The sequence below is a fragment of the Bacillus cereus group sp. MYBK227-1 genome (assembly GCF_051916325.1).
Taxonomy (GTDB): domain Bacteria; phylum Bacillota; class Bacilli; order Bacillales; family Bacillaceae_G; genus Bacillus_A; species Bacillus_A cereus.
This window is the reverse complement of sequence record NZ_JBQAGK010000001.1, coordinates 1,150,338-1,207,805: the sequence shown is the minus strand read 5'-3', so window position 1 is coordinate 1,207,805 and position 57,468 is coordinate 1,150,338. Positions and strand designations below refer to the sequence as shown.

Here is a 57,468-nt window from a genome sequence, read left to right as displayed (position 1 = left end):
CAGACACTTGTTTTTTTACATCTGCTAAATATTTTTGAATCGCTGCAGCATCAGTTAAAATATTCGGTTCTTTCTCTGAAAACGTAAATTGATTTGAAATAATTTTATTAGCGGATTCCAATGCACTTAATTGCTTTAAAGCATCGCCTGTATTCATATCATTCATATATTGATTGAATTGATTTGTGAAATTATTCGCTAACAAATTGTTATCAGTTTGCATTTTTTGAAAGTTATTAAAACCATCTAAGTACGTACTGTTTGATTTATTCCCTTCATCTAACGCTTGACCGAAACCTTTTAAAACATCCTGAAATCCTTTGAAACTATTAACAGAAACACCTGTATAATCTTGTACTGTTTTAAATTGATTTGTGTAATTCGCTAACGGACTATGTATATCTTTTTTATACATAGTTGTTTGAACGTTTCCTTTTTCAATTATTTTACCTATATTATCTTGCGCACCTTGTAGCTTACCGATAATACTCGCAAAATAAACGTCGATTATTTGCTTATTGAAATCTTCTAAAATAACAGAAGCTGTATTTTCTGCCTCAGCTTTCAAATCCTTATTCCCAGTTGCATTTACTTTGTAGTTTAACGTTAATTTCTCCGGAATCTCTGAATCAATCGCAACTGCTTTCCTAGAAAAATCATTTGGAATAACAATCATCATATTGTAATTATTATTTTTCAATCCATTTTCTGCTACCCCGCGACTAACTACGTACCATTCTTGTTTCGTATTTTTATTTACATTTTTAACAAATTGATCTCCAAACGCTATTTTATTGCCCTCAAATACAGTGCCCTGATCTTCATTTACCAACGCAACTGTCATTTTTGGTGTAGTATTCTCATTAGCTTTCTTAACATTTTGATTTAATGCTAAATAGGAGACCCCTGTTGATAGTACAAGAGCTAAAATAATAAACAACAAGATGCTCCATTTGAACTTTTTCACTACTTATCACTCCTGCGACTGCGAGTCTATCTAATGAAAGACTTCGTATCTTACTCTAGTTTTAAAGTAATTTAGCCATACAACGTATGGTTGCATGGCTAAATTATATATTTCTTTTTATCTGTCTTATTGTAGACCGAAATTACGAGAAAGATCTTCGTCATGTCTAGCAACAGCTTCTGCAGTTTTATTAAGCTGCATATTAATTTCTTGTAATAGCTGTGCGAAGTTTTGTACTTTTGGCTTTAATTGATTGAACTGTTGGTCAAAACCTTCGAAAGCACGACCTTCCCATTCTCCTCTTAATTCATTTTGTAAGTTTTGTAGTTGACGTAAAATGTCCTCAATTTGATTTGCACCTTGTCCATATCGAGTCGCTTTCGATTTAAGCTCCTCTGGTGACATACGAATTTGTCCTGCCATTATTAAATCCCCCTTAAAATTAAAAAATAGTAAAATTAACCAATAATCAATTCTACAAATTGATTATATCAATAATTTAAAAATTTCTAAACAAAAAAATGATATTTTTCCAAAATTTCTCTTTTACTATAATAACGATATATTGTATAATACTAATTTATTTATTTTTTAAGCACACTCTATAAATCTACTATAAAATAAAGGCAAACCATCTATTTTATATATTTATAAGGACTTATTCACTTTAAATCCCAGCGAGAAAGTAGCCACTAAATCATTATTTTCTCCCATTCAGACTATAATACTCACTTCAAAGTCATAATTACCTGCCTTTCAACAAACCCAAACTCTTCGTACATCTCTTTTGCAAAATTCCCAGCAAATACATTCAACCGAATTTCTGAATACTTCTCCTGTAATTCCTTAATACCAGCTTCCATCAGTTCTCGCGATAATCCTCTCCCGCGATATTTTGGGAAAACGTACAATTCATATATAAATCCAAGTTTTTCACGAGAAAAATAGTCTGTATTTTCCCCTATTAATATCCATCCCATTACTTTATTTTCTTCTTTAATAATTAAATAGTATGCTCCTTTTTCTACAATCGGCTTTGTAATCTCAATTGCTTTCTCGGTACTTAATTGACAATTCCCTCTCGTCCCTTCAAAAAGCGATTGAGCCGCATATTTTAATATTTCATTGCTATCTTCTTGATTCGCCTTAATTATCATTTTTCACAACTCCCCTTGAATAATAGGCATTACTATCGCTTGTTCAAGATTCTCCGCTTCCATAACAATTGCCGTTAATCCGTGTTCTGTACTTGTTTCATGGAGCTCTCCCTTTTCCCAAAACACAGCTTGTCCCGCCTCTATCTTTATCTTTTCTTTATTTACTCCACATACATATCCTGTCCCGTCCACAATAAGAAGCAGTTGAGATACAACTGCTTCATGATTACCGATGATTCCATTCTCGTGTAAATGCATAGCACCGATATGTATATTTCCTTGATGGTTTAATATTTTTGACATGATGAAATTAGATTGAAATACTGATAGGTGCTTTCCTACTTTTTCACTAAAATCAAAAATTTTCATTACTAGTCCTCCTTATACGTATAAAACCATCCTTACTGTCTGCATCATATGTCCTTCAAAGTCTTCTTCAAATTGCTCTAATTCAGCAAAACCTTTCGCTTCATAAAAGCGTTTTCCTTTTTCATTTGCTGCTTCTACATGTATGTACAATTTCCGTATCCCATTTAATGCTTTAATCCCTCTTTGTAATAAAGCACTTCCGATCCCTTTTCCTTGCTGATCTGGTAACAAATAAATCGCACCTAATTCTGCTTCGTTTTGTAGTCTAACAGGTGAAAAGTTTGCAAACCCTATTACTTTACCCTCTTCTTCCGCAACGAATAAATGTGTATTTTTAAGACGATATTTCATTTTTTCATCAGAGTATGCCTCATCTAAAAAACTATCTTGAATTTCTCTTGGAATAATGCCTTCGTATGTATCATGCCAAGCTATTTTTGCTACTGATTGTACAGCATGAATGTCCTCTTGCTTCATTTCTCTAATTATATATGTCATCTCGATGTCTCCATTCTCTTTAAATTATATTCTGCTAATATACTAGAAGAAATGGCAGAACCATTTTCATAATTCACCTTAATTAATTTTAATTTCTCAATTGAAGCTGTTGCAAAATCAAATTTCCCATAAATATATTCCATTACACTTAAAAACTGCTTTGTATGTAATCTATTTGCAATTGTACAATGCGGAACCCATTTTCCCGGTACGTAATATGAATTTGGGTTGTCATGAAAAGTTTTAAAATAATCATGATAAGAATGATGAAGTTTTAACAATTCATCGATAACAGTCGGCGCTAGAAAGACCGTTCCATTAGTAGGAAAAATTCCAATAGAAGGAAAAGTTACTGCATCCATATTTTCTTGAATAGCTACAAACTCCCCTAGTTTCTCCGTATACAAATGGACATCTAACTCATTATAATCAGCTAACGTAATATGAGGTTCTACTCCAGCTAGTTGATTTGTTCCAATTACATTTGTTAATTCATTTTGCAGTTCTGTAATTTTATGAGTAAACACACGATCAAATGTAGCAATAATAGCGTACAATCTTTCTCACCCCTTCGTTACACATAGCGCTTCCCATTCTTCACGAATCATGCCCATTCGAATAGAATCATAGTATGTTCCGTTATAATAACGACACTTTCGCATTCTACCTTCTAAGCTCATTCCTATTTTCTCCGCTACTTTCATCATTCGTTCATTACCAGACCAAGTCGTGAGCCCTACTCTACCAATCTCCATCTTTTCAAATAATAAATCTCGATATAACGTTAACGCTTCTGTACCGTAGCCACCATTCCAGTAAGTTGGATTATAAATAACAATCCCCATCTCCAACCAACGCGTCGGTTTATGCTCCCAATAAAATCCGACCGTCCCTATAATTTGACCGTTATTTTCTATAATTAAATTTGACAGTGGTTCTTCTTGCAAACGAGTTTGCATCTTCTCTTTATAGGAAGCGTATTCTTGCATTGAGAACGGGAAATATGGCGCATCCCATTTCTTCCATTCTGGGCTTTCTTCTTTAAATATGATATTCCATAATGTTTTTATATCCGATTCTTCTATTGTACGAATTGTAACTTTCTTCCCCTTTAATACAACGTTTTGCATAATTCCCTCCTGCATTCCTCTTTATTTCATATATAATTATAATATTTTTTCAGAAAAATCAAAACTAATATCATTTATTATATTGTATAATTTCGTTATTAGATACCAATTATTGATTTAGAACGCTGGTGATTCAGTGAAGAATCGATTTAGTATTGCTTTATTTCTCACTATTGTTACGACAAATATTATTCTACAGTTCTTCTTACCATCAAATATTGTTACGAAATGGGACTTTAATGGAACGCCTACATCAACAATGGATAAAAGCACTTTTGTAATCGTAAATATAATTATATGTTCCTTCTTATTCTTTGTATTTTTAGCTTTATCTAAAGCAGCGAGTAACCAGAAATTTCTCCATTGGATCGGCAACACAATGTTACTATTCTTATTTTTTGTCGATATTGTCATCTCCCTCATCGCTCTTGGCTTTTCACTTCCTCTTGATCATTTCATATTTTTAGCATTAGGGCTTTTATTTATATTAATAGGTTATTTCAGTTCCAAAATTGATACGACTAAATCAACCGTTTCATTAGAATGGAATGATAAGTACCTTGAAAAAAGAGCTTCAAATATTAGTAGTATTTCAATGATGATAGCAGGTATTTTTTTAGCGATACTTCCTTTTATCGTTTCTGCTCCCTATAGAGGTTATGCTATACTAGCAATTCTTTTAGGAATGACGCTTATCATTCTGCCGAGTACGATTTATTTACTTATTAAAGACAGCAAGCAATCTACTCCTTTAAAAAAATAGGAGGTTATACCCCTCCTATTTCAGCTTAATGTTTTATTTTTCACTTTTTCTATCTCAACTAAAATCCCTTTCCCTATCCAACCCTCTACGCCATCTTTTTTAATTAAATCATATCCTGAACAGCTATCATCAATGAGAGAAACGATATCTCCCTTCCTAACGCTTATTTGCGCACAAGAAATATCGGTTTTCACTGTATATTCACCTGACTCAAGTTGTTTCATATATTCATTTTTTACAGTGAGTAAATTATTCGTTTCCTTTTGTTTACATACGGTGTAATCTTGCATCTTCTCGATAGGCTCTATGTAATAATACGGATATGTCACTCCGCCCTGCATTTCTGAATTCGCATTAAAATCCGCTATTACTTCGTACTCTGGAAAATAGTCTACATATGTATAAGAAAACGTATCGCCGGTTTGTTTCCTCTGAATAATAAATACGTTTAATTGCCCTGCTTCTTTAATTGCATTTCCTCCATCAATTGCAATAATTTTTTTCTCCTTATCAATAACTGGATTGTTAGACGGTGCTTCTTCAGAATAGTTCACGACAGGCCAATGACCAACTATTACATACTTATTTGCTTTATGTGATTTATTAAAAAACTGTGGCATTGCTATCGCATTTTTGCGCTCTGTTTCTTTCCAATCTACTCTATCTTCTAGACCGGCATGCACAAAAATATAATCTTCTGTTTCAATCGCTGTTGGCAACTCTGTTAGCCAATATAGTTCTTGTGAAAATTCACTTAACAATGCTTCTTTCACTTCACGAATTGAAGTGCCCTCATGAACTGAAAAACCTAATCGCTCTAGCCATTCATTAAAAATCGAGTGCTTTCTCATACATAAATAATTAATAAGATCAGGATTTTCATTTAGAAGAGCATCAACTAAAACTTCACAATTCCCTTCAACAACGTGAACCTTTGAATTGTTCTTTACAAGATTCATAACGTAGTTTACTACGCCTACGCTATCTCGTCCTTTCTCGCAAAGATCTCCATTAATAATTAAATAATCTTCATCTTTAAAGTTAACTTTATGTAGTGCTTCTTTTAAAAGATTTAATTCTCCATGAATATCAGATATGACGATAACTCTAGCATCATTAGGGATTGATAGTTTCTTTATTTTTTTCAAGTATAAGCGCTCCAATCATTCTCTTTATTAAATTAAAACAATTCGACAAAATACACTATATAACCTTTTCAAATACATATACCATAACTTACAACCTATTTACGGTTTAATAATAACTTAAAAAATAAGAAGAAGCTGTTCCCAATTTTTGCGGGACAACTTCTTCTTATTTTTTATAATTCTTTATGAAAAGAATAACTCACCTTATCATACCCTTCTCTTTCATAAAAACGATGAGCATCAATTCTTGAAAATGCTGACGTGAGGACGATAGACTCACATTCGTTTTCCTTTCCCCAGTTCTCTATATACGAAAGTAATACTTTCCCATGTCTTTTTGAACGATGTGCTTCTGCTGTTACAAGGTCATATACGAAAACGTGTTTCTTATTATAAAAGTTCGTACAAATTGCTACACCTGCAAGGCTAACAACTTCATCATCCTCATTACGCAACGAAAATAGTTTATAATTTTCTTCTTTCATATTTCGAAATAAAGAGCTTGTTTCCTCTTTTGAAAGTTTCGTTCTTAATTGCTGTAAAACAGGTAATACTTCATGTAATTGCTCTTCTGTTACTACTTCTTTAACATTCATTTTTAACTCTCCCTTAACTATTTAAATAATTTTCTAAATGTTATATCATTATTATAGAAAGCAACTGCCCTTTACTTAAGTGGCAGTTTAAGTGTTTTTTATAAGGCCAGTTTTAAAGGAGAGTTTTATATGGATTTTACTATCCCATTGCAATTACAAAGTAACACACCTATTTACTTGCAAATTTACGAATATATAAAAGCTGAAATTATACAAGGGACTATTTCTGTTGGCACACGGCTACCCTCACACAGAAATTTAGCATCACAACTTAATATTAGCCGCATTACTGTTGAATCAGCTTATCAACAGTTATTAGCTGAAGGTTATGCAGAAAGTAAACCGAAACGTGGTATTTTTGTAGCAAATTTCGATATTGACGTTATCCCAAATAAAAAACGAAATGCAGCAAAGAAGACGAACAATTTAATAGAAGAAAAATTTGAATATGATTGTAGCCAAGGGCTTATTGATCAAAATGCATTTCCGATTACAAATTGGAAACGAGCATTACAAGAATCCATACTTACATACGAAAATGCACTATTTGCTAAAGAAGATCCTCAAGGTGAATTCGCTCTTCGAGAGCATATATCAACATATTTATATCATTCTCGCGGTGTACATTCTTCACCTGATCAAATTGTGATCGGCGCCGGAACACAGCCACTTCTCTGGCTACTACTTCAACTGCTTGGCCCTACAAAAGAATACGGCATTGAAAACCCTGGATTTCACCGTATACACGCAATTATTAAAAGCTGTGATAGACAAATTCATCCCATACCATTGGATGAAAAAGGGATTGATATTTCTAGTTTATACAATACAAATTCCAATGTCGCATACGTTACACCATCACACCAATTTCCACTCGGGATTATTATGCCTTTATCTAGAAGATTAGAATTGTTAAAGTGGGCTAATGATTGCAATGGATACATTATTGAAGATGACTATGACGGAGAGTTTCGCTACGCTGGTAAGCCAATTCCTTCTTTACAAAGTCTTGATTCAAATGAACGCGTTATTTATATGGGAACTTTCTCAAAATCTTTTTTACCTTCTTTACGAATGGGATATATTGTTTTACCACCACATCTTTTAAAAACATATCAAGAACTGCATGGAATTTTCAAACAAACAGTCGCTACAATACAACAACTTGCTTTTGCTAACTTTATACAAAACGGGAATTGGGAACGTCACCTTAATCGGAGTCGTACACTATATAAAAGAAAACATCATACGTTAGTAAAATCCATTACGAAAGAAATGGGGGCTAATGTTCAAATTCTTGGCGAACAGTCCGGACTTCATATTGTTTTATGTGTAAATAACAGTATGAATGAAAATGAACTGATTGAATCCGCTAAAAAACAAAGCGTTAAATTATACCCACTTTCTCCATATGATTTCGTGAATGATTTACGTAAGGAATCATACGTATTACTCGGCTTTGGTAGTATTCCGGAAAATAAAATTGAAACGTTGGCTACATTATTGAAAGACGCTTGGTTTCCTAGTTGCAAGGAAACTTGTTAACAGTAGATTTAACTTGTAACATGTTAACAATTCAACAAAATAAAAAAGAAGGCTGTTCCAAAATAACTTTTTGGACAGCCTTCTTCTAGTTATTCACCTGACCTAGCTTTCCTTCCCGGACGTTTCACACCAGTCGTTTCTGTTGAATAGGAAGCTTCAATTATAGCGGTTGGATCTACAGAGAGAACGAGATCTTTCATTTTCGGATAAATGAATCGGTTTGTAATGCAATAAATGATTCTCTTATGCTCCCCTAAAAAACCACCTTCTCCATGTAGATACGTAACAGATAGTTGCAATTCTTTCATAAGTAAATCGCCTATTTCTTTATTCTTACTAGAAATAATCATAACGCTCTTACCTTGATTAATACCATCTAGTATAAAATCAATCATCTTCGTAACAATATAGAAAATTGCTAACGAGAACATCGCTTGTTCGATTGAAAATAAAATAGCAACAAAGATGAAAATAACTGCATTTACTGCAAGTAAAAATGTACTAATCGGTACATTAAAGTGTTTATTCATCCAAACTGCTAACATTTCTGAACCGTCAATTGCTCCACCCATTTTAACAACAATCCCAACACCAATTCCAAACAGTACTCCACCATAAAGTACAATTAATAACTCAGAAGTCGTAATTGCTGGAAATGGTTTTAAATAAATTAATCCGAGTGTTGTAACTACATTCGCATAAGATGTACGGATAAAAAACTTCTTTCCCATTACTTTTGCAGTAAATAATAAAATTGGGATATTAATTCCTAAGAACACACCATAAAGCGGCAATCCTGCGACTTTATTTGCCATAATAGCAATAGCCGTTACCCCGCCATCTACTAATCCATTAGGTGCTAAAATAAGCTCTAATGAACCTGCTACTATAATTGAGCCAATTGTTAATAATACGTATTCAAATACTTTCTTCATTCATTACCCCCAAAACTTATATATTTTCTTAGTATTATTTTAACGTAATTTTACTACTAATTCAAAGGTATCGATTTATATACAGAAAAGTTTCACCTTTATCGCTATTTTTATGTAATACATGTAACGCGTAATACTAAAAACACACTTACAAATTAAAAGTAAGTGTGTTTTTAACATCTATTTAATCTTTACGTACGGCTTCATTTTTAATTTGAATATTTCCTCAACTGCCCTTTGATATCCACCAGCATTTCTAAGCGATTCTCCCACTTTAAGACTATTTTCCTTAAACGTCACATCATCCATTACTTTCTTTACAGTCTCACGTAACAATTCAGAAGTTAACTCGTTACGATTAAGTGTTATGCCTGCCCCTACTTCAGTCAATCGTTTTGCAACGAATGGCTGATCTCCTGTTACCGGAATTACAACTAATGGAACACCGTAATATAACGCTTCACTCGAACTATTCATACCACCATGTGTCACGAATACATCAGCATGCTGTAAAACTTCTAATTGCGGGACATAATTATACAACTTAAAGTTTTTCGGGATATTTTCAAATTGACTTATATTTATCTTCTTACCAACGACTAATACGACTGTCGCATCAACATCTTTAAACGCTTCAAAACATTTTTCATACAAAGCAGGTTGTTCATTAAAAACTGTTCCCATAGAAATGAAAATCACTTTTTCATTTTTTAAATCTTCGGTAGGAAAACTCCCCACTTCTTTTCGAGTAGCAATTGATGGACCTACAAATTTATACGATTCATCAAATACCTCTGAACGTGGCTGATATTCTTTTGAAGTATATACAATCGTAATATCACCAGGATGGTTCATAATATCATACATACTATTACATTTCATTCCATACTGCTTATTCCATCTTTCCATTCCCGCTAAACAAGATTGATATAATGGATCCATTTCATCTACTTGTCTCGATTCTTGCTCATCATGAAAATTAATGTACTGATTAACAGCAAACGTTGTACAGGATGAAACGCTTGGTAATTGTAAAATATTCGCTATAATACGTCCTACTGGAAAATGATTATCATATATTAAATAATCATATTTTTCCTCTTTTGTTTCTTCTACAATTTGAGTAACAATACGCTCTGATGCTTCAATCATATGAGATAGCATCGTCAAAGGACTCCCACCTTCATTTACTCGTTCCATAATATTAATTTGAGAGAGAAAATTCTCAAACACTCGGAATTCCGCACCTGTTGCTTCAACCTTCTTTCTATAATCTTCAATACAATAAGAAACAACTGTTTCCCCTCGCTGAATTAACTCACTTACAATAGCTAAAGTCGGATTAATATGACCTTCCCCAGGAAAATTTATTACGAGTACATTTGCCATAACATTCTCTCCTATCCAATTAACATAATAAAATTAACAATTAATTATATTAATTAATTTAAGTCTATTATAAATGAATGCATTCTACTTCTTCATGCTTTTCTCTTCATTTTATTATTGAGAAATATTTTCTATAGTCTACATTATTGTGATTCACAATCTTATAAATGAATGCTTACTTTTACTCTTCATAAATTTAAAGATACGAGTCTTACATTCAAGTATTACCACTATTATTTTTAGACAATTCATACAAAAATAGAGAAATATAATATTTTTAATGAGTTTTCACTATAAATGTAAGTATGCTGTCTATCTTTTTATCTTTATCCTCATAACACATCATCTGTTATATAATGAATTTATGGAATTTACAGAAAAAGAAGCGCATGCCTTTAAAAGTGGTTACGAAACAATTATGTCTATTCCTCACTTAGAAGAATATAGACAGCCTTATCGTTATTTATACCGACTGTTATCTGTGCAAGGTAATGTGGAATTTAAAAAATGGTTAAGTCACCCATCCTATTTTTAAATACGAATGAGAGGGAGTATACAATGGATATTCAGAAAAAGCGTTCTGTAACAGAAAGTGAAATACAGCAAATGAAGGATTTGGCTTATATTTGTGGGCAACAAGACAATCTTGATTACTCTTCAGATTTACATATCAACTTTTTAAAAAATCGAAATGAAGATTATATAAACGATTTTCTTCTTTATAACGGTACTCAATTAATTGGCGCTTTAAATATGTATGATTTCGAAAGACCAACAAAGCTTGAACTAATAGGCTTTGTACATCCTCATTTTAGAAAACAACGTTTCGGAACTATCCTTTTACAAACTGCAATGAAAGAAATACAAAATAGAGAGACAGATGAAGCTCTTCTTATTATTAATGGGGATTCTATTTCTGGGAATGAATTTGTAAAACATATGAAGTTACCATATTTATATAGTGAATATAGTATGGAGTGCAAAACAAACGAAATTCAAAAAACAACAGATAATAATATACAGCTTACTCTTGCAACTTCAGAATCACTTCTTGATCTTATTAAAATTTCTAGTAAAGCTTTTGGTGATTCAGTAGAAAATACGACTACATGGTTACAAAAAATGATGACTTCATCTTCCCATCAAGTTTACAGTGCCCTTATTGCTGAAAAAGTGATAGGAACAATTACAGTTTCTAAACAAGAGCAATCTACTACACTATCAGGATTCGCCGTTCATCCTTCTTATCAAGGTAAAGGATACGGAAAAGATATTCTTTGTAATATAGTACATACCCTTATTACAGAAGGAGTTTCAACAATTGAATTAGACGTCGAAACAAAAAATATCCACGCTTTAAAACTATATACACAATGTGGTTTTGAAATTAAAACGAGGCATGACTATTATAATTTAATGAATTTTTAGGTGAATACATATGTTAAAAAAACAATTTATTCTAATTATGATATTTTAGCAAACATCTATAATAAACATTGGAGACATTTTGTTGAATCCTCCTACCCAGCCTCGTTTTACAAGATGCTCTTCCCTACTCTCGTATATTAGATCTTTGTTGCGGGACTGGTCATCTCTGCCGGTGATAGTTTAATTTAGATGAACTAAAAAGTGTGTTTCACAAAGTTTACTCCGTATTACATAACGAGGGTATATTCGCATTTGATATGAATAAAAAAACTGAATCGAAATGATTCAGTTTTTTCTTAATATATTTACAACTGCAGTTGTTTCGTCATTTTCTTTATAGACACGCGGAATTCTTCTATCTAGCATACATGTAACTTCATAGTTTATTGTACCTAACATATCCGCTATTTCTTCTACTGCGATATTTTCTTCACCTTGTTTACCGTAGAATACTACTTCGTCTCCTACTTGTACTGGCATCGCTTTTGAAACATCCAACATTAACTGGTCCATACAAACACGGCCAATAACAGGTACTCGAACCCCGTTAATTAACGCATAGCCTTTATTAGATAATTGACGATTATAACCATCAGCATAACCAATTGGTACAGTCGCAATCCATTCTTCACCAGTTGTTACATACGTATTCCCATAACTTACACCACGATTCTTCTTCGCATGTTTAATATGAGCTACTTTTGATTTTAACGACAACGCAGGCTGTAAAGAAACGACTGAATGATCCACTTCTTTTGACGGATACATACCGTACACTCCTATTCCAACGCGTACCATATTTTGAAATGTGTTACTTAATTCCATTGATCCCGCACTATTTGAACTATGAATATATGGTATTTGAATTCCTAATTCTTTCGCTGTATTAACAGCTTTTTCAAATAAACTTGTTTGCATATTCGTATATGATTTATCGATTTCATCTGCCGTAGAGTAATGCGTAAATATCCCTACTACCTCTACATACTCCATACGGTTTAATTCTTCTAAAAATGGTTTAACTTCTTCTTCTTGTAAACCGATACGACTCATTCCTGTATCAATTTTCACTTGAATTTGTACTTTCTTTTGAAGACGGTTTGCAATTTCATTTATACCATGTAAATCTTCTACTCTATAAACAGTCATCATAACGTCATATTGAATTACATCTTCTACAGCCGCTACTGGTGTGTATCCTAAAATTAAAATCGGCACAGTAATTCCTGCTTCTCTTAATTCTATTGCTTCATCTACAAATGCAACTGCAAGTTGATGTATTCCTGCTTCAATTGCAGCTTTGGCAACTTCAACTGCCCCATGGCCATACCCATTCGCTTTTACAGCAGCCATCATCTTAATTTCTTCATCATTTACATGTTTTTTAAATTCTTTTACATTATGTTTTACAGCATTTAAGTCAATTTCTACAATTGTATCTCTTCCATATTTCAAACTCATTGGTCTAACTCCTAACTCAATAATTGCATTCCATTCTATTTCACGTTTCATATGACCTTTTACAATATAATACTTTTCATTATGCTAGTCAAACTACTAGAATTTTCGGAATTTTGAGTATGATATAATATCCTCAAGAAACTATTATATACGGAGACGAGGAGAATTACAATGTTTGTTCAATCTGCATTGCATCAACTAAAAGTTGCTATTGATACTTCTATTGATATGCTTAACCAATATAGTGAAAACGATTTAAAAATACAACCGATTCACTCAAAACGATCATTATTTGAAATGTGTGCACATCTTTCTCTTATTTGTCATGCTGATTTACTCATTTTAAATGGTATTCCAGAAAAAGAATTACATACCTTTTATATAGAACGTACCCCCGTAACAGTTGCTCACATGCAACAAACGGTGATTGAAGGTTACAACCTTCTCTCTAAAACATTTCTTTCCTACTCCCAAATAGAATTAGCAGAAGTTATGACTGCCTATTGGGGTATTTCTTATTCGCGCTTTGAATGGTTACTTGAAATCGTTGCACACTTTTATCATCATCGTGGACAAATTTATATTTTATTATGCGAGCATATGAAAGATCCTCGCATTCCTTTATTTGAGTGATTTTCCACTCATTCATTAATTATAAATAGAGAAGCTACAAAACCAATAAAAAGTATCATTCCTAATAAAATAAATGTTTGAGCATAACCTCCTATTTTCATAAGATAAATAGAAATGATAGGTCCTATACTAGTACCTAAAAATAAAATAAAAGTATAAATAGATACTGCTATTCCCCTTGCTCTCCCTCCTAATTGACCTACAAGAGAAACTAAAGACGGAACGGATATAGCAATACCTATTACAAAACAGACACTCATCATTACAAGTAGAGATAGATACGAAACAAAGCCCATTGAACTTAGACTAAAAATAGCAATCAACAATCCTCCTTGAAGAACTTTCCTTACTTCAAACCTCTTTGTTAAACGACCTGCAAGTGGTGACAGCAACATACCAAACAGCCCTGCTAAGCGAAAATAAAGGATTTGTTCTGCAGTTAAATTGTAAGTAGGGGAGCTCAAATAATTCCCTAAAACAGTATACATATTAACAAAAGCCATTAATAAAACGAATGCAATTATATAGCTTAATACTAAGCTTTTATTTGTAAAAACTTTACCCATCTGTTTAATTGGTCCCAAAATATCAGTATAGGATTGAGACGTCTCTCCTTTCGGAAGAGAATAATAAATCCATATAGCAGTACTTATATAGACAATGCTAAGAAGAAAGAAAACCATATGCCATCCAAAATGCTGACTAACAGCAGTACTTATTACCTGCCCTACAATTCCAGCTACTAAAAAACCGGTACTAACAAACCCTATTGTTGTAACCCTTTTTTCTACTGGGAACATTTCTACAACGTAGGCTAACGCTACTGGAGAAAATGTAGCTGCGGCTATCCCCTGTATACCTCTAAAAATAACAAGCCAAAATAAACTATCTACAAACCCTAAGCAAAAAGAAACTATCGACAGTGCAAGCAATCCAATAAAAATCACTTTTTTTCGTCCATATTTATCAGAGATTGCCCCAAATAACAAACACCCTATAGCAAAGCCAACAGAAAATATACTTCCTGTAGCTGCCGAGTGTGTTAATGACGTATTAAAAATGTTTGAAAATAGAGCGATTAAAGGTATTGTTACATATAGGCTAGACATAACTACCATACCGGACCAACATAATACAGCTGTCATTATTGTATAATTCTTTTCACTATTTACTTCCTTTCCTATTTCCATCATAAACTCTCTCCCTTATTACGATTTGTTTTTATTAGTTTAAAATCTCTAAATCACTAAAATAGCATTCCTTTAACTCTTATTTTAATTACATAGCAAAAATTATTACCGTACATAAAGTTAGTTAAACATATAATAAGGCAAACTAATTATGTGTCCAAATAAATAAGTTGATCTTCATAATCAACTTATTTACCTACCTTCTCCTAATTTCACCTGCATAGTTGCTTGCATTTTATTTAATAGCTTTTCTAAAACTTGACGCTCTTCTTGATTAAAGCCATCAACTAACGAAGCGCAAGATAACCAAAAAGTTGGTAAAGAATGTGTAACTAGTTCTTTTCCTTTCGGAGTAATTTTCACCTTTAATCTTCTTCGATCTTCAGAATGGTGGAATCTTACGATTAACTCTCGTTTCTCCATCCAATCTAATAAGCCAGTGACAGAAGCACGTGTAATCCCTAATCGACTCGCAATATCCGAAGGACTCATGTTCACCTCTTCCCCATTCGCTTCCATTTCACGCAAAATAAACAATAGTAAAAAATCTAATTTACTCTCTGAAATACCAAGCGGAGCTAAATCTACGTCAACAGCATCAAGAACATTATCAGACGTCCATAACATTAACAAACCAAGTTTTGCTGCAATTTGATCCGTATCCGCTGATGCTGTCTTTTTGATTAACTCTGCGTACGGCTCAATCCCTAAAGGAAGAGAGTCTTTTCTTGAATCCATTCATCTTCACTCTCCTTTCCCACTAATTAATTAGCTTACCTAATCACTTTCTCATTATACTCATATTTTTCCTTTTATTGCAAGCACATTGTTAAACAAAAAATCCTATTATTAAAACAGGATTTTTCACACTCACTAACTATTAGTTTTAAATAATGCGCAACTTCTTTAAGGCATAAGAAATTCCGCCTTCACTCGCCTTCGTTGTAACGAAATCAGCCCTTCTCTTCAACTCCTCTCCACCATTTCCCATCGCAACTCCTAATCCTACATACTGCAACATCTCAATATCATTTCCACCATCCCCAAAAGCAATGGCTTCTAATTTACTAATGTTTAAATGTTCCAATACTTTTTGAATTGCAGTTAGCTTCGATACTTTACTATCTTCCAATACATTTATAACGTAACCATGAAAACGCTCAAACGTAAGTGCTGGATATCTTTCAATGAATTTTTGAGCTTCTGTATCATCAGCATACAGACATATGCAATACATCTCATCTGATAAGTTTCTAACTTTGTCAGGATACTGCTCTAAATTTAAGGTTTCATTTAACGCTCGCATGACACGTTCATCTTTGGAAGCAATATTATTCATTGCAAATTCTTCTGTAAAGTAAGAAACACTGTGACCATGTAATTCAGCAAAATTTGAAATATCATGAACGATTTCGCTTGAAAGTACTGATTTATGTATAACTTCTTTCCCACATTTTATATGTGCACCATTTGCTGAAATAAACGTATTTATACCTAGTTCCTTAAATTGTGAGCATAAACTATATGGTCTTCCAGTTGTAACAACTACGTGAATTCCTTTATCTATTAATCTTTGTACCGCTTCTTTTGTACTTTCGTGCATGCTTCTATCAATCTCACTTAATAACGTACCGTCAACATCGAAAAATACAACTTTGTACATAAGTCTTTACATCCCGTCCAAATGATTCGTATCATTAATGAAATGCACCGTTTTTTGTTCACCCTCAATTTCAATTAAACTTATTCCCGTATCTCCCATTTTGAAATAGTAGTCCATTGAAATTGGCATTTTGAAAAATGCACGTAATAGACTATTAATTACGCCCCCATGGGCAACAATTGCAATTCGGTCATATGTATTCTCTGTCAAGATTTTAGAAAAGATTCCTTCTATTCTCATTCGAAACTCAATAAACGATTCCCCGTTTTCAAAACGATCATGAAGAAACTTTGGCTCTGGATATTTCTTTGCTTCTTCAAATGATAAGCCTGCTTGCACTCCATTATTAAACTCCATTAATTCCTCTTCTAATTGAATTGGACAACCAATTGCTTCTGCTAATGTTTCACCCGTTTCACGAGCGCGTTTTAATGTGCTTGCCCAAATGAAATCTGGTGCAAAATCTTTTTTCACTTTCTGTACAAGTCTTTGTACTTGTTGTCTCCCTTTGTCAGTTAACTCAAAATCAGCTCGACCTTCATGCACATGTAAAATATCAGCTTCTGATTCTCCGTGGCGTATTAGTAGTATTTGCATGTTTCTCTCTCCCTTTATTTAACATTCATAAAATTCCATTATATCACATTTTAAGATTCCAAAATAAAAAAGGAACGGTCTCCCGTCCCTCATCCATTCACTTTTTCCGCATCATTCCAATAATATTTACTAAACGCTTCTGTTAACACATCAATTGTGTTATATAATTCATCTAACGTATTATCAACACCACCAACTTCAATTAACATCGCATTTTTCGATAAATCTTGGTTATAAACGCCATTTCCATCTTTTTTATACTTTGGAAAAATCCCTCTACTTAATCCGTAATAGTTTTCATCTAAATAACTATTGATTGCTCTTGCAATTTTTTCATTTTCAGCACGGCCTTCATTTTCCATCCCAATTATAAAATATAATCTTGCATACGATTTTCCGTTAATTACTTTTGTTGTTACTTTCTTACGCTGATCGTCACGGTGTATATCAATCGGAAACGCAATTTTATTATTTTGTGCTAATGCTTCTTTTACATATTCATGAGACGCTTTATATGACTGATACCATACCCACTTTTTACTCGCTAATAAATCACCCATATTCGTTTTATCATGAACTACCGGAATTCCTTGTCCTTCAAGTTGCTCTTTCATACGTTTCCCTAGTAAAGACACATTTACATCTGGGCTAGATGGATCAGTTGCCCCTGGTAATAATGGAAAGAAGGATTCCCAGCTATGTGTATGATAAATATATACTGCACTTTCACCTTTTTTCGCTCCGTTCTTTTTCTGAACCGGATTATTCTTTTCCGCTTCTGTAACTTTATCTTTTGCTATTTCCCGTTCTTTCGTTACTTCTTCAATCGGTACACTAGATTCATTTGGGATATTCGTCAAGTTTGTCCCTTCCCCAGCTACGATAATATTAGAATAATACTTTGACATACCAGGTACTTCTTTACCGACGAATGTTCTTAAATCTTTAATTTTCAAATCTGTCGCGATAGAGAACATTAAATTCCCAACTGACTCTCTTTTATTCTTCTTAAAATAATCAAATCCGTAATAGCGATTCTCACTTTCTATCATTTGAACAAAACCTTGCATCGATACTTTTCCAAACCATTGATTTGCATAATTCGATTTCATTGTATGTAAAAATGACGTCAAAATCGACGCTATCATAATTACTATTAGCGCATATAAAAGGAGTAACGAAATCAGTTTCTTCCCATGTATTCGAGTTGCATACTTTTTCACTGCATCACCTTCTTTATACATGGATATGTACAAGCTTTTCAGAATATACGCACAAAAAAAAGAGAAATGGTATACCATTTCTCTTCCTCAATTTTATTGTTCTTTTCCTGTATCATTTGAAGGTAGTTTCTTCGCTTGTTTTTCTTTAAATATTTCTCCAATTGCACCAAGAGTACCAAGTGTTTCAATTGCATTAGACGGAATAAAGACTTTATTTGCTGGTCCTTTTGCAACTTCAGCTAATGATTCAAATGATTTGTAAGCAAGTATACGCTCATCCAAATTCGCTTCACGAAGCAATTCAATACGATTTTGTTCTGCTTTTGCAATTTCTTCAATTGCTCGTGCTTCCCCTTGTGCTTCTAATTCTTTTGCTTCTTTTATACCTTCAGCTTCGCGAATACGCGCTTCTTTATCCCCTTCAGCCATCAAGATTTTACTTTGCTTTTCCCCTTCAGCGCGAAGGACTTTATCTTGTTTTGCTGCTTCAGCTTCTAAAATAATCGCACGTTTATTACGCTCAGCCTTCATTTGTTTTTCCATTGATGCTTGCACATCTTTTGGCGGGTTAATATCAACAACTTCGACACGTTCAATACGTACGCCCCATTTTTCTGTTGCTTCATCAAGCGCTAAGCGGATTTCTGTTGAAATTTTTTCACGACCAGATAACGTTTCATCCAGTTCCATTTTACCGATGATTTGACGCATCGTTGCTGAAGTAATATTACGAACACCATATTCATAGTTTGAAATACCATATGTCGCAAGTTCTGGTTCAACAATTTGATAGAAAATAATTGTATCAATCTCTACTTGAACATTATCTTTCGTAATTACCTTTTGCGGTGGTACATTCGTTTGTTGAATGCGTAAGTCATGATATACACGAACACGATCTACAATTGGTATTAAAATATTTAACCCTGGGTGCATTATACGTTGAAACTTACCAAATCTTTCAACAACCCCAACTTTTTGCTGAGGAATAATTTTAATTGTTAATGCGATAAATGTAACTACAATTAGTGCGAATATAATCGTTAACGTTAATGCTACCATATTTATTCACTCTCCTTTTTCACTTGTAATATAGTACTATGCCTCTTTATAACAACGACTTTTTCTCCAGCATCAATTGAAGAATCTGCAATAGCTGTCCAAGTATCTCCATCCACCTTCACAATACCATTCGCTTCATTTGTAATCGCTTGCATAACAATCCCTCTTTTACCAACAAGCATATCTACTGTATCAGTAAAACCTTTTGCTTCTCGAAAGTTTTTTGAAATTCTTTTCGTAAAGAATGTCAAAGTTAAACTTACAATTGCACCAACAGTAACTTGTAACAGTAGTGCATCAGGAGCAAACAAAGCAATAAGACCTCCGACAACAGCTCCAATTCCAAGCCAAAGCATGTAAAATGTAATCGACAACATTTCCGCGATAAATAAAATACCAGCTATTATAAACCAAATTACCCAAGCAGCCATATGCAACCCTCACTTTCTTTCTCATTTTCTATATGTATATGAAGAAAAGAATGGTTTATCCGCCCTTTCTTACACTTGGGCGTTTGCTACAAGCTATTGTACATATTCACTGTTACAATGATCATTAATATAATACTATATCAATATATTCTTCATTATACATGAAAATCCCTTTCAAAAAGTGACAAAAAATTAAATTCTTTAAAAATTTTAATTTTTAAATTACAATTATTACAATTACTAAATACTATTTTTTATAGAGGTGATATTCTTATTGAGAAACCTGTCACTAATCTACTATTTAGGTTCCAAAATATGCATTACTCTCGCTGACATCGTATATGTAATGATTATTACAACTCATATTTATATAGCAACTAAATCAGCTACTATTACTGCTCTTTTTCCATTATTACAAGTTATCACAAATCTAATTGCTAACATCTCTGCACCACTTATGATAAATCGTTTTCCATCTTATACGCTGTTATATACGCTCCAATGGTTGAAAACAGTCTTTTTACTATTATTAATGATTTTGTTCCCGGTCTTATCCACAAACATTATAGCTCTATTAACTTTTATTTTTGTCATTTCATTATGTAGCGGGTGGAGTGCTCCATTATTATACGGTATTCTTCCGCGCCTTACACCGAAAGAAAAATTAGTAAAAGTAAATAGTATCTTTTCCTTTTCAACACAAATTGTGCAAGCCGTTGCTTATTCATTTACGAGTATTGTCGTTCTTCTCATTGGCGCTACTTCTACACTCATGATTAATAACATTTTAATGATTTTCGGATGCATTGCATTACATTTTTCATTACGTTCCATACATACTGAAAGAATAGCAGATTCTCCCTCTTCCAAAAGTACTGTTTTATTGGAAGGTTGGAAACTCCTATTTCAAAATCCTTCTCTCCGTACCGTTACATATATGGACTTAATCGAAACTTTCGCAGGGACAATATGGATTGGTGCTATTACGATGGCATACGTTACGACTATCCTTCATAAGGGCGAAGAATGGTGGGGATATATTAATACAAGTTATTATGTTGGCACGTTAATCGGTGGTCTATTAGCCTGGAAAATGAGTTCCTATATTCAAAACAATTTAATACGATCTATGTCGATTGGCTCTCTTATATTTAGCATTCTTACATTTTTATATGGTATGACAAGCAGCGGATTTATTGCGCTTTTTCTATGTGTTCTAATGGGACCCTGTTATCAAATTAGAGATATTTCCCAAACGACTGTTTTACAATCAAGTGTCGCCCCTTCTTTATTATCAAAAATGTATACAGCACATGGCGCACTTCTTTCAACAGCCTCTGGACTATCTATGCTTATCATTGGCATTATTACTGATATGTTCGGTGTTCGTACAATTTATATCATCGCTTCTATTCTTATTTTATGTTCCGCTTGTTTATCTTTTAGTTTATTAAAATATCATAAGACAGAGCAGAACGATATTTCAATTTAATCACTAAAACAAAGAGGACAGGGATTCCTGTCCTCTTTGTTTATTCTATTCATGATAAGTTGGGGATTTTTCTATGCTTTGTCGCTTGTTCAAAAGCATAAGCTAATTTAATTAATATCCCTTTAAAGAAATTCAATATCCTTATTTAAACACCTTTAATTTCCCGAAAAATAAAAAAAGTCTGAAACGGATTAACCTTCGCTTCAGACTCTTACATTACTATGCGTATACTTCATCTAATAAATGTAAAAACTCACCTTGTTTCCCAGCTAATTCAGGGCATTTTGCAATATCAACCCATTCATAGCAAAATACTAATCCTTTATCTTCCTCACCAGCACTTACAATATGTTCCCAAGTATCCTTTACATCTGTTAGTAAAGTTACATGGAAAAAGTGGCGTTTTTCATACTCCTGTTTTTCTTTCATATGTATAATGTAATCTGCTAAAAACCGCTCTATGCATAAATGACGCAATCCGGATTCTTCCTGTACTTCACGCAATATAGCAGCTTCTAACGTTTCACCTTCATCAACCGTTCCCCCTGGCACTTGAATACCAGCTTCATGTATATCACGATGTTTAAAAACAAGTAATTGCATAACCCCCTCTTTTTCTCTTGTAATATATGCATGTACTTTTTTCTTATATAACATCGTCATTGTACGTCTCTCCCCTCAATTGTTCACTCTGTTACTTCTTCAAGTGTCAGTTGATTATCATACAAATATGTAGCTTGTGGATTTCCCACATACCTTACGTGCCATGGTTCATACCGATAGCCCGTAATCGTTTCTTTCGCTTTTGTGTATCGAACCACAAAACCAAATTTATGGGCATTTTCAGAAAGCCACTGACCTTCTTTCGTTTCCCCAAAAACTGTCTCTAACTGAAATTTAGCAGATTGAGACGTAATATCCATAGCTAGTCCAGTTTGATGCTCACTTGTGCCAGGAACCGCGCTAGACATTGCTGTTTTTGCTTCCCCGTCTTGTTTTTTATACATCGTATTTAATGCTTTTTGTCGATCAAAAGATCTAAATCCAGAAACTGCAAAAAGAAAAATACGCTCGTTGTCAGCCTGCTGAAACATATCCTCAAGCGCCCTCGCTGCCTCTTTTCTCATCTTTTTCTTTTCTTGATCACCTTCACTAGAGTAGCGCACTTTCGGAATAACTAAATCTGGCGGTCTATACCCATCTGGTAAACGCCTACTTTTATTTACAAGTACAAGCATTGAATTCGGATTATTAATTACCGCAATATCCCCATCCATATTAGCAATCGTTTCTTTCGCTTTCGGAAATATGCTATTTACACTTACTTCCCGCGCCTGCTTATCCTTATACATTTTATAATTGATTCCTGCTACTCCAACAATAATTATTGCAGCTACAATACCAAGTAGTGCCCATCTTTTTTTCATATAACGACCTCTTATTTTAATAATTTGGCCATTTCATACTCATCGATGCACTTTCCATCGATAATAAGAGCAGCTTTTTTGACACCTTCTTTCTCAAATCCAGCTTTTTTATATAGTGTCTGAGCTCTTGTATTGTGGGCCATTACTGTTAATTCTAAACGCCATACATCATGTAATTTTGCCCACTTCTCAACCTCTTTAAACAATCTCGTCCCAATACCTCGCCCGTTATACTCTTGCAAAATACCAATTACAATGGTTGCCACATGTCTCTTTCTTTGAATGTTATTTCCATTCACTAATATAAAACCTACTATCCTCTCATCTTCAACTGCTACAAATATTGTTGCATATTCATTTTCTATAAATCGATCGATTATTTTTTCTTGTTGCTCAGCTGTAGTTTTTCTTTCTCCTGGTTCATATAACATAAACTTCGTTTCTTCATCTAATTGCTTACTTAATTGTAAAAATGATGCTGCATCTTCTATTTCGATCTCTCTAATCACTTCAATCACCCTACCAGTTTCATAATAAAAAGTTTTCCTTATAAAAAGATTTTCTCTACTTTCTCGAAAATCCCTTTGTAAATCTCCTACTATAAATTGACAAATTTCGATATTACTATAACAACGACAAATTATGTCTATTCTGTGACATCTCACCATTACAAAGAAAAAACGCAAGCATTACACTTACGTTTTTCCAAGATTGAAGTGAGCTAATAATTATCGATAGATGTCCTGGCTAATTCACGTTTCACTTTATCCATTCACTTTTTCTGCCTGCCAAAAATATTCACCAAATGCTTTAGCAAGTGCATCAATTGATCGATTCAATTCTTCCTCTGTATTATCTACACCACCAACTTCTATTAATATCGCTTGTCCTGATAGGTCTTGATTATAGATTCCATTTCCTGTCTGGAACCCTTTTTGAATGACCCCACGGCTCACTCCTGGATATTTCTTATTAATCGCCTCATGTAAAGCTGTCGCTAATTGTAAGTTTTTTTCATAGTTTTTATTTCCTTTCCCTACTACAAATGCAAGCTTTGCATATGATTTATCTCCAATTGTTTTTGTCGTTACATTCTTTCGGGCACTATCACGATGCAAATCAAAAAAGTATTGAAGATCTTTATTTCCAGCCATAGCTTGCTGCACAATTTCTCGTGACATTTTATACGAACTATTACTGTTTAAACCTTTACTTATTAACTTTTGACCAACATCACTCTTATCGTTAGTAGCCCCAATCCCTTCACCTTCTAGTTGTTCACGGAAACGATCTCCTAATATAGAAATATTCGACACAGAACTCGTTGCTTTATTCGGATTCGGGTCATTCGTTAAGTTAAGTAAAGGTAAATAAGATTCCCAGCTATGTGTATGATAAATAAACGCAACTTGTCTCTTCCCAGTCGTTTGGGACGGCTGTTTTTTCTCTTTATTCGTATCTTGTTTAGGTGCTTGTCCAGTTCCACTAGTCCGTTCCTTCACTACTTCTTCAAGAGGAACACTCGACTCTATCGGTAAGTTAGAATAATTTGTACCCTCACCCGCAATAACAATTTCTGTATCGTACTTACCAAATCCCGGGAGCTCTTTCCCGACAAAACTGCGTACATCATTAAAGCGAATATTTGTAGCCATAGAAAAGAGAAAAGAAGAAATTGAAAAATCTTGATTCAAATTTCGGTACTCCTGTGTAAAATAATGATTCTCTTTTCCAAGTACATACATGTAACCATTCATCGATAACTCATTTAACCAATTATATAAATACGTTGACTTTGTCTCTTTCATAAAGGTTACCATCAGACTAATAAGAAAAAAAGTCGCTAGCACTGTAGTAATAACAAATAAAACTAACTTACGCATATTTGTAAACTTCATAAAAAAAAAGCCCCGATTCATACTATCACCTCTCTATTTCAAGTTATGTACAAGCCCTAGAGAATAGACCGTTAAAATTTCGGCTATATTGTTAATGAGGTGAAATGAATTGAAGCTATTAATAGGAATATTACCAATCGCTCTATCATTCATTTTTTATTTGTCCGCTAAGCAACCAAAAATCTCTATTGTGCTACATATTTCTGCGTACTTGGCACTATATGTACTTGGTACAATTATTTCCATTAATATATACGATGTTTTAATACAAGATTTAGTTTTCATGACGAGCATTCATGGAATTTTACTGAATCCATTTTTCCTTATTGCAGGAGCGTATATAGGAACATACACTTTGTACCTACTTTTGTCTCACATTATTATGAAAATAAAAAATGGAGCGTAATGATATGCAACCACCATTTATCTGTCATACATGCAAAAAAAGAATTGTGAGAAAGAAAGACCTTATTACAGCCACATGGTACTTCCGCTTTTATTTATTTCACAGTGATTGTTTTAAACGACAGCAAGTGTTTATCTCACGATTTCTCCCTGTGAATACACTTTTCAATTTCTTTCTTATTATATATGGACTTATTTTTGGCAGTATTCTTATGATTACAGAACCATCTATTATTTGGCTGACTTTCTTTTTTCCTATTTTTTATCGGTTTCTTTCTTATTATTATGTTGAACGTTTTTTCTCTACATAACGCGCAGACTGACCTCTCGGAATACTTAAACATTCCCACTCATTTTCTTTTAACATCTTCCCAATGTAAATAATCTGACCAATATGCAATGCATAATGAGAAATTTGCCTTTCAATTGCTTGCATGACAGTATGTGCTTCACCGCGAATGTATACCGTCTTCAATAAGTGTTCCGGCGTTAAAGTATTCATCGTATTAAAAACATATTTCCATCCTTCTTGCCAAGCTATAAGGGTTTCTTCTTTTGAATGATAGCATCCTTCAAATTCACCATCTCGATTACGATCTGTTTTTTCACCATCAGACGTTAAAAAATCCGTCCATCTAGAACGCATATTACCGTGCAGATGCTTAATAATAATCGCTATACTATTTGTTTCTTCATGAGAAGACCATTGTATTTGTTCATATGATAATTGAGAAAGTGCCCGTTCCCCTTGTTTCTTTGTTGCTTTAAAGTTCGAAATCGCACATTGCAAATATTCTCGTCCGATATCCATATTAGCCCCTACCTTCACCCTAACTAATTTTTGTTCCATTTGGCAATTCCATATTAGGCTGAAGTAACACAACATCATCAGCTTCAGGAACACCACCAAGCACAAGCACTTCTGATTTGAATCCAGCTACACGCTTTGGTGGAAAGTTTACAACAGCAACGATTTGTTGACCGATTAAATCTTCTGGAATATACCTTTTCGTAATTTGAGCACTTGACTGCTTTATCCCGATTTCTCCAAAATCTATTGCTAGTTTAATCGCTGGTACTCTCGCTTCTTTAAATTCCTCTGCATGTATTACAGTTCCAATTCTCAAATCCAAATTTAAAAAATCTTCAAAATTAGCCATTTATCATTCCCCCCAATTATTACTTAGACAAAATGCAAAAATCCCCTTCAAAAAAAGAAAGGTGCCTAAGCACCTTTCTTTTGTAATTCACTTGATTCATTTGATTTATAGAAGAAGAAACCAAGAATCCCGCCAATACATGATGGAATTAACCATCCGATTCCTTCGTTATATAACGGTAACATTTGTAGTACATTAGAAATCGCGTCAATTTTAATTTTCGCACTTTCTAAACCGTTAAAGAAACTAATTAACAATGCACCTAAAATAGCTCCAATATAAATTGTATTACGCTTCCCAATCCACTTATGGAAATACGAAAGTACGATTAATACAATTGCAACTGGATAAATGATCATTAACACAGGTAATGTTACTGCGATTAATTGTGTTAAACCTAGGTTAGATACAATTAAACTAAATACACATACCATTGTTACAATCGTTTTATGCGAAAGTTTTGGGAATAAGTTTGTAAAGAAACCTGCACACGCAGATGTTAGCCCAACAGAAGTTGTTAAACAAGCGAGTATAATAACAAGCCCTAATAAAATTTTACCACTCGTCCCATATAGCTCATTTACAACATTCGTTAAAATAAGGCCACCGTTTTCTGAGATACCAAGTGATGTACTTGTTGAACCAAGATAAGCAAGTGATAAATAAATTAACGTTAAACCAAGTACAGCAATAATACCTGATACTACTGTTATTTTTGCAATTTGACTACTCTCTTTTATCCCTTTAGAGCGGATAACTTGTACAACGACAATTCCGAATACGAGCGCGCTAATTGCATCCATCGTTAAATATCCTTGAATAAATCCACCAAAGAAAGCATTTTCTTTGTAAGCAGCTAACGGCGCAGCTGGCTCTCCAATTGGATCAATAATTGCCTTTCCGACAATAACAGCGACAATTAATACTAATAATGGTGTAAGAAACTTTCCGAACCAATCCACTAATTTAGATGGATTTAATGATAAATACCACGTTATTCCGAAGAAAACTATTGTGAAAAGAAATAGCATGTACCACTCTGAAACCATTGCCTCTGATAAAAACGGCTTCATACCCATTTCAAACGAAACAGCTCCAGTACGAGGAATCGCGAAAAATGGTCCAATTGCTAAATAACTAATCAATGGGAAAATAAACGCAAATATAGGGTGGACTCTAGAAGATAGCGCTTTCAAGTCCCCCTCTACAAACGCGACAGCTGTTACAGCTAGTAGGGGTAATCCGACTCCCGTTACAAGGAATCCTATTGTAGCAATCCAAACATTCTCTCCTGCTTGTTGACCTAAAACTGGCGGAAAAATTAAATTTCCTGCTCCTAAAAATAATGCAAATAGCATTAAACCAATTGCTACCGTATCACCTGGCCTTAAACGTCCCTTCATGCTCTTCATTTGCATAGCACTTTTTCATTGTTTATCTCTATATTTTACAATATGCTATGCATCCTCCTCTCTGCTCAAGATGATAAAATATGCCCCTTACAAAGCAGTGTCTTTCTCCATAATTTCTCCATTCCCCTTATTTTTACTCTAATCATTAATACAATTATTATTTTGAATTTTGATTTTTTTGAATTTTTAAATCATTAGAGTGTTATTACGTGGAGTGTAGATGTCAGACCTCTTTGTTTTTATCACACATATAGTAACATATTTAGTTGCAAAATAAAAACATATTTTCAAATTGATTTTTTTGAAAATCGAAATTATCTACATTTTTTATTCTCTTACACAAATATTGTTACAATCTCACCTATTATTCGATTGTTATTTTCAAATAACTTTATACACGTAACATACAAAAGCCATCTAATATATAATTAGATGGCTTTTGTATGTTACTCTATCGTTTCAACTTCACGTGGATTTTTCATCTCTTCCACATACACAACTCTAAATCCGTGATCTTCTAAATCTTTCAATAATGTCTCTAATTCACCGTCGTTAAACTCTTCTCCTAATGTAAACATAATTCTACGAACTAATAAGGCATCATTATCAAAAGTCATCAAACTTTGAATACCAGTGTATTTCTTTAAAACTGTCGATAATTTTTGGATTGCTCCATTATAGTCTTGCGTTCCAATCATGACAGAGTATTTACTAGAGTGAACGCCCCATGCATCCTCTAATAACTCAAAAACTTTTTTATGCGTTAAAATTCCAAGGAAAACCCCTTTTTCGTCAACTACTGATAAATAAGGCAATTTTTTTATTGTAAAAAATACTTTAAAGAAAGATGAATCTTCTCTCACAAATCCTTCTTTATCGTTTAATAATTGTATTACACTCTCATCAAGTGATCCTTTATATTCTAAAATATCTACTTTATATATATTCCCTAAAAATTTCTCTTTTTTTTCATCTAAAACTGGTACACAGCGATACCCCGTTTTATTTAAATGCTCTAACGCTTCCCCAATCGTAATCGAACTTGAGCACAGTAAAACTTCCCTTTTCGGCACGTAATTCCCTTTAATCCTCATAAAAAGCCTCCTTATGTTAAAATACTTTCTGTGCCATAACTATATTATATTTTCAGAAAAAAATAAATAATTTATTTTATTTTTCTGAAAATTATTCATTTTCTTGTCATAATTTATTCATGAATCCTTCACTTGTATATTTTTGCTATCAAATCTTCTCTCTGAATTACTAAATGAAAAATATATTGTAACTTCTTTCAAAAAAAGCTAAAATAAGAATAAGAATTTTCTGAATATTCTAAGAGTAGGTGGTTATATGTCCTTATTACGCTCACATATATGTAAATTTATAATTGGTGTTATTGTTATTTTTGCCATAAGTCCTATTCCAGCTCTTTTTATTACACACAATTACTCTTATCAAAATGGATTTATTAGCATTTTTCAAAACTTCGCACAGCTTTCTTCTATATCAATTCCAAAGGTTGATTGGATGCATGAATCTATCTTTTTCTCAGCAAACCAAATGATACGTACTTCTAATCATTCAACACCATTATTCCCTTACATATGGGAAATATTTTTTATATCGATTGTTCGTTTTACTTTTACCCTTGCGATCGGATTTTTCATAAGTTTGGGTATCGGCCATTTATTTTTCAAAGTACCTAACTCGTTTAAAAAGTTTACTACTGTATTGAAATGGATACCTTACTCTTTTTGCACTGTAGTATTACAATGTTCAGTCTTATTACTACTTCTATACATCGCACAATTTATAAACCTTCCTTACTACTCATCATTTATCATCGTATGTAGTACTTCCATGATTATCGTTATGCAAGCAGTAAAAAAATGGATTCCTTTCTTAAAAAACACAAATGAATATGAAATAAAACATGATTCTTTTCTTGTAGACACATTGTTTTTAGCGCTTACTTCAAATCATAAATCAATTTTAGGTTCCATTATTCTTTCATTCGTTTTTATGGAATGCGTTTTTCATGCAAATGGTCTGTTACAATTTATCGTTCAATTTGGCGGAAATTCACCCATAATTGTTACAATCGGCTTATTACTACTCTATATCCCATATAGCATACTTTCTTTCCTTCAAACACTATGGACCACAAACTACTCCAAGCAACAGTCATACACTTTAACGAGAAGTGTTCCAAAACCTTAATTTAAAATAACCCTCTATAATCTAAAAGTAGGGGGTTATTCCTTTTGTATAGCGGACAAAATAACAGCAAATTCAAAAACTATTACAGAAACATACCAATATTTACCCTTTTCCTTTGACTATTCTTTTCATTTGGATTTATTATAAAAGTATAACATAATTGCAGGAGGTGACATCTTTATTCCAAACCTTGGAATGGAGAACACGCTTGGACATATTAAATATTTTTCTCATCTTTGTACTTATTCTTATTTCTGGCTTTTTCGTTGCATCAGAATTCGCTGTTGTAAAAGTACGAAAAAGTCGAATTGACCAACTTGCAAATGAAGGTAATAAACAAGCTTTAGCTGCAAGAAGCGTCCTATCTAATTTAGATGTTTATTTATCAGCTTGTCAGCTCGGAATTACAATCACTTCTTTAGGGCTTGGTTGGCTTGGTGAACCGACTGTGGAACATATACTACGACCGCTCTTTGAAAAAATTAATATTACTGGAACAATGGCTAACACTTTATCTTTTGTTATTGCTTTTAGTGTTATTACATTTTTCCACGTTGTATTAGGTGAATTAGTTCCAAAGTCTTTCGCAATTCAAAAAGCAGAAGCAATCACACTCAAATTTGCAAGACCGCTTATTTTATTTGATAAAATTATGTATCCATTCATTTGGCTACTCAATAGTACAGCTATATTTTTCACAAAACTACTCGGATTAGAACCTGCGAAGGAAAGTGAACTTGCTCATTCTGAAGAGGAATTGCGACTCATTTTAGGTGAAAGTTTTAAAAGCGGTGAAATAAACCAAACCGAATATAAATATGTAAATAACATTTTTGAATTTGATGATCGAGTTGCGAAAGAAATTATGGTTCCTCGTACCGAAATGATTTGCTTGTCTACTGAAAATACGTTAGAAGAAAATATGGATATCGTCGCTACTGAAAAATATACACGCTATCCAATCATTGAAAAAGATAAAGATGATATCATCGGGATGATCAATACGAAAGAAGTATTCCATGATCAAACGAAAGGTATTTATAAACCACTTGAATCTTATATACATCCTGTTCTAACTGTATTTGAAACAGTTCCAATTCGTAAAACGTTAGTCCACCTTCAAAAAAATCGCGTTCAGATGGCAATCGTTATGGATGAATATGGTGGTACTGCCGGACTTTTAACGATGGAAGATATTCTTGAAGAAATCATTGGAGAAATTCAAGATGAATTCGATGCTGATGAATCACCTATGATTGAAAAGCGTACACCTAAGCTTACTGTTTTAGATGGAAAAGTGCTTATTTCTGAAGTAAATGATATGTTTGGCCTACATATTGATGATAGTGATTTAGATACAATCGGAGGATGGCTTCTCTCTCAAGCAGTTGACTTAAATATTGAAGCTGGCTATTCCATTGAATATGCTGGTTTTCAATTTAAAGTATTAGAACTTGATGGACATCAAGTCAAAAAAGTTGCTGTACATAAACTAGATATTAAAAAGGAGCTATAAAGTGACTGTTTTATTAACAATTTGTATCATTGCCTGTTTCATTGTTTCATTTCTCGCCTTTATTTATCCAATTATCCCTGGCATACTAGCTGTCTGGGCTGGATATTTGATTTACCATTTCGGTATAAATGGAAGCGAATTAACAACTTCTTTTTGGATTATTCAAGTCATTTTCACTCTTTTCATTTTCGTTGCTGATTTTATTGCAAATGGATATTTCTTAAAAAAATACGGTAGTTCTAAATGGGGCGAACGTGTCGGAATGATTTCTATCATTGTCGGCTCGTTCTTCTTCCCGCCATTCGGACTTATTATCATACCGTTTTTATCAGTATTTATAACAGAACTAGTACATAAAAAAGCGCCAAAAGATGCCTTTCTAGTTGGAGTCGCTACTGTAGTTGGTTTTTTAAGCAGTACAGTAGCGAAAGCAATTCTCCAAATCATTATGATTATCATCTTCTTGTGTTATATCATCTTTTAACCATCCCGACTTCGGGATGGTTTTTTAATATGCAATACCTACTCGACTATTTTCATATATATTTTTCTTACATAGATCCCATGCAAAGTGTGCTGTATCACCCACTGTAATTTTTGATCCACCCTCTGGCAATATATCTTTTTCAGTTCGATATACCTCTGTCGCCTCACCATCTATTAAATGTGTCGGACAAACAACTGTCCAACATAAATTATTACTATTACTTAGTACCTTATATGCAGCCAAATGATCTTCCGCTGCCGTTGTCGTTTTCCTTTTTGATTCCGTTGATTGAAAACGATATAAATTTAGATCTGTTCTTGCTTGTAAAATACCAGCTGTTCCTATTGTTATGATCCTACGAACCCCATCTTCTTCCATTTTCTTCATAATTTGTGGCATACTCTTCGCTAATGTTCCATTTTGATCCGTTCCAAGTGCACTAATTACTATATCACTTCCTTCTATCGCTTTCTTTATATCATTTTCGTTCAATACATTCCCTTCTATCACTCTTAACCTTTCATGTTGTATTTCTATTCTATTTAAATCACGCGCTAATGCAGTCACTTCAGCTGAATCCTTTAATGCTAAATTAATTATGTTTGAACCTACTCGTCCTGTTGCTCCCAATATACATACTTTCATTTGTTTTCCCCCTCTTTCATTCTCTTTCTATTTTTCAATAATCTCAGTCAATTTACAACAAAAAAGCTTCCTCATATATAAGAGGAAGCTTTATTATTACTTTATTTCTTTTCTTTAGAATCAGTAGACTTCTCGGTTCCGCTTGTTTCTTTATCCTTTTTGTCCTCTTGTTGTGTTGTTGTGTCGTCTTCTTTCTTCTTGTCCTCACCTTTACTACAACCTACCATTAATAAAGAACTTGCAAGTGCCATAGCAGTTAATGATTTAACCCATTTGTTCATTTGCGTTTCCTCCTTGTGATAGAATATGTACAACCTCATATTACTCTCTATTTTTAAAGGAGAGATTGAAAAACAGTAAATATACGGTAAATTTTTGTAAATTTTCCGATAACAAAACCTAATTTTAATTTATATATTTCATTTCCAATCGATACACAATAAAACTAGTTTTTTCTCTCAATGGACGTAAAAAAACTAAGGCGCATACCATTTCGCCTTAGTTTCTCATGCAAATTTTTCATTTTCATATAGATGTGTAATCTTATATTCCTTCTTCATAACATATTGCCACACACTATAAGCGTAACGGTTCATTTTCAGGAAACAATTTTCCAAAAATGAGCGAAACTCTGGGTTAGCAACTTCCACTGCAACTTGAGCAAACTTTAAAGCTAATCGTTTCAAATGCGCAATATAACTGGTTGCAATATGAATATCCCCTGTATATTTACTAACTGTTTCCTTTCCCATTTCATGCAAATCAAACTCCATTGTTTCACAGGTTATATGCTGCACATTCTCTCCTTCTTGAAAATTTACTTGTTCATTATATGCTTGTAACATATATGGTAAATGGTGCTGTAATAGATTTTTTAATTCTTCGTCTCTGACCTTTCCAGCATACTCTCCAACCTTGTATATTAGCATATAACTATATTTCATTAATTCTTTCATACAGTCCATTAAAGCGCCTCCCTTCTCTTTTGTCCATATACTATAAATATGATGCTAAAACATTCGCTATTCTCGCTAAAAACCAATCCCATCTACTAATTTTCTCAAAATCTTCTTCAGAAAATCGTTTTGATTTATGAAAGTCTACCTGTAATCGACTCCATACTTCATCAACAACTGTTTTATCATATATGATACAGTTAGACTCACAATTTAAATAAAAACTTCTATTATCAAAATTCGCTGTCCCAATATCAACAATTTCTCCATCAATAATTGTTACTTTCCCATGAAAAAATCCATTTCGATATTGATAAATCTCCGCTCCAGCATGTAACATATCTTTCAAATATGGATAGGCAGCTTGTTTTAACAATATGGCATCACTTTTAAATGGCACGAGAATTTTCACATTAACACCACGATTTAATGCAGCTTTTAACTCTTTCACCATTTCTTTACTTGGTACAAAATATGGTGTAGCGATAATTAAAGACTTTTTAGCCTTTTTTAAAAGTGCCCCATACTTTTCCCATAAGCCTTTTCCATTTGAAAATAAATATTGATATTTCACATTCCCTAATGTAGGTATACTTTCATGTATAGGCATTTTTTCTCCTGTATCTTCTTTCCAATCTTCGGCGAACTTTCTTTCCATATCCGCTGCACCCTCACCATGGATGCGCACGTGATAATCACGCCATGGCCCAAACTTTGGATTTTGTCCAAGGTACTCCTTTCCGATATTAAAACCACCGACGTATGATACCTTTCCATCTATCGTAACAATACGTCTATGATTCCGTTGATGCAAAGAATAGAACACATTTTTCAGTTTCGGTTTTTTACTAAATGTAAACTTCACACCGTTTTCCTTTAATCGGCTAATTACCTTTTTCTTCAGCTTATATCCACCTATCCGATCGACTGACAATTTCACTTCTACTCCGCTAGATGCTTTTTTCTCTAATAACTGTAAAAACTCTTGGCTTATTTCATCTTTTCCTACAATATAAAAATGGATATATATATACTTTTCTGCATCGTTTATATCCTCAAATAATTTTCTATATAACTCTTCACCGTTCGTATATAATTGAAATTCACCTAATCGAACTTGTCCTAATTCATATTCACTAGCCATTTCCTTCCCCATTTCCACATCGATGTTCATCCAAATGAATACACCTATTAAACAAAGGATTATAGCGAAAAAGTGCTTCATGGATAAATTCCTTTCTCCACTTACTGTTATTTCTATATCTTCCCTTTTTTATTACATTATCATTCAAGAAAATATGTCATTGCATGATATATGTCCATATCAAACAATAGCTCATTTGCATATTGTATGTTGTATCTTAAAATAAAAGGAGGAAATAACAATGGGCTTCGCACATGGTAATGGATTTGCGCTATTAGTCGTATTATTTATCCTCTTAATCATCGTCGGTGCTGCTTGCTTCTGCTAAGTAGCTACTGTCATATGATATGTGGATGAAAAAACTATAAAAGCGGACACCTATTTTTAGGTGTCCGCTTTTCATTTTAAAACCATTTCCGACTGCTATAGTAACTTAAATGGCTAAATATTCATCTCAAAAGGTTAACAATGTGGCTACTTTCTTACTCTCTGCCTTACGTATATGACGCTGTTCTGCACGTAACACAGCAATACGATGTAATTCTTTCTCTTCTTCTGTTTCAGGGATAACACGCGGTACTGGAACTGGATTATTTTCCTTACTAAGTGCCACAAAAGTAACGAATGACGTTGCCGCTATACGCTTCTCACCTGAAATTAAATCTTCAGCTACTACCTTCACAAACACTTCCATCGAAGTTCTTCCCGTCCAAATTACGAAAGATTCATAACTAACACAATCTGAAGAACGAACAGGATGTAAGAAATCGACCCAGTCCATAGATGCTGTGACACATTCCTTTCTCGAATGTCTGGATGCTGAAATAGAAGCAACCATATCCATCTCCGCTAATATCTTCCCACCAAATAGCGTGTTATGATCATTTAAATCTGTTGGGAATACTCGGCTCGTTTTGAACACCCTTGACTCATTGGCTGTTTTCCCCTTTACTTCTGTCATTGTTATCACCCCTTTAATGATTTATCCCTAATATTTCAATAATCACTATACTAAATGAACTACACGTTTAATATTAACAACATTCAGAACTTTTAGTCCACAAAAAAGAACCGATTTTATCAATCGGCTCCTCTAAATACATATTGTTCTTTCGGCTGTTCAACTTTATTCCATTTTGTTACTTCTAATACAGGAATATTCGCATGAAACGGCTGATAAAACTCAGTAGTTATCTCTCCTTCTACTTGAATCCAGTCATCATTATTCCACTCTACGCCTTCTGGCTTTTTCACTAACATACCATACACACCAGAATCTGCTACGCAATGTATAATACCGAAACGGAATAAGAAGTATTGTTCTTTTTTAGAAGAATCATCCCTAAAAACAAACCCTTTAAAAGATAATTTTTTCCCAGTAAACTCGCCAGGATAATTATAAATTGTTTCCATACCCTTTAGGAAGTCTTCATCTTTCAAATTAATATTGTCTTTCGTAACAAACTCTTTCTTCCCTTTTTCCATTACACCACGGTATCCTTCTTTCCCGTAATAAATGCTCGTATCAGGTCTTAGAAATTGTCTTGTCATAAATGGATCCTTACTTTCTGCTTGTGCAACAGGAAAGTGAAATCCTTTCGCTTTAACAATATCCGAATCTAACGTCGCAATTGGGAAAAATAACCCTGAGATAATTGGAAAACAAAACAAGGAGTACGAAAATGCTTTTTTCCACCATGTATTCTCATCTTTTGAATGATCATGCCCGCAATGGCTATGGTCACAACTGCAATCATTTTTCTCTTTTTCCTTTTGGTGCTCTTTTTGGAAAACGACGATAATTTGTATAATCGTTAAGAAACCTAAAATAATTGCTGCTGTTGTTGATAAATAGGCATACTTCATATTGATATACTTCGTAATGTTACCGGAAATATGAAGCTGCGCAATTAATATTGTAAAACCTAATAATATATATGCTCGAAACATAACCTACCACCCCATCGCATAAATGAGTAGTGAGCTTGCATAAACAACAAGAGTAACTGTAACTATAACAACAATTACAAATTTAGTTTTAAATGTCGCAAGCATCATAAACATATTTTTAATATCCACCATCGGTCCGTAAACGAGGAACGCGACAAGTGAAGCTGTTGAAAACGTACTTTGGAACGAAGAAGCGATAAATGCATCTGCCTCTGAACAAAGTGATAATATATAAGCAAGTCCCATCATAACAGCTGATGAAGAAAACGGACCTTGTCCAATAGCAAGAAGTGTTGAAGTTTGTACAAACGTTTGTACCGCTGCTGCAATTAACGCACCTAGTACTAAATATTTTCCCATTGAGAAGAATTCCTCAACAGCGTGTGTACATACATCCCACATTTTTTTACGCAGTGGACGCTTATTATTCACTTCTGGGAAGTGATCATCTCTTAATTGATGTTCTTTAAACATAAAGGATAATATAATTCCAACGATAATGGCTACGATAATCGCTACAATAGAACGATACCATACCATGTGCATACTACTCCCAAAGGCAACATAAGTAGCAAATAATACAACTGGATTAATAATAGGTCCAGTTAACATAAATGCAATCCCTGCGTATGGTGGAACGCCTTTTCCAATTAATCGTCTTACAATCGGAACAATTCCACATTCACAACCTGGAAACAACATACCTAAAAAAGTAGCTAATAAAACAGACAGAAATCGGTTCTTCGGCATCCATTTTGCCACCATATCTTCTGTCACGAACATTTGAATGAATCCTGAAATAAATACACCAATGAGCACGAAAGGAAGTGCTTCGATCAATATGGAGATAAAAATTGTATTCATTTGCAGGAATGCTTTCGGTAATTGAAACAATTCCATGATGTATTTCCCCCAACTTTTCATTAACAATATGTAATTTTAACCCCATTTCATTAATTGAACAAGGTTTATATGGCATACATACCCTTTATATACATTACATTGTACAAGTTATATTCTATTCAAAATTTGAGATTTCATAGCAAAAAAGCTGCTCTAGCGTAGTTATATAACTATGCTAGAGCAGCTTTCTTATCGTTAAAAGTAACGTTTCTTCCAAAAAACAAAAGCTAACGTGAAAGATAGTGTTACACATATGATGAGTACAATTACAAAACCGTGGGCTTCCCCTTCAAACGGAACCTTTACGTTCATTCCAAAGAAACTAGAAACCATCGTCGGTAAAGATAAAATGATCGTAATTGACGTTAACAGTTTCATAACACTATTTAAATTATTTGATATAACGGAGCTAAAAGTATTCATCATTCCACTTAAAATGTGACTATATATTTCCGCCATTTCAATAGCCTGTTTATTTTCAATTAATACATCTTCTAATAAATCTTGATCGTCTTCATACATTTTTAAAAATGTACTATTACGCATTAACTTTTGAATTACAATTTTATTAGCCTTTAATGACGTTGTAAAGTATACTAAACTTTTCTCAAGGCCTAACAATGTGAAAATCTCTTTATTTTTCATTGACTGATTTAATTGATGCTCTAAATCAATTGTTTTTCGATTTATTTGCTTTAAGTATCTTAAATAATAAGTAGAAATCGTATATAAGAGCTGAAGTGCAAAGCGCGTCTTCTTAAACGTATAAAATTCTTTAATACGTTGATTAATAAAACGTTCAAAAATTGGATTCTCTTCTAAGCAGATTGTAACAAAACAATCCGGCATCACAATCATACCTATTGGAATCGTGTCATAAATCGAATTTCCTTCTTCGTCATGTCTAACTGTCGGAATATCCACGATAATTAAAGTATTATTGTCTTCCTTTTCAATACGAGAGCGTTCTTCATCATCCAAAGGGTCTTTAATGAAATCTAAGTCTACATTTAAAGTTTGTACTAGATATTGAATTTCTTCTTCTGTTGGATGAAGTACATTAATCCAGCACCCCTTTTGCATTTCCTCAATCTCTTGTAGTTTTCCGTTTCGGTCTGTTAAATATATATTTAACATACTATCACCCCGATTCTTTTTACATGTAGGAATCTACCTCTCTTAAATCACAGTTTTTAAACCGCCATTCTCAGCATATGAAACATACGTTTAAATTTCAATAGAAAAATTATTTTGAAAACGTTTTTATAAGAAAAATATTATAAAGTGAAACTTTAATCAGTGGGGGGCTTCATCCTCACCAATTATTAGCCCTTACAAATCGGGCTTTTACGGGTTATCCGCCCCCAACCAAACTTCTTTTTTTCGCTGAATTGTGCGGTGAGGGTCTCACTGCCCGTTAAAGCGGGATAAACATAGAAAAAGACAGAGTGCTCTCTGCCTTAAAAGCTTATGTTGCCTTTATAACATATTTAGAAAGCATCCACAAGTTAAACCCGACTGAAATCGTATAGCCCGCGTATGTTGAAATGATAAAACTTACATAATCGAAATACGGAAGCAATACAATATTTAAAACTATCTTCACAATAATTCCAATCACTAGTCCTAGCACCGTCTTCTGCTGTTGATTGATTCCTTGTAGCATAGCAGCCGTTACTGTAAAAAGAGAAAATAGTATGCAAGCAGGAGCATAATACTGTAAAATGATTCTCCCCATCTCTGGATCATTTCCAGCACCGAATAAAAGAGTATATACAGGTTTGGCTAACACCATCATTCCAATTGCCGCCGGTACCGTAATTGCTACTACTAATACATTTGTTCTCGTAAAATGTTTGTACAATAGCTTCGTATTTCCTGCTGTGTAAGCTTTCGTCATCTCTGGTACGAGAGACATACTAAAAGCTGTCGCAACGGATACCGGGATAAGCACAACCATTTGAACAAGACCAATTATCGCATTAATTTTTTCCGCTTCTCCTTGCATATACCCTATTTGTATAAGTAGTTTATTAATTGTAAATGTATCAATCGTCTGATACAACGGAATTGCTAAGCCCACCACAACAAAAGGAATAGAATATGTAAAGAGCTCCTTATACAATGAGAAAAAAGATTTCGTTGTTTGTGGTATACTTTCCATCTCTTTTTTCTTTAAGTGCCTTCTCCTTCTTATATAATACGCACTTAAAACAGTTAATCCACCTACAGCTCCCATAAATGCACCGAACGTTGAAATACCAACCGCTAGCGAAACAGAAGCTTTTAAAACATATAAAACGACAAAGCTTCCTATTAAAATGGTTAAAACCCGAAAAAATTGCTCTACAACTACACTTAATGCAGAAGGCCCCATCGATTGGAATCCTTGAAAGAAGCCCCTTAATAAACTCATTACTGGCACAAGTATTAACGCAAAACTTACAATTCGAATATTAGTAGTAACCGCTCCTACACTATTCCCCGTTTGATCATTCCCATCGATGACAAGTTTAGCTAAATGCGGAGCTAGCATATATAACGTAAAACACGAAATGACTCCCATTATAAACATAAACACGATTCCACTTTTCAACACTCTCTTAACCGTATGATAATCATTCAGTTGATCATATTTTGATACCATCTTTGAAACAGCTAGCGGTAATCCCATTGTTGCTATACTGAGCATGATGGTATAAGGACGATATGCATATGTGTATAGAACGTAACCACTCGTACCGACCATCGCTGTAAATGGTATAACATATATAAACCCTAACATTTTTGATATCATCGTTGCCATCGTTAAAAATATCGTTCCACGTATAAACGGTGACCCTTTCATCACATTCCTCCGCTACGCTTTATTATTACACATTATGGACAACTCCTTTTCTTTAGAACCGAAACAAACAAAAAAAGCCAATGAAAAATCATTGACTTTAACGCGCTGCTTTTTTCTTTTTGAAATACTTTAAACCAAAGTATAGAGCAATAAAAAGAACAGCTCCTATAATTATGTAATGTGTGTAATCAGATGCATACTCTTTAATTTGTCGCCAATTCCCACCAAGTTTTTCACCTAAGTATATAAATAGAATTGACCATGGAATGATCGCTACAACCGTATAAAGTGTAAATAGTTTTAATGGCATCTTAGCTAGCCCTGCTGGAATAGAGATCGCATGACGTACTACTGGGATAAAGCGCGCAGAAAATATTACGCCTGCTCCATAACGCTTAAACCAACCTTCCGCTATGTCTAAATGATGTTTATTAATAAGTAGATATTTCCCATATTTCTCTACAACCGGACGCCCTCCGTAGTATCCAAGCCAGTATAAAAAGATTTGCGCTAAAGTACCACCAATCGTTCCGGCGATAACTGCACCCACAAAACTAATTTTACCATTCGCTACTAAAAAGCCAGCATACGAAAGTACAATTTCACTCGGGATTACTTCAATCATTAAAGCAAGAGCTACTCCAAAGTAACCTAAGCTTGCAAAAAATTGCAATAACTGATCTATTATGTTTGCTAACATGTTCTTTTTTATCTCCTTTTTTCTTCACATACCATCCCATTATTACATAAAGGCTGCAATCTGCCAATATCTTCATTTTAACAATATGTACAATTCAAGCAGGATTAATCTATTAATTTCTCTTTCTGCGGGTCTTTCATGTAGGCAAACATCTCTTTAATTTGGTTTTCTGTATTTCTAGCAATTGATAAATTAGGCAATTCATTTTCACCAAAAAACTCCACCTCTTCTGTTTCAATGCTAGTTTTCTTTTCTCCACCAATAATCTCGCATCCAATGAAAATCTTATATACATGCGTCGCCGATGGAGATGGTTGATGTTTTTCTTTATCAAATATAGCTAGTAACTTAAAATGATCTACCTCATAACCTGTCTCTTCGAAAACTTCTTTTGCTGCAACTTCGGTTGGCGTATAACCGACATCAGCCCATCCACCTGGCAATGCCCATTTCCCATCGCTTTTTTCTTTCACAAATAATAACTTTTCATTTTGAAAAACAACCGCTCTTATATCAACTTTAGGTGTTTGATAGCCTGTCTCACTTGCAAATAATTTCTCTACGACTTCCCAATCTGTTTTCGTATAATGTGACATCATTGAAATAGAAATATCTCGTAATTGCTGGAAACGCTCAATATCATACACATCCTTAGAATACGTTAAACCCGCTTGAGCTATAGATTGTATTTGTTTTACCCAATCAATCCATTTAATCGTCATATATCCGCATCCCCATTCTCTATCAAATATATTACTTCATTTTTATTGATACATCTTTATTATACAAAAAAAAGAGATTGATAACGTTTCAATCTCTTTCAAAATTAATCCAATTCATGTAAGTGGTCTTGTATATACTTTCTTCTTTTATTTATATATTCATAAATCATATCAGCCTCTTGATCAAATGTTTCTAATTTTTCTTTCATGTATGGATCTTGTAGTAAATATGGGCGAATCAATTCACACAACCCTTCTACTTTCGGCCTCATAAACGAAACTGTGAATTGATTTTCTAATATTTCTTCCAAAATACTTCGATACTGCTTTCTAAATACAGGTATGTCTAGCAATCTTGCACTTAACGTATTATACCCTTGAATGCGAATATATTCATGATTAAGTGGTCTCCCTTGTACATCTCGCCCCCAAGTCGCATCATAATCCCACGGTATAACTTCAAATAAATTTGTTTCATCGTTATGATATAGTGCATAGTTATGAACGAAACCATCAAAGTTTTGCGTAAAAATAACTCCTGCTAACCATCGTAAATATTTATCTACATGTAGAAACTTCCCAATTTCTTTTTCATAGGCTTCCCTCGTCAAAGTATTCGCTTGAAATACAAATTCACTCAGTTGTTCTTCACTATTTTTATTCGAATATTTAAATTCATAACCCGCAAAGAGCTCTGTCTTAACATCTTTATCTCGTTCACTCATTAATGAAAAATTCGCATCATCATCTATCGCATAATAAATAGAACCACTCGGTAATCCTCTATTTTTTAAAAAATTTTCATCAACCGATTCTAACTGTAAGTACACACCTTGAATTTGACCATTAATTTTTATAAATACATGTTGTGATTTTGGCGAAAGTACACCAATATCATGAAAAAAATCTAAAGATAATTTATTTCGTATGAGAGACGGATCCATAAACTCCGAATTCAAATGAAACTCTTTCGCACCTTGAAATTTTTTAGGCTTATAAAACATAACATGATAAGACTTTTTCTCAAATTCGCGAATATGAGCTCCTCGGTATACGATATCAATATCATACTTCTTTTTTCCATAAGTTAATTTCGCTGGCACTGGACTATCTGACCAAATGTCCTTTTTCAATTCCACTAAGTACATTGGATGAACAAAAAAATCATATGAAGGCAGCATGTTTTCTCATCCCTTCTCAGTTCTCTTCCTTCAATGTATGCGCCTTTTCTTGTCCATACATCCGCAATCATCTATTTATATAAAATTACACTCTTGTCCTGTTCAGAAAGATGCTTACATACATATCATGTTAAGGAAAAAGAATACCTTTTCACTTTAATACATGATAAGGAGGATTTCTATGAAACGTGATATTAGAAAAGCTGTCGAAGAAATCAAAAGTGCTGGGATGGAGGATTTCTTACACCAAGATCCAAGTACTTTTGAATGCGATGATGATAAATTCACTCATCATCATTGTACAACTGGATGTAAATGTACAACTGGGGGTAAATGTCCAAGAACAAGATGTACTCGCGTGAAACATTGTACGTTCGTTACAAAATGTACGCACGTAAAAAAATGGACATTTGTTACGAAATGTACACGTGTACGTGTTCAAAAATGGACGTTCGTTACGAAAGTAACGCGTAGAAAAGAATGCGTATTAGTTACAAAACGTACTCGCAGAAAACATTGTACATTCATTACAAAATGCATACGCTTTGAAAAGAAATTTTTCTGGACAAAACGAAGTTTCTGTAAAAAATGCGAATTCTTCCCTAACAGACACGGTCACTCTTGCGATGATTCATGTGATCATGGTAAAGACTGTCACGATAGCGGACACAAATGGAATGATTGCAAAGGCGGACATAAATTCCCATCTTGCAAAAATAAGAAATTCGATCACTTCTGGTATAAAAAACGTAACTGCTAGTTTTTATACCACCCAAAAAAGGCCGTTTTGCGGCCTTTTTTACATTTATTGAAAGTGACTTATATCTGCAAATTGTTTCACTTTACCAATACCCTCTTCAAATTCTATTATGCTCAAACTGGCACTATGCATAAATGGATCATCCCACACATTTTCTATTTCAATTCCCGCGAAATGCCCTACAAGTAATTTTGCTGCTGCCGCATGAGAAACAATCAATATGTTTTGTCCTTTATGCTTCTCTAAAAGAAGCTGCATCCCTTCAATTACTCTTTCATAAACGGCCTCAAAATTTTCGCCTGATGTTGACTGAAAAAGATGTGGCTCATTCCAAAACAGATGTACTTCTTCTGGAAATTGCTTTTCTATATCCGCGATTGTTTGTCCTTCCCATATACCCATGTTGATTTCATAGAAATGCTCATCCGCTATAATGGGTATATCACGTTCCCCCTTTATTAAATCTGCCGTATGAAGCGTTCTTTCGCTCGGACTACTATAGATCGCATGGATTGGTAAATCTTTCATTCGATTCCCTAATTGTTTCGCCTGAACTATACCATTTTCAGTTAAAGCAGAATTTTTCCGTCCCTGCATTCGCTTCGCTACATTCCACTCTGTTTCACCATGCCTTGTTACATATATAGTTGTTTTCATTTCTTACTCCCCCTCACCATGTTGGTCGTAATTCCCACGGTTCAACTCTCCCTACAATCCACTCCGCTCGTTTACTTTCAATCCCTTTTATAACTCCATCAGCTATCTCTTCATGAGTAAGCCATCTTCCATATGTATCTTCTAAAATAAAACCTAAAATAATTCTATGATAAATACATCGCGTACTCCCTATTTTTTGTGCAGGCATACGTGATGCTTTACTACCTAAAATATGAAATAAACTATATGTTTTAGACGACAAATCTAGTTCTTTACAAATATTTGATAGTGCATGCTTTGCACTTGTGTGTACCCATGCAACAACTAATGTGATTGGGCCATTTTTCTTAATTGTACTTTTAATAGCTAGCTTTACATCTTCATCATTATGATAATCTAACGAAAGGCATGTAATATTTTCTGGTGCAGAACTCATTCGCTTAACATTTTCTAATTTCACTTCATCTCGCCCGATAATAGAAACATAAAATCCTTTCTCACAAAACCACATAGAAACTTTCTTTAGCATTCCTGTTCCACCAATTACAAGTGCATGCAAATGCTATCCCTCCCTAATAAAATGTCATATGAGGTTTCTCATCTCTATAATAATTTAAACGGTCTTGCAGTGTCCCTGAGTGAAACTCAAATTTATGACCGTCAGGATCAACAAAGTATATAGATTCGTAATCTCTTACATCACGTTCTCTTCCTTGTAAAATATGAACATCATTTTCTTCTAATCGCTGTATTAGACATTTAAAGTCTTCTTGTTCAACAGAAAATGCAATGTGCGTATAAGATTGATGAATCTCATTTCTCGAAATATGCGTCTCTTCATTAAGCGCTATCCATACTCCACATATGTTAAAATAAGCCAATTTTCTTCCTTTAACTAATAATTCTCCTTCTAATACTTTTTCATAAAACATAATAGAGTTTTCTAAATTAGATACCGAAAAACAAATATGATTGATTCCCCTTAACAACTATAATTCCTCCTTATACAAATAAAAGATGAGCGAAAATTCACTCACCTTTCATTATACTATTTTTTTGTAATATATGCCCATTTATAACTGAAGTCCCCGCCAAACGTATGGTTAGCAATGCCTTTTACAAACGGCTTCTCTAAATAAGCTGTACTTTGTTGGTACGTAGGAGAAATTGCTGCGTCTTGACCAATTAAGATTTTTTCAGCTTCCGCAAGTGCATTCCAGCGTGCTTTATCATCTTTTAATAGCTCTCCTTTTGATTTCGCTACTAAATCATCATACTTCGGATTAGAATAATCCATTTCATTAAATGAGCTTCCAGTAACAAACATATCAATATAAGTCATTGGATCCGGATAATCAGGACTCCATGCAGATAATGAGAATTCATATTGGAATTTCTTTTCTAAATCTAGCTTCTGCTTGTATGGTTGCTGTTTCAAATTCACTTTAATACCAGGCAAGTTTTTCTCTAGTTCTTCCTTAATAAAGTCGCCCACTTTTTTACGGCTACCGTTATCATCGTTTAGTAATTCAACCGTAATTGTATCTTGACCAAGCTCTTTCTTCGCTTCTTCCCATAATTTTTTTGCTTTCTCTGCATTATCTTTACTATCACGGAAGTTTTTATTTACAGAGCGGAAATCTTTTCCATCCGGACCTGTCGTGAATTTTTCAGGTACTAAGAAATATGCTGGCAATGAACCGTCATTTAGAATGACATCAGCAATTCCTTTTTTATCGTATGCTAAATCAATCGCTTCACGTACTTTTTGGTTTTTAAATGTTGCATTTTTTTGGTTAAAACGTAAGAAATATATGCGTGGATCTAACTTCGTTTTAAATTCATCTGGCTTATTCTTTTTATATTTATCAACAAATTCAGAAGTTAAAATAACTCGATCTGCTTGATCACTATCATATAAATTTACTCCCGTGCTTGTTTCCTTCACAATACTTACATTAATTTCGTCTAATTTTACAGTATCTTTATCCCAATAATTAGGATTTTTCTTCAACTGATAATTTTGTTCATGTTTCCATTGACTCATTGTAAATGGTCCATTATATAATAATTTATCTGCTTCTAATCCGTATTTATCTCCTTGCTCTTTCACATATTTTTCATTTAATGGGAAAAATGTAGGGAACGACGTAAGCTCAAGAAAATAAGGTGCTGGTTGCTCTAATTCTACTACCAACGTTTTATCATCCTTCGCTTTAACACCCAATTGATCTGCTGGTAATTCACCTTTATTTACTTTCTGTGCATTTTTCACATCAAATAAAATGAATGCATATTCTGCCGCTAATGCTTTATCTAATGTACGTTGCCATGCATATACAAAATCTTGTGCTCGAACTGGATCACCATTTGACCATTTCGCATCACGTAATTCAAATGTATATGTCTTTTTATCTTCACTAATCTTCACATCTTTTGCCATACCTGGTGTTGGTTTATTATCTTTATCTAGACGATATAAACCTTCCATTGCATTTACAAATACACGGAAAGATACAGAATCTGTTGATTTAGATGTATCCATTGAAGGAATTTCAGCTGTTTCTAGCAAATTTAAAACTTGTTTATCGGCCATTCCCTTATTCGATTCTTTCTTCGTTGTCGAAGCCTTCTCACCATTCCCACATCCTGCAACCAATACACTCGTCGTTAACGCAAGTGCAGCAATTGTTGTTGTCTTTCTCTTCATTCTTCCTTCCCCCAATCTATATGTATAAGTTAAATCCTATATAATATATTTCATTATACAAAAGATTCTGATTATTTTAAATATTTATTTTAACAAACATAGAAAAAAGCGATCGGAAATTTCTTTCCAGCCGCTTTCTTGAATAGCATTTACTTGTAATCCATCCTCTATATCAAATGGATTTTGAACTTTAAATATTTCTTCCATCAGCTTCAAAAACTCTTCTTCAGTTTTAGATTCACCATTAACCATAAGTGAGTATGGTTCCACTTCACCTAATTTATAATCGACAACAAATTGAATCTTCACCTTTTGTCTTGGCGTTCCGGTGTTATACCCTTGGAATTCTACTAATTCTAACCCTTCCGTTCCACGATAATATATCCAACCTGAATTTTGAAAATAATTTTCGAAAGATTCACCTATTGAAAAGAAAGGATATTCATAAAGCGAGCTTGTACGAACCTTTTGAATAACGTCTCGATCAGTCGGAAAAAAGAAATGGCTAAAAAATATGCTAGCAACTGCTAAAATAGTAACAATTGTCGCTCCCATTTTGCTCGTTCCGCCGCTATCATTGATTAGATAGTTTTCAACTGATTTATCTTTTATTTCTCTTGCTTTTATTCGGTATATACGTCTTTCCACAAATTGATAGTATAATCCATTTGCAAAAATCCCCATTCCAAACAGAATAAAAATGAGTAATAAAAACGTAAGAGGCACCATATTAATGATTGGCAACGCTACATTAAATCCCATATAATACGAAAATGCATCACACGCTACTAATAACAACATAAATAAAGCAGCTGGTACATAATACTTACGATATCCTAGCCAGCCTATATTGAAAATAGCAGCCCAACCATTCCAGCTCCACCTAGCAATCCGCTTATTCTCAAGATCCCATTTCCTTTTGTAATACGGATATTGTCTCCCTACATATACTTCCAGTTCTTTATCTATTAACGAGCTACCTTCCTCTTGTTCATTATCCAAGTTTCGCTGACAACTTGCACAATTTAACTGTTCCTCCTCGCAAGGTTGCCCACAATTTATACATTTCAAAACAATCCCTCTTCCCATCCATACGTCATTTCAAAATACCTTCGTGTTTTAATAACCACTCTTTCCTCCATAAACCACCAGCATATCCAACAAGCTTTCCACTCTTTCCTATTACACGGTGACATGGAACAATTATTGAAATTGGATTCCGACTATTTGCCCCTCCTATTGCCCGTACAGCTTTTATATTTCCAACTTTCTCTGCAATATCTAAATATGAAGCACTTACGCCGTATGGAATAGTATAAAGTGCATCCCATACATTTTTTTGAAATGCTGTTCCCTCCGCAGACAGCGGGACCGTAAACTCTTTTCTTTTCCCTTTAAAATATTCATCTAACTCATTTATACATTGTTCTATCATTTCATTTTTATTTTCTTCTTGTCGTTCATCAACAAATATAACAGACGTAATTCCTTCTTGATTCGCTGTAATTTCAAGCAAACCTACTTCGCTTTCATAATAAGCCTGGTACATATGCCATCCTCCAATTCAGTTCATATTAGTCATTGTAACACGAATATACAAAATTTTTCGTATAAGCGTTTTATTAGAGAAACAAAAAAGAGAATGGTAAAATATAAGAAAATTCAATCAAGGAGGCTATTTGATGAATTCCAAGCTTTTTTCACCTTATACAATTAAGAACGTTACACTAAAAAATCGTATCGTTATGTCGCCTATGTGTATGTATTCATCGGGGAATGAGGATGGCCGCGTTACGAATTTTCATCTCATTCATTATGGAACTCGCGCTGCTGGCCAAGTAGGTTTAGTTATGGTTGAAGCAACTGCGGTGTTAGCTGAAGGACGAATTTCTAACAACGACTTAGGTATTTGGGATGACAACCTAATTGAAGGCTTACATAAAACGACTACTTTTATACATGATAACGGCGCAAAAGCTGCCATTCAACTCGCTCACGCCGGAAGAAAAGCTGAATTAGATACGAATGCTTTCGCTCCTTCTGCAATTCCTTTTAATGATAAGATGAAGATACCAGTAGAAATGAATATACAGCAAATCAAAGAGACTATATTAGCTTTTCAGAGGGCCGCGTTACGTTCAAAACAAGCCGGATTTGATGTTATCGAATTACATGGCGCTCACGGTTACCTTATCAATGAATTCCTATCACCACTTACTAATAAACGAACGGATAAATACGGCGGCTCACCTGAAAACCGCTATCGTTTCTTACGCGAAATTATCGACTCTGTAAATGAAGTTTGGGACGGACCAATATTCGTTCGTATTTCAGCAAATGATTATCACCCTGACGGGCTAACGGTTCAAGATTACGTTCAGTATACAAAGTGGATGAAAGAACAGGGAATAGATTTAATCGATTGTAGTTCTGGCGCAGTTGTACCAGCACATATTGATGTGTATCCCGGTTATCAAGTACAATACGCCAAACATATTAAAGAGCATGCTAACATTGCAACTGGTGCAGTTGGATTGATTACGACTGGATCACAAGCAGAGCAAATTTTAAATAATAACGAAGCTGATTTAATTTTCATCGGACGTGAGTTACTTCGCAATCCGTACTTCCCGAGAATAGCGGCCAATGAACTTGGCTTTGAATTGCAAGAACCATATCAATACAAGCGAGCACCAGGGAAAATTCATACGAATAAATAAAACCGAGAAGAATGACTTCTCGGTTTTATTTATTCTATCGTTGTAATTTCATTTGAATTATAAGTATGGATACCCGATTCTTCTCGCAGCGCGGTTATATACATCCCTTTCGCCACATCTTTAGCTGAAATTGGTTTATACTTTTTGAAAGCCCCTTTAAATATAAAAGGAATAATACGAGATAACTTTTCAGCCATTTGTTCGCCGAAACGAAATTCTTGTCGATTTCCTACTAATAATGATGGTCTAAAAATGTGAATACCACCGATCACTAACTTTTGCAATTCTTCTTCCATTTTCCCTTTCACTTGTGAATAAAAGAAAAATGATTTAGGATTCGCTCCCATAGAAGACACGACAAGGAAATTTTGTACCCCTTGTTTTTCAGCTAAACAAGCAGCTCGTAACGTATATTCATAATCTACTTTTTTAAAATTTGCTTTTGTTTTTGCTTTTTTTATTGTTGTTCTTAAGCAACTAAAAATATCATCCACAGCAAAGAACTCTTTATATTCCTCTAATACCGAAAAATCAACTTGTTTCTGCTGTAACTTCTCATGTTGCAATTGCATTGGCTCTCTTACAAAAATAGTAACCGAATCGTAGTAATCTGATTCAAGTAATAGACGCGTTATCTCTTGTCCAACTAAACCACTTGCACCAAGTATTAACGCTGTTCGCTTATTCATATATGCATATACCTCTTATTTTACTTTTCTCTCCTTCAATAAAATACAACCTTTAGGAGTTTCCTGCTCTTATTTTACCACAAGTAAAACACTATGCGTACGCATAGTGCTTTACTCACTCTTTTTTCTCATTTCTCTCTTGTAATTTCGTTATTGTTGTAGCGTCCCCTAAATTACTTATTAATCTTCTTAAAAAAATTAATACGAAAGATAATGGCAATACTACCGCTAATATTAATAAAATAGCTTCCATTAAGTAACCCAAGCGCTCATCCCCCTCTTTACCTCCTTTTCAATATATGAAAACAGCGTTGTCACATATGCATGCATTTGCAAAAATAATACACCTATATTTGACAACTTTATAACAAAAACAAATCGGAATGATTATTATTTATTGCAACTTTATTAAAGATGTATTATACTAAGTTCGCAAACTAAAACGTAATTATTCCGTTTTGTATTAAAATGATATTTTTCTTCTATAATTGGGGAAAATATATCCGTAAAAAAGAAAAGAGGAGAACTTCATGCCTAAAAGATTGACTATATTTTCATTCTTACTTATTTTTACCTTAATTTTCGCTGGCTGCTCAAATAAAAAAGAAAGTAATGCCAAGAAAGATGGAAAGCTAACAGTTTATACAACGATTTTCCCACTTGCTGATTTCGCAAAGAAAATTGGTGGCGACTATGTAAATGTTGAAGCAATTTACCCACCTGGTGCAGATTCACATACATTTGAACCAAGTCAAAAACAAACAGTACAAGTTGCAAAAGCCGATTTATTTGTTTATAACGGCGCTGAATTAGAACCATTTGCTGAAAAAATGGAAAAAACATTACAAAAAGAAAATGTTAAAATTGTAAATGCATCTAAAGGTATTGAGCTTCGTGCTTCTACTGAAGAAGAGCATCATGATCATGGAGATGGCCATAAAGAAGATGAACATCATCACGATAAAGACCCACATGTTTGGTTAGATCCTACTCTAGCAATGAAACAGGCAGAAAAAATTAAAAATGCACTTGTAGAATTACAACCTGAACATAAAAAAGAATTCGAAAAAAACTTTGCAGCACTTCAAACTAAATTTACTGATTTAGACGATCAATTTAAGGCAGCTGTAGCGAACGCAAAAACGAAAGAAATTTTAGTTTCTCATGCTGCCTATGGTTACTGGGAACAACGATACGGCCTAAAACAAATTCCTATCGCTGGAATTTCAGCTTCTGATGAACCATCTCAAAAGCAGCTTGCTGACATTACAAAAACAGTAAAAGAACATAATCTAAAATATATTTTATTCGAAACGTTCTCTACTCCAAAAGTAGCATCCGTAATTCAAAAAGAAACTGGTACAAAAGTTTTACGCTTAAATCACTTAGCTACTATTTCTGAAGATGATGCAAAAAATAATAAAGATTACTTCACTTTAATGGAAGAAAACGTAAATACATTGAAAGAAGCAACAAACTAATCCATTATATTTTCTAGGCAGCTGAATCTGTTATTCAGCTGCCTTTTTATGTATTTATCCTTGACTTGACCAAAATAACAAGTAAAATTATCCATATTAGCTTGAAAGCTATATTAATTTAGAAGGTGAGTTGGAATTATGAATCTTCACATTTGTGAAGTAACAGCAAAAAATTGGCGTTCAGTAGTTGCTTTAGACGTCGCAAAAGATCAGCAACAATTTATTGAAAGTAACGCGTTTTCTTTAGCAGAATCATTATATGAAGGAAACGGAACGTCAGTAGGTTTATATGATGGCGAAACACTTGTAGGATACGCAATGTATGGATGGTATTCAGTAAAACATAAAAGTGTATGGCTCGATCGCTTTATGATTGACCAACAATATCAAGGAAAAGGATACGCAAAACGTTTCCTTCGATTACTCATTCAATTCTTACAAGAAAAATTTGAATGTAAAATAATTTACTTAAGTTTACATCCAGACAACAAACTTGCAATGGGACTGTATGAATCATTTGGTTTCCGCTTAAATGGGGATATTGATGATGAAGGTCCAGTTGTAGGTGTTGTAATGGAGTTACTAATAGACGAAAATACAAGCCTGTGAAAACAGGCTTTTTATTATACAGTTATCAATTTTTAGTTTCTTTCCCTTATTTAATTCTGTTTTACAATCTAATAGAATGCTCATAAAAAATAAGCCTACAATTTACGCAGACTTATTTCACACACTCCTCGAAATGTTCTTGGAACCACTCTTTATTAATATCTCTTCCGATAAAAACTACTTCACTTACTCGCTCTTCGCCCTCTTGCCACTCTCTATCGTACGAAGCAGCAAATAACGTATGTACACCTTGGAAAACGATACGTTTATCTACTCCGTCTATCGATAAAATTCCTTTGTAACGATATAAATATTCCCCTAGCTCTTGCACGACAGCTGACATCCACTCATTAAGCTTTTGTAAATCCAGCGGACGTTCTTCACGTAATACAAATGATTTCACACCTTCTAAGTGGTTATGTTCTTTATGAGGGTAAATTTGCAACGTATCTTTCGTTTTAAACGTTTGGATTTGTAATAAAGATGGTATATCTACCTCACAGTTAGTCGCCTCAATTAACTTTGCAGTCGGGTTAATTCCTTGAATTTCATGCAAGAGATTTTCTTTCTCATTCTCTTCAATTAAATCTAATTTATTTACTAAAACAACATCAGCAAACGCAATTTGCTCTTTTGCTTCTAATCCTTTTTCAAAGTGTTTATGTATATGATAACTATCTACTACCGTTACAACACCGTTAATTTGGTAAGCAGATTGAATGACTGGATCTAAAAAGAATGTTTGAATAATCGGGCCTGGATTTGCAAGGCCAGTCGTTTCAATTACTAAACCATCAAAATCCATTTTCCCTTCTGCTTTTACGTCCAATAACTGTTTTAAAGCAACAAGTAAGTCTTCACGTACAGTACAGCATAAACAGCCATTTGTCATTTCCATAATTTCTTCTTCCACATTCATAATCAACTGATTATCAATGCCAATTTGCCCTATTTCATTTACAATCACCGCTAATTTCTTACCGTGATTTTCTGATAAAATACGATTTAATAATGTCGTTTTCCCCGATCCAAGAAAACCAGTTAATATTGTTACTGGAATCATTTCGTACATCTCCTTATAGCTATATGTTTCTACATTATAACATATAGAGAAAATCGTTTTTGTAGCAAAACATATTTATTGTCTGTACACCTAATTAACTATATAATAATATGTAGTAAGAAAGCCTTTTCAAAATAATAATCATTCATCAAGGGGGTACTTATAATGGAGCGAGTTCAAATGGCTGAAACGCTAGAATTTTCTCGTATTATTCAAGGATTTTGGCGTTTAGCAGAATGGAATATGACAAAACAAGAATTACTTTCTTTCATTGAAGATTGTATGGATATGGGAATTACTACTTTTGATCACGCTGATATTTACGGCGGATATACGTGTGAAGGGTTATTTGGCGAAGCTTTACAATTAAAGCCTTCCTTACGAGAAAACATGCAAATTATTACAAAGTGTGGAATCGCTCCCCCATCACCGAAATTTCCAGAACGATATGTTGCTCACTACAATACTAGTACAGAGCATATTATGCAAAGTGTAGAAGCATCACTTAACAATTTACATACAGATTATATTGACGTATTACTTATTCATCGTCCCGATCCTTTTATGGATCCAAATGAAGTGGCAAAAGCCTTTTCACAATTAAAACAAGAAGGAAAAGTTCGTCACTTCGGTGTATCTAACTTCTTACCTTCACAATTTAATATGTTAAGTTCGTACTTAGATTTTCCACTTATTACGAACCAAATTGAAGTTTCTGCATTGCAGCTTGAGCATTTTGAAAAAGGAACAATTGACTTATGCCAAGAAAAACGAATCAATCCAATGATTTGGTCACCTCTTGCTGGTGGTGAGATCTTTACTGGTCAATCAGAACGTGCTGTACGTGTACGCGAAACTGTGCAAAAAGTTGCTACTGAGCTAGGTGTTTCTAATATCGATACGGTTATGTATGCTTGGTTACTTGCTCATCCAGCTAATATGATGCCAATCGTTGGCTCAGGTAAATTAGATCGCGTAAAAACGGCTGCTCTTGCTACAAACGTTAACTTAGACCGTCAACAATGGTTTACAATTTTCGAAAGCTCTAATGGGCATCCTGTACCATAATGCATAAAAAGAAGAGCTGTTTTCTTACAGCTCTTCTTTTTCATATGTATTTCTAGTCATGGCAAATACACACATATCCCTTAATCCGTTTCCATCTACCGCAACACTCGCACTTTCTAACGTACCTTCTAACTTAAAGCCTAATTTCTCAGGTATCGCTCTACTCTTCTTATTTAAAGAATCACAACGAATTTCTACACGGTTTGCTTTCAATTCAGAAAAAGCGTAATCCGTTATACCTTTCGCAGCCTCTACCATATAGCCTTTTCCGCTAAACCTTGTATCAATCCAATATCCGATTTCAAATTGAGGTATATCCCAATTAATACGATGTAATCCGGCTGAAGCAATAAATTCACCTGTTTCTTTCGAAAATACTAGTAATCTTAAATCCTCACGTTGCAAAAATTGAATATGTGATTTTCTAATACTTTCTTCTATTTCTTGCTCTGTTTGCTCTTTTTGTGCAAAAACCATCCAAGGTTTTAGTTCTTGTATTGAAGCCTGAATTGCATCATATACAACTTTACCATCTCCTGGTTTCGGCATTCGAATAAAAAGCCTGTCAGTATAAAATTCAGAAGAAAAATCGAATAATAACGGATTCACTGTAAACACTCCCCGTAATTCTTTTATATATAATAATATCCATCTCAAGTTATATAGTAAAGAATTTTCCGAATTGAAAACCTTTTACTCATTCACTTCCGCCGCTACACGAATTCCAGATTCAATCGCACCTTGAATCCATCCGTGATATAGCGTTGTATGATCTCCAGCGAAGAATATTCTCCCCTCTGGTTTGACAATCGCTGGTTGCAGCTCAGATTCTTGACCTGCTTGAAAAAGTGCAAACCCTCCAAGCGCATACGGATCTAATGTCCAGCTTTTTGATATTCCAGATATGAACTCATCATACACTTGACCACCTAATATTGTTGCTAAGTTGTGCAATGCGTAATAAATACGATCACCTTTTGATAAACCATCCCATAACAACGCGTCATAAGACCATGTATAGCTACCTAACATCATAGCCGGTCCTTTCTCCCCAATTCCATAGCTTGGATAATAGGCATAACGAATTGGCAAATCTGTTATAATCCTGCCGCCTAATTGTCCTTGTTCTTCCCAAAATCGGCTTTTAAATTGAATTCCTATTTTCGTCGCAGGCATATAATGTAATTCACGAATTGCTTTCCATTTTTCATGAGATATAGAATCAAACGGATCTACTTCTACAAAACGCATTGTCGAAAACGGAATGGTAACAATAACTAAATCTCCTGTAATACTGCTATATTCAAAAGTTTCCTCGTTCCGATAGAAAGCTGTCACACCATTATCGTGTTGATGTAACTTCATTAATTTTTGATTATATATAATATTTTCTTCTAATTGCGGTAAAAATGACTTTGGTAATCTATCATTCCCGCCCACAATTTCACAAAATCCGCTCTCCTCTTGCATAATGTATAGAAAGCGTAAAGTCTCTACAAACGACCGTTCTAAAAAACCTTCTAGATCTAATAGAACACCGATCATCTCAATTGTTACTGGCGAAAAGTAAGTATTATACTGATAAGGATGATACTTCAAAAATTGTCCTGTGGAATATCTCCCAAAATCCTTCACTACAACATCCCAATTTTTCTCTGGATTTCTTTTAATAAAATTTATTATCGGCTGTACTGCTAGTAACAATAGTTCTTCAGACGTTTTTCCCACTTCGTTCATTTCCACAGGATACCTTAAAATACTCGGATCCTTTTCATATTGTTTCAACGTCGTTTTCCGTCCATTTACGTATATAATATCCGTCTCATTTCTATTAATAAAAGGTCTCACCTGTAGCCCAAATTTTCTTATATATGTCATCGTTAATGTATGCGAATATGGAATCCTCATTGCTCCAACATCTAAATATAATCCGGTATCTTCCATTCTAACTGTCTCTATACGGCCACCTACCCGGTTGTTTGCTTCAAAAATTTTCACATCATGTCCTGCAGCCTTTAATAAAGATGCTGAAACTAATCCAGCCATACCAGCTCCCACAATAATAATTTGTTTTGGGCTTATCGTCTTCTTCAATCCTTTATCTATAATTTTTAACGCTTCATCCATTTCAGTGTTATACATTATATCTTTCTGCACAATTCCACCCCTTACTTCATCAAATGGACGTTAGTGGTTTAGTGCATTTTATTCATACATCCCCATAAACATAACACCATTGCAATTTGAATATTCACTAAAAGTACATAAGAGACAGATCTCACTTTTCTTTATACTTCGTATAATATAGCAACTACAAAGAAGGAGTGGTTAAAAATGAAACATACTTATGACTACGATGCTACAAAAAAACATTTAGAATTAAAGAAACAAAACTTATGTAAAAAACTTAGCAATATGACACTATCTGAAAAAGAACGTGAACAACTAAAGCGTGAAATT

67 protein-coding genes and 2 pseudogenes (2 of these 69 running past the window's edge) are annotated in these 57,468 nt (G+C 33.9%); 19 read left to right on the top strand and 50 right to left on the bottom strand.

Annotation, left to right across the window (positions count from 1 at the left end; genetic code table 11):
- The 7 genes from esaA to ACTFRM_RS06430 all read right to left on the bottom strand — a co-directional run.
- On the bottom strand, positions 1-967 hold the 5' end (the start) of the coding sequence (gene esaA / locus ACTFRM_RS06460) for a type VII secretion protein EsaA (RefSeq protein ID WP_168403614.1). The gene continues 2,735 nt to the left of window position 1, outside the view; the window shows 967 of its 3,702 coding nt (coding positions 1-967); its start codon is at positions 965-967; its stop codon lies off the left edge, out of view.
- Between the two features lie 126 nt (positions 968-1,093).
- A complete protein-coding gene (locus tag ACTFRM_RS06455) occupies positions 1,094-1,390 on the bottom strand; it encodes a WXG100 family type VII secretion target (RefSeq protein ID WP_000918601.1) in 297 nt (98 codons plus the stop codon).
- A gap of 305 nt (positions 1,391-1,695) precedes the next feature.
- Positions 1,696-2,124 carry a GNAT family N-acetyltransferase gene (locus ACTFRM_RS06450; protein ID WP_000584231.1) on the bottom strand — a complete coding sequence of 143 codons (429 nt, stop codon included), beginning with the start codon at positions 2,122-2,124 and terminating at the stop codon, positions 1,696-1,698.
- Between the two features lie 3 nt (positions 2,125-2,127).
- Positions 2,128-2,493 carry a cupin gene (locus ACTFRM_RS06445; RefSeq protein WP_000688072.1) on the bottom strand — a complete coding sequence of 122 codons (366 nt, stop codon included), beginning with the start codon at positions 2,491-2,493 and terminating at the stop codon, positions 2,128-2,130.
- 12 nt (positions 2,494-2,505) lie between these two features.
- A complete protein-coding gene (locus tag ACTFRM_RS06440; protein WP_000221052.1) occupies positions 2,506-2,991 on the bottom strand; it encodes a GNAT family N-acetyltransferase in 486 nt (161 codons plus the stop codon).
- Positions 2,988-3,548, bottom strand: coding sequence for a 2'-5' RNA ligase family protein (locus ACTFRM_RS06435; RefSeq protein WP_000270862.1), 561 nt, complete (start codon positions 3,546-3,548; stop codon positions 2,988-2,990). Before ACTFRM_RS06435 ends, ACTFRM_RS06440 begins: the two co-directional genes overlap by 4 nt.
- Before the next feature lie 6 nt (positions 3,549-3,554).
- Positions 3,555-4,121: a GNAT family N-acetyltransferase gene (locus ACTFRM_RS06430; RefSeq protein WP_001181850.1), complete on the bottom strand. Its 567-nt coding sequence runs from the start codon at positions 4,119-4,121 to the stop codon at positions 3,555-3,557.
- Between the two features lie 136 nt (positions 4,122-4,257).
- Here ACTFRM_RS06430 and ACTFRM_RS06425 point away from each other — a divergent pair, with 136 nt between their 5' ends.
- Entirely contained in the window at positions 4,258-4,884 is a 627-nt protein-coding gene (locus ACTFRM_RS06425; protein WP_000797169.1) for a DUF1648 domain-containing protein, read from the top strand.
- Positions 4,885-4,904: 20 nt separating this feature from the next.
- Here the strand turns inward: ACTFRM_RS06425 and ACTFRM_RS06420 are convergent, their stop codons facing one another.
- The gene (locus ACTFRM_RS06420) at positions 4,905-6,032 is read right to left on the bottom strand and encodes a metallophosphoesterase (protein ID WP_000721379.1); all 1,128 of its coding nucleotides are present in this window, start codon (positions 6,030-6,032) and stop codon (positions 4,905-4,907) included.
- Positions 6,033-6,205: 173 nt separating this feature from the next.
- The gene (locus ACTFRM_RS06415) at positions 6,206-6,628 is read right to left on the bottom strand and encodes a GNAT family N-acetyltransferase (RefSeq protein ID WP_001101116.1); all 423 of its coding nucleotides are present in this window, start codon (positions 6,626-6,628) and stop codon (positions 6,206-6,208) included.
- Between the two features lie 129 nt (positions 6,629-6,757).
- On the opposite strand from ACTFRM_RS06415, the gene pdxR reads away from it, so the two are divergent.
- Positions 6,758-8,173, top strand: a complete 1,416-nt coding sequence (gene pdxR, locus ACTFRM_RS06410) for a MocR-like pyridoxine biosynthesis transcription factor PdxR (protein ID WP_088322220.1) — start codon at positions 6,758-6,760, stop codon at positions 8,171-8,173.
- Between the two features lie 89 nt (positions 8,174-8,262).
- Here the strand turns inward: pdxR and ACTFRM_RS06405 are convergent, their stop codons facing one another.
- Positions 8,263-9,108, bottom strand: coding sequence for a YitT family protein (locus tag ACTFRM_RS06405; RefSeq protein ID WP_000755128.1), 846 nt, complete (start codon positions 9,106-9,108; stop codon positions 8,263-8,265).
- A gap of 180 nt (positions 9,109-9,288) precedes the next feature.
- The gene (locus tag ACTFRM_RS06400) at positions 9,289-10,497 is read right to left on the bottom strand and encodes a macrolide family glycosyltransferase (RefSeq protein WP_173600585.1); all 1,209 of its coding nucleotides are present in this window, start codon (positions 10,495-10,497) and stop codon (positions 9,289-9,291) included.
- 373 nt (positions 10,498-10,870) lie between these two features.
- Here ACTFRM_RS06400 and ACTFRM_RS06395 point away from each other — a divergent pair.
- The 3 genes and pseudogenes from ACTFRM_RS06395 to ACTFRM_RS06385 all read left to right on the top strand — a co-directional run.
- Positions 10,871-11,032: pseudogene (locus ACTFRM_RS06395) on the top strand (nitrate reductase); the annotation flags it as partial.
- Between the two features lie 23 nt (positions 11,033-11,055).
- The gene (locus ACTFRM_RS06390; RefSeq protein ID WP_048538782.1) at positions 11,056-11,925 is read left to right on the top strand and encodes a GNAT family N-acetyltransferase; all 870 of its coding nucleotides are present in this window, start codon (positions 11,056-11,058) and stop codon (positions 11,923-11,925) included.
- Positions 11,926-12,188 (top strand): annotated as a pseudogene (locus ACTFRM_RS06385) (class I SAM-dependent methyltransferase); the annotation flags it as partial.
- A gap of 22 nt (positions 12,189-12,210) precedes the next feature.
- Here ACTFRM_RS06385 and alr read toward each other — a convergent pair.
- Entirely contained in the window at positions 12,211-13,386 is a 1,176-nt protein-coding gene (gene alr, locus ACTFRM_RS06380) for an alanine racemase (RefSeq protein ID WP_002182683.1), read from the bottom strand.
- 171 nt (positions 13,387-13,557) lie between these two features.
- On the opposite strand from alr, the gene ACTFRM_RS06375 reads away from it, so the two are divergent.
- Complete coding sequence (locus tag ACTFRM_RS06375) at positions 13,558-14,019, top strand: DinB family protein (RefSeq protein ID WP_173600586.1); 462 nt, start codon at positions 13,558-13,560, stop codon at positions 14,017-14,019.
- 8 nt (positions 14,020-14,027) lie between these two features.
- Here ACTFRM_RS06375 and ACTFRM_RS06370 read toward each other — a convergent pair whose 3' ends face one another.
- The 7 genes from ACTFRM_RS06370 to ACTFRM_RS06340 all read right to left on the bottom strand — a co-directional run bounded on the left by ACTFRM_RS06370 (position 14,028) and on the right by ACTFRM_RS06340 (position 20,185).
- Positions 14,028-15,209 carry an MFS transporter gene (locus tag ACTFRM_RS06370; protein ID WP_002041020.1) on the bottom strand — a complete coding sequence of 394 codons (1,182 nt, stop codon included), beginning with the start codon at positions 15,207-15,209 and terminating at the stop codon, positions 14,028-14,030.
- A 192-nt stretch (positions 15,210-15,401) separates the two neighbouring features.
- Positions 15,402-15,947: a MarR family winged helix-turn-helix transcriptional regulator gene (locus tag ACTFRM_RS06365; RefSeq protein ID WP_000378332.1), complete on the bottom strand. Its 546-nt coding sequence runs from the start codon at positions 15,945-15,947 to the stop codon at positions 15,402-15,404.
- A gap of 148 nt (positions 15,948-16,095) precedes the next feature.
- Complete coding sequence (locus ACTFRM_RS06360) at positions 16,096-16,872, bottom strand: Cof-type HAD-IIB family hydrolase (RefSeq protein ID WP_000278973.1); 777 nt, start codon at positions 16,870-16,872, stop codon at positions 16,096-16,098.
- Between the two features lie 6 nt (positions 16,873-16,878).
- Positions 16,879-17,469 carry a histidine phosphatase family protein gene (locus tag ACTFRM_RS06355; protein WP_001166435.1) on the bottom strand — a complete coding sequence of 197 codons (591 nt, stop codon included), beginning with the start codon at positions 17,467-17,469 and terminating at the stop codon, positions 16,879-16,881.
- 89 nt (positions 17,470-17,558) lie between these two features.
- Positions 17,559-18,770, bottom strand: coding sequence for a stage II sporulation protein P (gene spoIIP / locus ACTFRM_RS06350; RefSeq protein WP_319006068.1), 1,212 nt, complete (start codon positions 18,768-18,770; stop codon positions 17,559-17,561).
- Between the two features lie 15 nt (positions 18,771-18,785).
- The gene (locus ACTFRM_RS06345; RefSeq protein WP_000226252.1) at positions 18,786-19,754 is read right to left on the bottom strand and encodes an SPFH domain-containing protein; all 969 of its coding nucleotides are present in this window, start codon (positions 19,752-19,754) and stop codon (positions 18,786-18,788) included.
- A 2-nt stretch (positions 19,755-19,756) separates the two neighbouring features.
- On the bottom strand, positions 19,757-20,185 hold the full coding sequence (locus tag ACTFRM_RS06340) for an NfeD family protein (RefSeq protein WP_000741976.1): 429 nt from the start codon (positions 20,183-20,185) through the stop codon (positions 19,757-19,759).
- A gap of 274 nt (positions 20,186-20,459) precedes the next feature.
- On the opposite strand from ACTFRM_RS06340, the gene ACTFRM_RS06335 reads away from it, so the two are divergent.
- Positions 20,460-21,677: an MFS transporter gene (locus ACTFRM_RS06335; protein ID WP_031312793.1), complete on the top strand. Its 1,218-nt coding sequence runs from the start codon at positions 20,460-20,462 to the stop codon at positions 21,675-21,677.
- A gap of 219 nt (positions 21,678-21,896) precedes the next feature.
- On the opposite strand, the gene ACTFRM_RS06330 is transcribed toward ACTFRM_RS06335, so the two are convergent.
- The 4 genes from ACTFRM_RS06330 to spoIIP (ACTFRM_RS06315) form a co-directional block, all read right to left on the bottom strand.
- Complete coding sequence (locus ACTFRM_RS06330) at positions 21,897-22,340, bottom strand: NUDIX hydrolase (RefSeq protein ID WP_098787521.1); 444 nt, start codon at positions 22,338-22,340, stop codon at positions 21,897-21,899.
- Positions 22,341-22,363: 23 nt separating this feature from the next.
- Entirely contained in the window at positions 22,364-23,104 is a 741-nt protein-coding gene (locus ACTFRM_RS06325) for a M15 family metallopeptidase (RefSeq protein WP_000747649.1), read from the bottom strand.
- Positions 23,105-23,115: 11 nt separating this feature from the next.
- Positions 23,116-23,613, bottom strand: a complete 498-nt coding sequence (locus ACTFRM_RS06320; RefSeq protein ID WP_000617568.1) for a GNAT family N-acetyltransferase — start codon at positions 23,611-23,613, stop codon at positions 23,116-23,118.
- A gap of 255 nt (positions 23,614-23,868) precedes the next feature.
- Positions 23,869-25,023: a stage II sporulation protein P gene (gene spoIIP, locus ACTFRM_RS06315; RefSeq protein ID WP_440043128.1), complete on the bottom strand. Its 1,155-nt coding sequence runs from the start codon at positions 25,021-25,023 to the stop codon at positions 23,869-23,871.
- Between the two features lie 88 nt (positions 25,024-25,111).
- Here spoIIP (ACTFRM_RS06315) and ACTFRM_RS06310 point away from each other — a divergent pair, with 88 nt between their 5' ends.
- Positions 25,112-25,408 (top strand): hypothetical protein, encoded by a 297-nt coding sequence (locus ACTFRM_RS06310; RefSeq protein WP_000770738.1) that lies wholly within the window; start codon positions 25,112-25,114, stop codon positions 25,406-25,408.
- Between the two features lie 4 nt (positions 25,409-25,412).
- Complete coding sequence (locus tag ACTFRM_RS06305; RefSeq protein WP_002164560.1) at positions 25,413-25,718, top strand: hypothetical protein; 306 nt, start codon at positions 25,413-25,415, stop codon at positions 25,716-25,718.
- Here the strand turns inward: ACTFRM_RS06305 and ACTFRM_RS06300 are convergent.
- The 4 genes from ACTFRM_RS06300 to cbpA form a co-directional block, all read right to left on the bottom strand.
- On the bottom strand, positions 25,691-26,257 hold the full coding sequence (locus ACTFRM_RS06300) for a DUF1572 domain-containing protein (protein ID WP_121868367.1): 567 nt from the start codon (positions 26,255-26,257) through the stop codon (positions 25,691-25,693). The two genes, ACTFRM_RS06305 and ACTFRM_RS06300, sit on opposite strands and share 28 nt — an antisense overlap.
- Entirely contained in the window at positions 26,238-26,567 is a 330-nt protein-coding gene (csaA, locus tag ACTFRM_RS06295; protein ID WP_001263013.1) for a chaperone CsaA, read from the bottom strand. The genes ACTFRM_RS06300 and csaA overlap by 20 nt, the downstream gene beginning before the upstream one ends.
- A gap of 65 nt (positions 26,568-26,632) precedes the next feature.
- Positions 26,633-27,970 (bottom strand): branched-chain amino acid transport system II carrier protein BrnQ4, encoded by a 1,338-nt coding sequence (brnQ4, locus tag ACTFRM_RS06290; RefSeq protein WP_011110049.1) that lies wholly within the window; start codon positions 27,968-27,970, stop codon positions 26,633-26,635.
- Between the two features lie 455 nt (positions 27,971-28,425).
- Positions 28,426-29,073 carry a cyclic di-AMP binding protein CbpA gene (cbpA, locus tag ACTFRM_RS06285; RefSeq protein ID WP_001220526.1) on the bottom strand — a complete coding sequence of 216 codons (648 nt, stop codon included), beginning with the start codon at positions 29,071-29,073 and terminating at the stop codon, positions 28,426-28,428.
- Positions 29,074-29,329: 256 nt separating this feature from the next.
- Between cbpA and ACTFRM_RS06280 the strand changes: the two genes are divergently transcribed.
- The 3 genes from ACTFRM_RS06280 to ACTFRM_RS06270 all read left to right on the top strand — a co-directional run bounded on the left by ACTFRM_RS06280 (position 29,330) and on the right by ACTFRM_RS06270 (position 32,199).
- A complete protein-coding gene (locus tag ACTFRM_RS06280) occupies positions 29,330-30,199 on the top strand; it encodes a hypothetical protein (protein WP_440043127.1) in 870 nt (289 codons plus the stop codon).
- Positions 30,200-30,407: 208 nt separating this feature from the next.
- Entirely contained in the window at positions 30,408-31,715 is a 1,308-nt protein-coding gene (locus ACTFRM_RS06275) for a hemolysin family protein (RefSeq protein ID WP_000353738.1), read from the top strand.
- 1 nt (position 31,716) lies between these two features.
- Positions 31,717-32,199 carry a DUF456 domain-containing protein gene (locus ACTFRM_RS06270; protein WP_063219886.1) on the top strand — a complete coding sequence of 161 codons (483 nt, stop codon included), beginning with the start codon at positions 31,717-31,719 and terminating at the stop codon, positions 32,197-32,199.
- A 24-nt stretch (positions 32,200-32,223) separates the two neighbouring features.
- Here ACTFRM_RS06270 and ACTFRM_RS06265 read toward each other — a convergent pair whose 3' ends face one another.
- From ACTFRM_RS06265 to cls, 4 genes are all read right to left on the bottom strand, one after another.
- On the bottom strand, positions 32,224-32,847 hold the full coding sequence (locus tag ACTFRM_RS06265; protein WP_325851680.1) for an NAD(P)H-binding protein: 624 nt from the start codon (positions 32,845-32,847) through the stop codon (positions 32,224-32,226).
- A gap of 101 nt (positions 32,848-32,948) precedes the next feature.
- Positions 32,949-33,128 (bottom strand): hypothetical protein, encoded by a 180-nt coding sequence (locus tag ACTFRM_RS06260; RefSeq protein ID WP_001045960.1) that lies wholly within the window; start codon positions 33,126-33,128, stop codon positions 32,949-32,951.
- Positions 33,129-33,353: 225 nt separating this feature from the next.
- Entirely contained in the window at positions 33,354-33,812 is a 459-nt protein-coding gene (locus tag ACTFRM_RS06255; protein ID WP_000340527.1) for a spore coat protein, read from the bottom strand.
- A 31-nt stretch (positions 33,813-33,843) separates the two neighbouring features.
- The gene (gene cls / locus ACTFRM_RS06250) at positions 33,844-35,028 is read right to left on the bottom strand and encodes a cardiolipin synthase (protein WP_002023919.1); all 1,185 of its coding nucleotides are present in this window, start codon (positions 35,026-35,028) and stop codon (positions 33,844-33,846) included.
- A gap of 160 nt (positions 35,029-35,188) precedes the next feature.
- Between cls and ACTFRM_RS06245 the strand changes: the two genes are divergently transcribed.
- On the top strand, positions 35,189-35,275 hold the full coding sequence (locus tag ACTFRM_RS06245; RefSeq protein WP_000505094.1) for a YjcZ family sporulation protein: 87 nt from the start codon (positions 35,189-35,191) through the stop codon (positions 35,273-35,275).
- A 126-nt stretch (positions 35,276-35,401) separates the two neighbouring features.
- On the opposite strand, the gene ACTFRM_RS06240 is transcribed toward ACTFRM_RS06245, so the two are convergent.
- The 8 genes from ACTFRM_RS06240 to cotH all read right to left on the bottom strand — a co-directional run bounded on the left by ACTFRM_RS06240 (position 35,402) and on the right by cotH (position 43,251).
- Positions 35,402-35,908 (bottom strand): acyl-CoA thioesterase, encoded by a 507-nt coding sequence (locus ACTFRM_RS06240; protein ID WP_000141164.1) that lies wholly within the window; start codon positions 35,906-35,908, stop codon positions 35,402-35,404.
- A gap of 119 nt (positions 35,909-36,027) precedes the next feature.
- On the bottom strand, positions 36,028-36,897 hold the full coding sequence (locus ACTFRM_RS06235) for a TIGR03943 family putative permease subunit (protein WP_000488043.1): 870 nt from the start codon (positions 36,895-36,897) through the stop codon (positions 36,028-36,030).
- A gap of 3 nt (positions 36,898-36,900) precedes the next feature.
- Positions 36,901-37,797, bottom strand: a complete 897-nt coding sequence (locus ACTFRM_RS06230; RefSeq protein ID WP_000418716.1) for a permease — start codon at positions 37,795-37,797, stop codon at positions 36,901-36,903.
- Positions 37,798-37,995: 198 nt separating this feature from the next.
- Positions 37,996-38,937, bottom strand: coding sequence for a magnesium transporter CorA family protein (locus ACTFRM_RS06225; RefSeq protein WP_000932389.1), 942 nt, complete (start codon positions 38,935-38,937; stop codon positions 37,996-37,998).
- Between the two features lie 331 nt (positions 38,938-39,268).
- Positions 39,269-40,648 (bottom strand): putative polysaccharide biosynthesis protein, encoded by a 1,380-nt coding sequence (locus ACTFRM_RS06220; RefSeq protein ID WP_000678845.1) that lies wholly within the window; start codon positions 40,646-40,648, stop codon positions 39,269-39,271.
- 97 nt (positions 40,649-40,745) lie between these two features.
- Positions 40,746-41,348, bottom strand: coding sequence for a DedA family protein (locus ACTFRM_RS06215; protein WP_000880691.1), 603 nt, complete (start codon positions 41,346-41,348; stop codon positions 40,746-40,748).
- A 104-nt stretch (positions 41,349-41,452) separates the two neighbouring features.
- Positions 41,453-42,070: an NUDIX hydrolase N-terminal domain-containing protein gene (locus tag ACTFRM_RS06210; RefSeq protein WP_000153585.1), complete on the bottom strand. Its 618-nt coding sequence runs from the start codon at positions 42,068-42,070 to the stop codon at positions 41,453-41,455.
- Between the two features lie 104 nt (positions 42,071-42,174).
- Entirely contained in the window at positions 42,175-43,251 is a 1,077-nt protein-coding gene (gene cotH / locus ACTFRM_RS06205) for a spore coat protein CotH (RefSeq protein WP_000938001.1), read from the bottom strand.
- Positions 43,252-43,432: 181 nt separating this feature from the next.
- Between cotH and exsB the strand changes: the two genes are divergently transcribed.
- Complete coding sequence (gene exsB / locus ACTFRM_RS06200) at positions 43,433-44,011, top strand: exosporium protein ExsB (protein ID WP_000817498.1); 579 nt, start codon at positions 43,433-43,435, stop codon at positions 44,009-44,011.
- Between the two features lie 45 nt (positions 44,012-44,056).
- Here exsB and ACTFRM_RS06195 read toward each other — a convergent pair whose 3' ends face one another.
- The 6 genes from ACTFRM_RS06195 to ACTFRM_RS06170 all read right to left on the bottom strand — a co-directional run bounded on the left by ACTFRM_RS06195 (position 44,057) and on the right by ACTFRM_RS06170 (position 48,927).
- Positions 44,057-44,668 (bottom strand): phosphoserine phosphatase 1, encoded by a 612-nt coding sequence (locus ACTFRM_RS06195; RefSeq protein WP_000858823.1) that lies wholly within the window; start codon positions 44,666-44,668, stop codon positions 44,057-44,059.
- Between the two features lie 13 nt (positions 44,669-44,681).
- A complete protein-coding gene (locus ACTFRM_RS06190; RefSeq protein WP_000543107.1) occupies positions 44,682-45,227 on the bottom strand; it encodes a short-chain dehydrogenase in 546 nt (181 codons plus the stop codon).
- A gap of 13 nt (positions 45,228-45,240) precedes the next feature.
- Positions 45,241-45,657, bottom strand: a complete 417-nt coding sequence (gene fosB / locus ACTFRM_RS06185; protein WP_000943775.1) for a FosBx1 family fosfomycin resistance bacillithiol transferase — start codon at positions 45,655-45,657, stop codon at positions 45,241-45,243.
- 59 nt (positions 45,658-45,716) lie between these two features.
- The gene (locus ACTFRM_RS06180) at positions 45,717-47,378 is read right to left on the bottom strand and encodes a peptide ABC transporter substrate-binding protein (protein WP_000824276.1); all 1,662 of its coding nucleotides are present in this window, start codon (positions 47,376-47,378) and stop codon (positions 45,717-45,719) included.
- 84 nt (positions 47,379-47,462) lie between these two features.
- Positions 47,463-48,467: a DUF2628 domain-containing protein gene (locus ACTFRM_RS06175; RefSeq protein WP_002195426.1), complete on the bottom strand. Its 1,005-nt coding sequence runs from the start codon at positions 48,465-48,467 to the stop codon at positions 47,463-47,465.
- 7 nt (positions 48,468-48,474) lie between these two features.
- Positions 48,475-48,927, bottom strand: coding sequence for a methylated-DNA--[protein]-cysteine S-methyltransferase (locus tag ACTFRM_RS06170; protein ID WP_000283912.1), 453 nt, complete (start codon positions 48,925-48,927; stop codon positions 48,475-48,477).
- A gap of 133 nt (positions 48,928-49,060) precedes the next feature.
- On the opposite strand from ACTFRM_RS06170, the gene namA reads away from it, so the two are divergent.
- Positions 49,061-50,098: an NADPH dehydrogenase NamA gene (namA, locus tag ACTFRM_RS06165; RefSeq protein WP_001086173.1), complete on the top strand. Its 1,038-nt coding sequence runs from the start codon at positions 49,061-49,063 to the stop codon at positions 50,096-50,098.
- Between the two features lie 29 nt (positions 50,099-50,127).
- On the opposite strand, the gene ACTFRM_RS06160 is transcribed toward namA, so the two are convergent.
- A complete protein-coding gene (locus ACTFRM_RS06160; protein ID WP_001042734.1) occupies positions 50,128-50,787 on the bottom strand; it encodes an oxidoreductase in 660 nt (219 codons plus the stop codon).
- 115 nt (positions 50,788-50,902) lie between these two features.
- Positions 50,903-51,052 carry a hypothetical protein gene (locus ACTFRM_RS06155; RefSeq protein ID WP_000540933.1) on the bottom strand — a complete coding sequence of 50 codons (150 nt, stop codon included), beginning with the start codon at positions 51,050-51,052 and terminating at the stop codon, positions 50,903-50,905.
- 265 nt (positions 51,053-51,317) lie between these two features.
- On the opposite strand from ACTFRM_RS06155, the gene ACTFRM_RS06150 reads away from it, so the two are divergent.
- Positions 51,318-52,268, top strand: coding sequence for a metal ABC transporter substrate-binding protein (locus tag ACTFRM_RS06150; protein ID WP_001126150.1), 951 nt, complete (start codon positions 51,318-51,320; stop codon positions 52,266-52,268).
- Positions 52,269-52,406: 138 nt separating this feature from the next.
- A complete protein-coding gene (locus tag ACTFRM_RS06145; protein WP_001048677.1) occupies positions 52,407-52,877 on the top strand; it encodes a GNAT family N-acetyltransferase in 471 nt (156 codons plus the stop codon).
- Positions 52,878-52,989: 112 nt separating this feature from the next.
- Here ACTFRM_RS06145 and ACTFRM_RS06140 read toward each other — a convergent pair whose 3' ends face one another.
- Positions 52,990-53,940, bottom strand: coding sequence for a CobW family GTP-binding protein (locus ACTFRM_RS06140; protein WP_000613422.1), 951 nt, complete (start codon positions 53,938-53,940; stop codon positions 52,990-52,992).
- A gap of 165 nt (positions 53,941-54,105) precedes the next feature.
- Here ACTFRM_RS06140 and ACTFRM_RS06135 point away from each other — a divergent pair, with 165 nt between their 5' ends.
- Positions 54,106-55,008 (top strand): aldo/keto reductase, encoded by a 903-nt coding sequence (locus ACTFRM_RS06135; RefSeq protein WP_000442799.1) that lies wholly within the window; start codon positions 54,106-54,108, stop codon positions 55,006-55,008.
- Between the two features lie 24 nt (positions 55,009-55,032).
- Here ACTFRM_RS06135 and ACTFRM_RS06130 read toward each other — a convergent pair whose 3' ends face one another.
- Positions 55,033-55,617: a GNAT family N-acetyltransferase gene (locus tag ACTFRM_RS06130; RefSeq protein WP_001068770.1), complete on the bottom strand. Its 585-nt coding sequence runs from the start codon at positions 55,615-55,617 to the stop codon at positions 55,033-55,035.
- Positions 55,618-55,701: 84 nt separating this feature from the next.
- Positions 55,702-57,165, bottom strand: a complete 1,464-nt coding sequence (locus ACTFRM_RS06125) for a flavin monoamine oxidase family protein (RefSeq protein WP_001168107.1) — start codon at positions 57,163-57,165, stop codon at positions 55,702-55,704.
- A 177-nt stretch (positions 57,166-57,342) separates the two neighbouring features.
- Here ACTFRM_RS06125 and ACTFRM_RS06120 point away from each other — a divergent pair, with 177 nt between their 5' ends.
- A protein-coding gene (locus tag ACTFRM_RS06120; protein WP_000683358.1) for a DUF3896 family protein crosses the window boundary here: on the top strand, positions 57,343-57,468 show its 5' portion. The gene runs 66 nt beyond the window's last position; 126 of the gene's 192 nt are visible here — the first part of the coding sequence; the start codon lies at positions 57,343-57,345; its stop codon lies beyond the right edge, outside the window.

Bases quoted from the DNA above. Each gene is read 5' to 3' on its own strand.
- ACTFRM_RS06430 (WP_001181850.1), bottom strand. From the start codon at position 4,121: ATGCAAAACGTTGTATTAAAGGGGAAGAAAGTTACAATTCGTACAATA.
- ACTFRM_RS06355 (WP_001166435.1), bottom strand. From the start codon at position 17,469: ATGCAAATACTACTAATACGCCACGGAGAATCAGAAGCTGATATTTTA.
- ACTFRM_RS06180 (WP_000824276.1), bottom strand. From the start codon at position 47,378: ATGAAGAGAAAGACAACAACAATTGCTGCACTTGCGTTAACGACGAGT.
- ACTFRM_RS06140 (WP_000613422.1), bottom strand. From the start codon at position 53,940: ATGATTCCAGTAACAATATTAACTGGTTTTCTTGGATCGGGGAAAACG.
- brnQ4 (WP_011110049.1), bottom strand. From the start codon at position 27,970: ATGAAGGGACGTTTAAGGCCAGGTGATACGGTAGCAATTGGTTTAATG.
- spoIIP (WP_440043128.1), bottom strand. From the start codon at position 25,023: ATGAATCGGGGCTTTTTTTTTATGAAGTTTACAAATATGCGTAAGTTA.
- ACTFRM_RS06255 (WP_000340527.1), bottom strand. From the start codon at position 33,812: ATGGACTGTATGAAAGAATTAATGAAATATAGTTATATGCTAATATAC.
- ACTFRM_RS06375 (WP_173600586.1), top strand. From the start codon at position 13,558: ATGTTTGTTCAATCTGCATTGCATCAACTAAAAGTTGCTATTGATACT.
- ACTFRM_RS06195 (WP_000858823.1), bottom strand. From the start codon at position 44,668: ATGAAAACAACTATATATGTAACAAGGCATGGTGAAACAGAGTGGAAT.
- pdxR (WP_088322220.1), top strand. From the start codon at position 6,758: ATGGATTTTACTATCCCATTGCAATTACAAAGTAACACACCTATTTAC.
- cotH (WP_000938001.1), bottom strand. From the start codon at position 43,251: ATGCTGCCTTCATATGATTTTTTTGTTCATCCAATGTACTTAGTGGAA.
- csaA (WP_001263013.1), bottom strand. From the start codon at position 26,567: ATGGCTAATTTTGAAGATTTTTTAAATTTGGATTTGAGAATTGGAACT.
- namA (WP_001086173.1), top strand. From the start codon at position 49,061: ATGAATTCCAAGCTTTTTTCACCTTATACAATTAAGAACGTTACACTA.
- ACTFRM_RS06265 (WP_325851680.1), bottom strand. From the start codon at position 32,847: ATGAAAGTATGTATATTGGGAGCAACAGGACGAGTAGGTTCAAACATA.
- ACTFRM_RS06330 (WP_098787521.1), bottom strand. From the start codon at position 22,340: ATGACGATGTTATATAAGAAAAAAGTACATGCATATATTACAAGAGAA.
- ACTFRM_RS06240 (WP_000141164.1), bottom strand. From the start codon at position 35,908: ATGACAGAAGTAAAGGGGAAAACAGCCAATGAGTCAAGGGTGTTCAAA.
- ACTFRM_RS06280 (WP_440043127.1), top strand. From the start codon at position 29,330: ATGTCCTTATTACGCTCACATATATGTAAATTTATAATTGGTGTTATT.
- ACTFRM_RS06340 (WP_000741976.1), bottom strand. From the start codon at position 20,185: ATGGCTGCTTGGGTAATTTGGTTTATAATAGCTGGTATTTTATTTATC.
- ACTFRM_RS06220 (WP_000678845.1), bottom strand. From the start codon at position 40,648: ATGAAAGGGTCACCGTTTATACGTGGAACGATATTTTTAACGATGGCA.
- ACTFRM_RS06345 (WP_000226252.1), bottom strand. From the start codon at position 19,754: ATGGTAGCATTAACGTTAACGATTATATTCGCACTAATTGTAGTTACA.
- ACTFRM_RS06450 (WP_000584231.1), bottom strand. From the start codon at position 2,124: ATGATAATTAAGGCGAATCAAGAAGATAGCAATGAAATATTAAAATAT.
- ACTFRM_RS06440 (WP_000221052.1), bottom strand. From the start codon at position 2,991: ATGACATATATAATTAGAGAAATGAAGCAAGAGGACATTCATGCTGTA.
- ACTFRM_RS06365 (WP_000378332.1), bottom strand. From the start codon at position 15,947: ATGGATTCAAGAAAAGACTCTCTTCCTTTAGGGATTGAGCCGTACGCA.
- ACTFRM_RS06175 (WP_002195426.1), bottom strand. From the start codon at position 48,467: ATGGGAAGAGGGATTGTTTTGAAATGTATAAATTGTGGGCAACCTTGC.
- ACTFRM_RS06455 (WP_000918601.1), bottom strand. From the start codon at position 1,390: ATGGCAGGACAAATTCGTATGTCACCAGAGGAGCTTAAATCGAAAGCG.
- cbpA (WP_001220526.1), bottom strand. From the start codon at position 29,073: ATGAGGATTAAAGGGAATTACGTGCCGAAAAGGGAAGTTTTACTGTGC.
- ACTFRM_RS06360 (WP_000278973.1), bottom strand. From the start codon at position 16,872: ATGTACAAAGTTGTATTTTTCGATGTTGACGGTACGTTATTAAGTGAG.
- ACTFRM_RS06235 (WP_000488043.1), bottom strand. From the start codon at position 36,897: ATGTTTCGAGCATATATATTATTAGGTTTTACAATATTAATTGCGCAG.
- ACTFRM_RS06260 (WP_001045960.1), bottom strand. From the start codon at position 33,128: ATGAACAAATGGGTTAAATCATTAACTGCTATGGCACTTGCAAGTTCT.
- ACTFRM_RS06170 (WP_000283912.1), bottom strand. From the start codon at position 48,927: ATGTACCAGGCTTATTATGAAAGCGAAGTAGGTTTGCTTGAAATTACA.
- spoIIP (WP_319006068.1), bottom strand. From the start codon at position 18,770: ATGGTATACCATTTCTCTTTTTTTTGTGCGTATATTCTGAAAAGCTTG.
- ACTFRM_RS06210 (WP_000153585.1), bottom strand. From the start codon at position 42,070: ATGACGATTAAATGGATTGATTGGGTAAAACAAATACAATCTATAGCT.
- ACTFRM_RS06230 (WP_000418716.1), bottom strand. From the start codon at position 37,797: ATGGAATTGTTTCAATTACCGAAAGCATTCCTGCAAATGAATACAATT.
- ACTFRM_RS06135 (WP_000442799.1), top strand. From the start codon at position 54,106: ATGGAGCGAGTTCAAATGGCTGAAACGCTAGAATTTTCTCGTATTATT.
- ACTFRM_RS06150 (WP_001126150.1), top strand. From the start codon at position 51,318: ATGCCTAAAAGATTGACTATATTTTCATTCTTACTTATTTTTACCTTA.
- ACTFRM_RS06245 (WP_000505094.1), top strand. From the start codon at position 35,189: ATGGGCTTCGCACATGGTAATGGATTTGCGCTATTAGTCGTATTATTT.
- ACTFRM_RS06405 (WP_000755128.1), bottom strand. From the start codon at position 9,108: ATGAAGAAAGTATTTGAATACGTATTATTAACAATTGGCTCAATTATA.
- alr (WP_002182683.1), bottom strand. From the start codon at position 13,386: ATGAGTTTGAAATATGGAAGAGATACAATTGTAGAAATTGACTTAAAT.
- ACTFRM_RS06160 (WP_001042734.1), bottom strand. From the start codon at position 50,787: ATGAATAAGCGAACAGCGTTAATACTTGGTGCAAGTGGTTTAGTTGGA.
- ACTFRM_RS06445 (WP_000688072.1), bottom strand. From the start codon at position 2,493: ATGAAAATTTTTGATTTTAGTGAAAAAGTAGGAAAGCACCTATCAGTA.
- ACTFRM_RS06305 (WP_002164560.1), top strand. From the start codon at position 25,413: ATGCAACCACCATTTATCTGTCATACATGCAAAAAAAGAATTGTGAGA.
- exsB (WP_000817498.1), top strand. From the start codon at position 43,433: ATGAAACGTGATATTAGAAAAGCTGTCGAAGAAATCAAAAGTGCTGGG.
- ACTFRM_RS06225 (WP_000932389.1), bottom strand. From the start codon at position 38,937: ATGTTAAATATATATTTAACAGACCGAAACGGAAAACTACAAGAGATT.
- cls (WP_002023919.1), bottom strand. From the start codon at position 35,028: ATGAAGCACTTTTTCGCTATAATCCTTTGTTTAATAGGTGTATTCATT.
- ACTFRM_RS06370 (WP_002041020.1), bottom strand. From the start codon at position 15,209: ATGGAAATAGGAAAGGAAGTAAATAGTGAAAAGAATTATACAATAATG.
- ACTFRM_RS06390 (WP_048538782.1), top strand. From the start codon at position 11,056: ATGGATATTCAGAAAAAGCGTTCTGTAACAGAAAGTGAAATACAGCAA.
- ACTFRM_RS06145 (WP_001048677.1), top strand. From the start codon at position 52,407: ATGAATCTTCACATTTGTGAAGTAACAGCAAAAAATTGGCGTTCAGTA.
- ACTFRM_RS06300 (WP_121868367.1), bottom strand. From the start codon at position 26,257: ATGGAACAAAAATTAGTTAGGGTGAAGGTAGGGGCTAATATGGATATC.
- ACTFRM_RS06415 (WP_001101116.1), bottom strand. From the start codon at position 6,628: ATGAATGTTAAAGAAGTAGTAACAGAAGAGCAATTACATGAAGTATTA.
- ACTFRM_RS06400 (WP_173600585.1), bottom strand. From the start codon at position 10,497: ATGGCAAATGTACTCGTAATAAATTTTCCTGGGGAAGGTCATATTAAT.
- ACTFRM_RS06215 (WP_000880691.1), bottom strand. From the start codon at position 41,348: ATGTTAGCAAACATAATAGATCAGTTATTGCAATTTTTTGCAAGCTTA.
- ACTFRM_RS06325 (WP_000747649.1), bottom strand. From the start codon at position 23,104: ATGAAAAAAAGATGGGCACTACTTGGTATTGTAGCTGCAATAATTATT.